General features: G+C 72.4%; 54 protein-coding genes (2 of these 54 running past the window's edge). 29 read left to right on the top strand and 25 right to left on the bottom strand.

Going from position 1 to position 55,382, the window contains the following annotated elements:
• The 12 genes from PV796_RS17130 to PV796_RS17075 form a co-directional block, all read left to right on the top strand.
• Positions 1 to 960 carry the 3' portion of a cytochrome P450 family protein gene (locus PV796_RS17130; RefSeq protein WP_274914132.1) on the top strand. 228 nt of this gene lie to the left of the window's left edge, so only the last 960 of its 1,188 coding nucleotides appear in the window; its start codon lies off the left edge, out of view; its stop codon occupies positions 958 to 960.
• Positions 961 to 1,069: 109 nt separating this feature from the next.
• Positions 1,070 to 1,261, top strand: a complete 192-nt coding sequence (locus PV796_RS17125; protein ID WP_274914131.1) for a ferredoxin — start codon at positions 1,070 to 1,072, stop codon at positions 1,259 to 1,261.
• Between the two features lie 5 nt (positions 1,262 to 1,266).
• Complete coding sequence (locus tag PV796_RS17120; protein WP_274914130.1) at positions 1,267 to 2,493, top strand: NAD(P)/FAD-dependent oxidoreductase; 1,227 nt, start codon at positions 1,267 to 1,269, stop codon at positions 2,491 to 2,493.
• 768 nt (positions 2,494 to 3,261) lie between these two features.
• Entirely contained in the window at positions 3,262 to 3,840 is a 579-nt protein-coding gene (locus PV796_RS17115; RefSeq protein ID WP_274914129.1) for an acyl carrier protein, read from the top strand.
• Positions 3,841 to 3,901: 61 nt separating this feature from the next.
• Positions 3,902 to 5,269: a beta-ketoacyl-[acyl-carrier-protein] synthase family protein gene (locus PV796_RS17110; protein ID WP_274914128.1), complete on the top strand. Its 1,368-nt coding sequence runs from the start codon at positions 3,902 to 3,904 to the stop codon at positions 5,267 to 5,269.
• An 8-nt stretch (positions 5,270 to 5,277) separates the two neighbouring features.
• Positions 5,278 to 6,471 carry a beta-ketoacyl synthase N-terminal-like domain-containing protein gene (locus PV796_RS17105; RefSeq protein WP_274914127.1) on the top strand — a complete coding sequence of 398 codons (1,194 nt, stop codon included), beginning with the start codon at positions 5,278 to 5,280 and terminating at the stop codon, positions 6,469 to 6,471.
• Positions 6,468 to 7,745 (top strand): beta-ketoacyl-[acyl-carrier-protein] synthase family protein, encoded by a 1,278-nt coding sequence (locus PV796_RS17100; RefSeq protein ID WP_274914126.1) that lies wholly within the window; start codon positions 6,468 to 6,470, stop codon positions 7,743 to 7,745. The genes PV796_RS17105 and PV796_RS17100 overlap by 4 nt, the downstream gene beginning before the upstream one ends.
• Positions 7,735 to 9,102: a beta-ketoacyl synthase N-terminal-like domain-containing protein gene (locus tag PV796_RS17095; protein WP_274914125.1), complete on the top strand. Its 1,368-nt coding sequence runs from the start codon at positions 7,735 to 7,737 to the stop codon at positions 9,100 to 9,102. The genes PV796_RS17100 and PV796_RS17095 overlap by 11 nt, the downstream gene beginning before the upstream one ends.
• 13 nt (positions 9,103 to 9,115) lie before the next feature.
• Positions 9,116 to 12,019, top strand: a complete 2,904-nt coding sequence (locus PV796_RS17090) for an aminotransferase class III-fold pyridoxal phosphate-dependent enzyme (RefSeq protein WP_274914124.1) — start codon at positions 9,116 to 9,118, stop codon at positions 12,017 to 12,019.
• Positions 12,020 to 12,119: 100 nt separating this feature from the next.
• On the top strand, positions 12,120 to 12,866 hold the full coding sequence (locus PV796_RS17085; protein ID WP_274914123.1) for a 3-oxoacyl-ACP reductase family protein: 747 nt from the start codon (positions 12,120 to 12,122) through the stop codon (positions 12,864 to 12,866).
• A gap of 10 nt (positions 12,867 to 12,876) precedes the next feature.
• Complete coding sequence (locus PV796_RS17080; protein WP_274914122.1) at positions 12,877 to 13,707, top strand: SDR family NAD(P)-dependent oxidoreductase; 831 nt, start codon at positions 12,877 to 12,879, stop codon at positions 13,705 to 13,707.
• Positions 13,697 to 14,530 carry a thioesterase II family protein gene (locus PV796_RS17075; protein WP_274914120.1) on the top strand — a complete coding sequence of 278 codons (834 nt, stop codon included), beginning with the start codon at positions 13,697 to 13,699 and terminating at the stop codon, positions 14,528 to 14,530. The genes PV796_RS17080 and PV796_RS17075 overlap by 11 nt, the downstream gene beginning before the upstream one ends.
• 46 nt (positions 14,531 to 14,576) lie before the next feature.
• On the opposite strand, the gene PV796_RS17070 is transcribed toward PV796_RS17075, so the two are convergent.
• The 6 genes from PV796_RS17070 to PV796_RS17045 all read right to left on the bottom strand — a co-directional run bounded on the left by PV796_RS17070 (position 14,577) and on the right by PV796_RS17045 (position 22,343).
• On the bottom strand, positions 14,577 to 16,133 hold the full coding sequence (locus PV796_RS17070; RefSeq protein ID WP_274914119.1) for a TraM recognition domain-containing protein: 1,557 nt from the start codon (positions 16,131 to 16,133) through the stop codon (positions 14,577 to 14,579).
• Positions 16,134 to 16,252: 119 nt separating this feature from the next.
• On the bottom strand, positions 16,253 to 17,710 hold the full coding sequence (locus tag PV796_RS17065; protein WP_274919073.1) for an ATP-binding protein: 1,458 nt from the start codon (positions 17,708 to 17,710) through the stop codon (positions 16,253 to 16,255).
• Between the two features lie 47 nt (positions 17,711 to 17,757).
• Positions 17,758 to 19,323, bottom strand: coding sequence for an SCO6880 family protein (locus PV796_RS17060; protein WP_274914117.1), 1,566 nt, complete (start codon positions 19,321 to 19,323; stop codon positions 17,758 to 17,760).
• Positions 19,320 to 20,618 (bottom strand): hypothetical protein, encoded by a 1,299-nt coding sequence (locus PV796_RS17055; RefSeq protein ID WP_274914116.1) that lies wholly within the window; start codon positions 20,616 to 20,618, stop codon positions 19,320 to 19,322. The genes PV796_RS17060 and PV796_RS17055 overlap by 4 nt, the downstream gene beginning before the upstream one ends.
• Positions 20,608 to 21,462, bottom strand: a complete 855-nt coding sequence (locus PV796_RS17050) for a hypothetical protein (RefSeq protein ID WP_274914115.1) — start codon at positions 21,460 to 21,462, stop codon at positions 20,608 to 20,610. The genes PV796_RS17055 and PV796_RS17050 overlap by 11 nt, the downstream gene beginning before the upstream one ends.
• A gap of 572 nt (positions 21,463 to 22,034) precedes the next feature.
• Positions 22,035 to 22,343, bottom strand: coding sequence for a hypothetical protein (locus tag PV796_RS17045; protein ID WP_221906050.1), 309 nt, complete (start codon positions 22,341 to 22,343; stop codon positions 22,035 to 22,037).
• Positions 22,344 to 22,862: 519 nt separating this feature from the next.
• Between PV796_RS17045 and PV796_RS17040 the strand changes: the two genes are divergently transcribed.
• Positions 22,863 to 23,867 (top strand): bifunctional lytic transglycosylase/C40 family peptidase, encoded by a 1,005-nt coding sequence (locus tag PV796_RS17040; RefSeq protein WP_274914114.1) that lies wholly within the window; start codon positions 22,863 to 22,865, stop codon positions 23,865 to 23,867.
• Between the two features lie 218 nt (positions 23,868 to 24,085).
• Positions 24,086 to 24,817, top strand: a complete 732-nt coding sequence (locus PV796_RS17035) for a phosphatase PAP2 family protein (RefSeq protein WP_274914113.1) — start codon at positions 24,086 to 24,088, stop codon at positions 24,815 to 24,817.
• A 91-nt stretch (positions 24,818 to 24,908) separates the two neighbouring features.
• On the opposite strand, the gene PV796_RS17030 is transcribed toward PV796_RS17035, so the two are convergent.
• Positions 24,909 to 26,495: an FAD-binding oxidoreductase gene (locus tag PV796_RS17030; RefSeq protein WP_274914112.1), complete on the bottom strand. Its 1,587-nt coding sequence runs from the start codon at positions 26,493 to 26,495 to the stop codon at positions 24,909 to 24,911.
• 233 nt (positions 26,496 to 26,728) lie between these two features.
• A complete protein-coding gene (locus tag PV796_RS17025; protein ID WP_274914111.1) occupies positions 26,729 to 26,914 on the bottom strand; it encodes a hypothetical protein in 186 nt (61 codons plus the stop codon).
• A gap of 172 nt (positions 26,915 to 27,086) precedes the next feature.
• Here PV796_RS17025 and PV796_RS17020 point away from each other — a divergent pair, with 172 nt between their 5' ends.
• The gene (locus tag PV796_RS17020; protein ID WP_274914110.1) at positions 27,087 to 27,959 is read left to right on the top strand and encodes a hypothetical protein; all 873 of its coding nucleotides are present in this window, start codon (positions 27,087 to 27,089) and stop codon (positions 27,957 to 27,959) included.
• Positions 27,960 to 28,086: 127 nt separating this feature from the next.
• Complete coding sequence (locus tag PV796_RS17015; protein ID WP_274919072.1) at positions 28,087 to 28,290, top strand: hypothetical protein; 204 nt, start codon at positions 28,087 to 28,089, stop codon at positions 28,288 to 28,290.
• Between the two features lie 33 nt (positions 28,291 to 28,323).
• Here PV796_RS17015 and PV796_RS17010 read toward each other — a convergent pair whose 3' ends face one another.
• The gene (locus PV796_RS17010) at positions 28,324 to 28,740 is read right to left on the bottom strand and encodes a metal-sensitive transcriptional regulator (protein WP_274914108.1); all 417 of its coding nucleotides are present in this window, start codon (positions 28,738 to 28,740) and stop codon (positions 28,324 to 28,326) included.
• A 203-nt stretch (positions 28,741 to 28,943) separates the two neighbouring features.
• Between PV796_RS17010 and PV796_RS17005 the strand changes: the two genes are divergently transcribed.
• Both PV796_RS17005 and PV796_RS17000 read left to right on the top strand, forming a co-directional pair.
• Complete coding sequence (locus PV796_RS17005) at positions 28,944 to 29,564, top strand: DUF47 domain-containing protein (protein WP_274914106.1); 621 nt, start codon at positions 28,944 to 28,946, stop codon at positions 29,562 to 29,564.
• A gap of 10 nt (positions 29,565 to 29,574) precedes the next feature.
• On the top strand, positions 29,575 to 30,573 hold the full coding sequence (locus tag PV796_RS17000; protein ID WP_274914104.1) for an inorganic phosphate transporter: 999 nt from the start codon (positions 29,575 to 29,577) through the stop codon (positions 30,571 to 30,573).
• A gap of 115 nt (positions 30,574 to 30,688) precedes the next feature.
• Here the strand turns inward: PV796_RS17000 and pstB are convergent, their stop codons facing one another.
• The 4 genes from pstB to pstS form a co-directional block, all read right to left on the bottom strand.
• Positions 30,689 to 31,465 carry a phosphate ABC transporter ATP-binding protein PstB gene (gene pstB / locus PV796_RS16995; RefSeq protein WP_274914103.1) on the bottom strand — a complete coding sequence of 259 codons (777 nt, stop codon included), beginning with the start codon at positions 31,463 to 31,465 and terminating at the stop codon, positions 30,689 to 30,691.
• A gap of 88 nt (positions 31,466 to 31,553) precedes the next feature.
• Positions 31,554 to 32,633 carry a phosphate ABC transporter permease PstA gene (gene pstA, locus PV796_RS16990; protein ID WP_274914101.1) on the bottom strand — a complete coding sequence of 360 codons (1,080 nt, stop codon included), beginning with the start codon at positions 32,631 to 32,633 and terminating at the stop codon, positions 31,554 to 31,556.
• Positions 32,630 to 33,616, bottom strand: coding sequence for a phosphate ABC transporter permease subunit PstC (pstC, locus tag PV796_RS16985; RefSeq protein ID WP_274914099.1), 987 nt, complete (start codon positions 33,614 to 33,616; stop codon positions 32,630 to 32,632). The genes pstA and pstC overlap by 4 nt, the downstream gene beginning before the upstream one ends.
• Positions 33,617 to 33,713: 97 nt before the next feature.
• Positions 33,714 to 34,847, bottom strand: coding sequence for a phosphate ABC transporter substrate-binding protein PstS (gene pstS / locus PV796_RS16980; protein ID WP_274914098.1), 1,134 nt, complete (start codon positions 34,845 to 34,847; stop codon positions 33,714 to 33,716).
• A gap of 411 nt (positions 34,848 to 35,258) precedes the next feature.
• On the opposite strand from pstS, the gene PV796_RS16975 reads away from it, so the two are divergent.
• Together PV796_RS16975 and PV796_RS16970 are read left to right on the top strand one after the other, a co-directional pair.
• The gene (locus PV796_RS16975) at positions 35,259 to 36,362 is read left to right on the top strand and encodes a C40 family peptidase (RefSeq protein ID WP_274914096.1); all 1,104 of its coding nucleotides are present in this window, start codon (positions 35,259 to 35,261) and stop codon (positions 36,360 to 36,362) included.
• Between the two features lie 537 nt (positions 36,363 to 36,899).
• Positions 36,900 to 38,456, top strand: coding sequence for a PP2C family protein-serine/threonine phosphatase (locus PV796_RS16970; protein ID WP_274914095.1), 1,557 nt, complete (start codon positions 36,900 to 36,902; stop codon positions 38,454 to 38,456).
• A 34-nt stretch (positions 38,457 to 38,490) separates the two neighbouring features.
• Here PV796_RS16970 and PV796_RS16965 read toward each other — a convergent pair whose 3' ends face one another.
• From PV796_RS16965 to PV796_RS16955, 3 genes are all read right to left on the bottom strand, one after another.
• Complete coding sequence (locus tag PV796_RS16965) at positions 38,491 to 38,832, bottom strand: DUF2516 family protein (protein WP_274914094.1); 342 nt, start codon at positions 38,830 to 38,832, stop codon at positions 38,491 to 38,493.
• A gap of 147 nt (positions 38,833 to 38,979) precedes the next feature.
• Positions 38,980 to 39,615, bottom strand: a complete 636-nt coding sequence (locus tag PV796_RS16960) for a hypothetical protein (RefSeq protein ID WP_274914093.1) — start codon at positions 39,613 to 39,615, stop codon at positions 38,980 to 38,982.
• A 32-nt stretch (positions 39,616 to 39,647) separates the two neighbouring features.
• Positions 39,648 to 40,100, bottom strand: a complete 453-nt coding sequence (locus PV796_RS16955) for a helix-turn-helix domain-containing protein (protein WP_274914091.1) — start codon at positions 40,098 to 40,100, stop codon at positions 39,648 to 39,650.
• A 263-nt stretch (positions 40,101 to 40,363) separates the two neighbouring features.
• Between PV796_RS16955 and PV796_RS16950 the strand changes: the two genes are divergently transcribed.
• The 5 genes from PV796_RS16950 (at position 40,364) to PV796_RS16930 (ending at position 46,396) form a co-directional block, all read left to right on the top strand.
• Positions 40,364 to 41,134 carry a TnsA-like heteromeric transposase endonuclease subunit gene (locus PV796_RS16950; RefSeq protein WP_274914090.1) on the top strand — a complete coding sequence of 257 codons (771 nt, stop codon included), beginning with the start codon at positions 40,364 to 40,366 and terminating at the stop codon, positions 41,132 to 41,134.
• A complete protein-coding gene (locus PV796_RS16945) occupies positions 41,100 to 43,187 on the top strand; it encodes a transposase (RefSeq protein ID WP_274914089.1) in 2,088 nt (695 codons plus the stop codon). Before PV796_RS16950 ends, PV796_RS16945 begins: the two co-directional genes overlap by 35 nt.
• Positions 43,178 to 44,215: an ATP-binding protein gene (locus PV796_RS16940; RefSeq protein WP_274914088.1), complete on the top strand. Its 1,038-nt coding sequence runs from the start codon at positions 43,178 to 43,180 to the stop codon at positions 44,213 to 44,215. The genes PV796_RS16945 and PV796_RS16940 overlap by 10 nt, the downstream gene beginning before the upstream one ends.
• A complete protein-coding gene (locus PV796_RS16935; protein ID WP_274914087.1) occupies positions 44,212 to 44,940 on the top strand; it encodes a hypothetical protein in 729 nt (242 codons plus the stop codon). Before PV796_RS16940 ends, PV796_RS16935 begins: the two co-directional genes overlap by 4 nt.
• A 490-nt stretch (positions 44,941 to 45,430) precedes the next feature.
• A complete protein-coding gene (locus PV796_RS16930) occupies positions 45,431 to 46,396 on the top strand; it encodes an SDR family NAD(P)-dependent oxidoreductase (RefSeq protein ID WP_274914086.1) in 966 nt (321 codons plus the stop codon).
• A 232-nt stretch (positions 46,397 to 46,628) separates the two neighbouring features.
• Here the strand turns inward: PV796_RS16930 and PV796_RS16925 are convergent, their stop codons facing one another.
• Together PV796_RS16925 and PV796_RS16920 are read right to left on the bottom strand one after the other, a co-directional pair.
• On the bottom strand, positions 46,629 to 47,504 hold the full coding sequence (locus PV796_RS16925; protein WP_274914084.1) for a maleylpyruvate isomerase N-terminal domain-containing protein: 876 nt from the start codon (positions 47,502 to 47,504) through the stop codon (positions 46,629 to 46,631).
• Positions 47,505 to 47,551: 47 nt separating this feature from the next.
• Positions 47,552 to 48,400 (bottom strand): putative protein N(5)-glutamine methyltransferase, encoded by an 849-nt coding sequence (locus tag PV796_RS16920; RefSeq protein ID WP_274914083.1) that lies wholly within the window; start codon positions 48,398 to 48,400, stop codon positions 47,552 to 47,554.
• 358 nt (positions 48,401 to 48,758) lie between these two features.
• On the opposite strand from PV796_RS16920, the gene PV796_RS16915 reads away from it, so the two are divergent.
• The 3 genes from PV796_RS16915 to PV796_RS16905 all read left to right on the top strand — a co-directional run bounded on the left by PV796_RS16915 (position 48,759) and on the right by PV796_RS16905 (position 50,731).
• Positions 48,759 to 49,178 (top strand): hypothetical protein, encoded by a 420-nt coding sequence (locus tag PV796_RS16915; protein ID WP_274914082.1) that lies wholly within the window; start codon positions 48,759 to 48,761, stop codon positions 49,176 to 49,178.
• Positions 49,179 to 49,288: 110 nt separating this feature from the next.
• The gene (locus tag PV796_RS16910) at positions 49,289 to 49,567 is read left to right on the top strand and encodes a winged helix-turn-helix domain-containing protein (RefSeq protein WP_342456963.1); all 279 of its coding nucleotides are present in this window, start codon (positions 49,289 to 49,291) and stop codon (positions 49,565 to 49,567) included.
• A gap of 177 nt (positions 49,568 to 49,744) precedes the next feature.
• Entirely contained in the window at positions 49,745 to 50,731 is a 987-nt protein-coding gene (locus PV796_RS16905; protein WP_274914081.1) for an aldo/keto reductase, read from the top strand.
• Positions 50,732 to 50,786: 55 nt separating this feature from the next.
• On the opposite strand, the gene PV796_RS16900 is transcribed toward PV796_RS16905, so the two are convergent.
• Together PV796_RS16900 and PV796_RS16895 are read right to left on the bottom strand one after the other, a co-directional pair.
• Entirely contained in the window at positions 50,787 to 51,161 is a 375-nt protein-coding gene (locus PV796_RS16900) for a VOC family protein (RefSeq protein ID WP_274914080.1), read from the bottom strand.
• Positions 51,161 to 51,766 carry a TetR/AcrR family transcriptional regulator gene (locus tag PV796_RS16895; RefSeq protein WP_274914079.1) on the bottom strand — a complete coding sequence of 202 codons (606 nt, stop codon included), beginning with the start codon at positions 51,764 to 51,766 and terminating at the stop codon, positions 51,161 to 51,163. Before PV796_RS16895 ends, PV796_RS16900 begins: the two co-directional genes overlap by 1 nt.
• Before the next feature lie 240 nt (positions 51,767 to 52,006).
• Between PV796_RS16895 and PV796_RS16890 the strand changes: the two genes are divergently transcribed.
• On the top strand, positions 52,007 to 52,438 hold the full coding sequence (locus PV796_RS16890; RefSeq protein ID WP_274914078.1) for a VOC family protein: 432 nt from the start codon (positions 52,007 to 52,009) through the stop codon (positions 52,436 to 52,438).
• A gap of 36 nt (positions 52,439 to 52,474) precedes the next feature.
• On the opposite strand, the gene PV796_RS16885 is transcribed toward PV796_RS16890, so the two are convergent.
• The 5 genes from PV796_RS16885 to PV796_RS16865 form a co-directional block, all read right to left on the bottom strand.
• On the bottom strand, positions 52,475 to 52,834 hold the full coding sequence (locus tag PV796_RS16885) for a winged helix-turn-helix transcriptional regulator (protein WP_274914076.1): 360 nt from the start codon (positions 52,832 to 52,834) through the stop codon (positions 52,475 to 52,477).
• A gap of 72 nt (positions 52,835 to 52,906) precedes the next feature.
• Positions 52,907 to 53,476, bottom strand: a complete 570-nt coding sequence (locus PV796_RS16880) for an NADPH-dependent FMN reductase (RefSeq protein ID WP_274914074.1) — start codon at positions 53,474 to 53,476, stop codon at positions 52,907 to 52,909.
• Positions 53,477 to 53,602: 126 nt separating this feature from the next.
• Positions 53,603 to 54,034 (bottom strand): ankyrin repeat domain-containing protein, encoded by a 432-nt coding sequence (locus PV796_RS16875; protein WP_274914073.1) that lies wholly within the window; start codon positions 54,032 to 54,034, stop codon positions 53,603 to 53,605.
• A gap of 180 nt (positions 54,035 to 54,214) precedes the next feature.
• Positions 54,215 to 55,198 (bottom strand): asparaginase, encoded by a 984-nt coding sequence (locus PV796_RS16870; RefSeq protein WP_274919070.1) that lies wholly within the window; start codon positions 55,196 to 55,198, stop codon positions 54,215 to 54,217.
• Between the two features lie 88 nt (positions 55,199 to 55,286).
• A protein-coding gene (locus tag PV796_RS16865; protein ID WP_376569698.1) for an RsiG family protein crosses the window boundary here: on the bottom strand, positions 55,287 to 55,382 show its 3' end. The gene runs 666 nt beyond the window's last position; the window shows 96 of its 762 coding nt (coding positions 667–762); the start codon falls outside the window, past its right edge; it ends in the stop codon at positions 55,287 to 55,289.

Genomic DNA, 55,382 nt, shown 5'->3' with positions numbered 1-55,382 from the left:
GTGATGCTGCTGGAGCAGGACGATCCGGCGCACGCCCGGTACCGGCGGCTGGTGAGCGCGGCGTTCGCGTCCAAGGCGGTGCGGCAGTTGGAGCCGCGCATCGTGGAGATCACCCGGCAGTTGCTGGAGAAGCTGGGCGACAGCGGGACGGCGGACTTCATCGACGCGTTCACCTATCCGATGCCGCTGGAGGTGATCTGCGATCTGCTGGGGGTGCCGGGCGAGGACCGGGACCCGTTCCGGAAGTGGGCGATGGACATCTCCGCGGCGCCGTCGTTGGAGGCGATGCAGGCGTCGGCGGGCGAGCTGTTCGGGTACTGCATCGGGCTGATCCGGGCGAAGCGGGAGCGGCCGACGGAGGACCTGCTGAGCGAGTTGATCGCGGCGCGGTTCGAGGACGGCGGGGCGCTGACGGACGAGGAGTTGTCGTCGTTCGCCGCGGTGCTGCTGATCGCCGGGCACGACACGGTGACGAACCTGCTGGCCAACGCGTTGCACGAGCTGCTGACGCACCCGGAGCAGTTGGCCGCGCTGCGCGCGGACCGGTCGCTGGTGGGTCCGGCGGTGGAGGAGGCGCTGCGGTTCCGCGGGTCGGCGATGACGACGGTCAACCGGGTGGCCCTTGAGGACTTCGAGGCCGGTGGGGTCACCATCCGCAAGGGCGAGTTGGTGCGGTTCCTGCTGAACGCGGCCAACCGGGACGCGGAGGTGCGGGCGGACGGCCACACCTTCGACATCGGGCGGGCCACCGCGCAGCACATGGCGTTCGGGATGGGGCCGCACTTCTGCCTGGGGCAGCGGCTGGCCCGTCAGGAGGCGACGATCGCGCTGAACGAGATCCTGGACCGGTTCCCGACGCTGGAGTTGGGGGTGCCGGCGGGGGAGATGCAGTGGCTGGCCTCGGACGCGATCCGGGGGCTGGCGGAGCTGCCGCTGCGGTACGCGCGGGAGACGGTGTAAGGGCGTAGTGCCCCGCGGTCGGTGGTGCGCCGCCGGCCGCGGGTGGGGGCGGCGGGCCGAGGCCCGTCGCGCAACGGCTCGTTCCATAGGGGAGTTGGGGGAGGCAGGCATGCGGATCAAGGTCGATTACGAGCTGTGTGACGGGCTGGGGCAGTGCGCGCTGGTGGCGCCCGAGGTCTTCGCGTTGGACGACGACGAGCAGTTGGTGGTCGCGCCGGACCCGGCGCCGGAGCTGGCGGGGAAGGTGGCGGCCGCGGTGCGGGCGTGTCCGGTGCGGGCGATCTCGGTCGAGGGGGCCTGAGGGCCGTGCGCGAGGTCGTCGTGGTGGGCGCGGGGCTGGCGGGCGTCCGGGCCGGTGAGGCGCTGCGGGCCGGGGGCTTCACCGGGGCGCTGACGGTGGTGTCGGAGGAGGCGGAACTGCCCTACGACCGGCCGCCGTTGACGAAGCAGTTGGTGGCCGGGACGCTCACCGAGGCGGACATCCGGCTGGCGGGCGCCGAGGACTTCGGCGCTCGCTGGGTCCGGGGGACCGCGGCGGTCGGGCTGGATCGGGAGCGGCGCCGGGTGCGGCTCGCCGACGGGGCGGAGCTGCCGTACGACGGGCTGGTGGTGGCGACCGGGGCGCGGGCGCGGGAGTGGCCCGGGGCGGTGCCGGCCGGGGTGCTGACGGTGCGGGGGCTGGGAGACGTCCGGGCGCTGCGCGCGGCGGTGGACGGCGGGGCCCGTGAGGTGGTCGTCGTCGGGGCCGGGTTCGTCGGGGTGGAGTTGGCGTCGTCGCTGGTCGGGCTGGGGCTCGGGGTGCGGGTGACGCTGGTGGAGCCGTTCGGGCGGCCGTTGCGGGTGTTGGGTGGGACGGTGCCGGACGTGGTGGCGGACGCGGCGCGCCGGGCCGGGGTCGTGCTGCGGCTGGGCGTCGGGGTGACGGGGTTCCGTGCGCAACGGGGTCGGGTCGCCGGGGTCGAGTTGGCCGACGGGGGCGTGCTGCCGGCCGCGTTGGTGGTGGTGGCGATCGGGATGGTGCCGGCGACCGGGTGGTTGCTGGGGTCCGGGTTGGCGCTGCCGGCGGGGCGGGTGCACTGCGACGAGCGGCTGTTCGCGCGGGCGGCGGGGGTGGCCGCGGCGCCGGATCCGCGGATCGTGGTGGCCGGGGACGTGGCCCGGTGCGATGCGGTGCGGTCGGCGGACGGGCCGGTGGCGTTGGAGCACTGGAGCAATGCGGCGGCGCAGGGGGAGTTGGCGGCGCGGAACCTGCTGGCGGGGCCGGCGGGGGCGGAGCCGTATGCGCATGTGCCGTCGTTCTGGACGTCGGCGTTCGGGCTGCGGATCAAGTCGGTGGGGCTGCCGGGGAGCGGGGACCGGGTGGTCGTGGAGGAGGGGGAGCCGGGGTCGGAGAAGGTGGTGGAGGCGCACTACCGGGAGGGGCGGTTGGTCGGTGCGGTGAGTGTGAACCTGGGGAAGCGGTTGGCCGGATATGGGCGGCGGCTCCAGGGGGAGCGGGCGCTTCCGGTGGCGGGGGCGGAGGTCGTCGGGTGAGGGCGACGGTCGGGCGGGTGGCCGGGAAACGTTGCCGTGGCCGGAATTAGGCGGGTCCCTCGCGACGTTTACGCGCGGTAACCCGCCGGCTTCCTGGGCTTTTCCGCGAGGCCGGGCCCGTGTGAATTGCGCGTTAATTTTCGCGTTACCGCGAACCGTTCGTGGTTAACCCTTTCTTGCGTCACTGGGTCACGTGACCTATCGCACAAACGAGTGACGCTCGTATGGGCCTCTGGTAACGTTTTTGTCGTGCCTCCAGTAGTGAGGCGGGACGGGCTTTGTGGGTGTGCCACAACGAGGTGGCCGCCGATGGGAACTGCCCGTTCCTGGCAAGCAGGTGTCGGGGGATCATTTGCTACGGGGGACGGCCATGTGTAGTGCCTACGCAGGCATCTAAATTCAGGGATTCCTAAGCTGGAATGTTCCCTTTCTCTTGTGCCCACGGGGCGAGTCTCTTGCGCCACGGGCCTAATGCGTCGGGTTGACGGCGCCATGTCACGCCCAAGTGGGCAAACCACCACATACCTTTCATTCACCTTTGCCGTGCGGCAGTCTGCCGTGGTGCTCGTCGACTGAAATTCGGCGCGACGTCACCAAGGCTCGCCGAACGGGCTCCTAGTATCGCGCATTCATCGCGCTACGCGTTTTCCGAAGCCGGTGGAACGCGCGTGAAAACACGCTGCCGAGTAATTTCTGCTGCCGTTTTCCGGGAATTTTCATGGCCGGTCGACGGTGGTGTCGAAAGCGCTCAGAAACAAGGAGAGAGCCATGCAGAACCCCTATGCGGCCGAGCAGATCCACGACATCGTGCGGGAGGGGTTGGCCCAGGTCCTGGGCACCGACGTCGACGAGATCACCGCGGACGCCACCCTGGTCGGCGACCTGGGCGCGGAATCCCTCGACCTGGTCGAATTCCGCTTCGAGATGGAGACCAAGCTGGGCGTGACGCTGCCCAAGTCGAATGTCCTGGACCAGCTCGCCAACGCGCTCGGCGGCTCCGAGCGGCTCTACGACGAGCGCGGCGGGATCACCGAGCTCGCCGCCGACGTGCTGCGCCGCAGCGCCTTCGGCTACTCCGTGGAGCAGGTGCACGCCGGCCAGCGGCCGCACGAGGTCGCCGCGGCGGCCACCAGCGCGCACTGGGCCGCCTTCACCCACGCGATCTTCGACCACCTGCCCGAGCAGTGCACCGAATGCGGCGCGGACAAGGCCGAGTTGGCGGCGTCCGGCAAGGCGATCTGCGCCGGCTGCGGCGCCGCGCTGGAGGCGGCCACCGGTGACGAGGTGATGGCCGAGGGCGTGCGGGCCGCGCTCGTCGCCGTCGGGGACGCCCAGCCCGTCGGCTGACCGCAGCGAGGCCGGTGCGGAAGGCGTCGCTCGTCGTGCGAGTCGTGCGAAAGGAAAGCAAGTGACACCCCACTCAACCAACGGGGCCGAACTCCCGACCAACGGGTCCGGGCCCGTGGCCCACGGGGCCGAACACGAGGTCGTGGTGACCGGGATCGGTCTGGTCGCCGGGCAACTCACCGACCCGGAGGCGCTGTTCGAGCACCTCGCGGAAGGACGCACGCTCATCACCGAGCACCCGCTCCACTCGGAGTGGGGCGTCCCCTGCGCCGTCTCGGCGCACCTCGACCCCGAGGTCCAGCGGGAGCTGGCCGGGGCGGCGCCGGCCGAGGCCGGGCCGCTGGGGCCGGCCGGCGTGCTCGCCTGGCACGCCGCCGCCCAGGCGTGGGAGCGCAGCGGACTGCCGCGGCGGCTGGAGACCGAGCGCGGCGGCGTCTTCCTCGCCTGCAACCGCATGGTCATGGAGCCGGCCGAACTCTCCGCGCTGGCCGCCCACGTGGACCACGACGCCGGCGCCCTGGACCTGGACGGCTACCTGGACCGCCTCGACGACGCCGGCACCGACGGCGGGCTCGACCCGCACCGGCACCAGAAGGTCCAGCCGGACACCGCCACCGCCGCGCTCGCCGACTACTTCGGCGCGACCGGCGTGCTGGAGACCCGCGCGGACGCCTGCGCCGCCGGCGGCATGGCCATCGGCAGCGCCTACCGCTACCTGCGCAGCGGCGTGCTCGACGTGGCGCTGGCCGGCGGCGCGGAGACGCTGACCACGCTGGCCGCGGTCACCGCCTTCTACGGGGTGGGCGCCCTCGCCCCGGCCGAGGGCAAGGAGCCCGGCGCGATCAGCCGGCCCTTCGACAAGGACCGTTCGGGCTTCGTCATCGGGGACGGCGCGGCCTTCCTCGTCCTGGAGTCCCGGGCGCACGCCGAGGCGCGCGGCGCCCGCATCCTGGCCAGGGTCGCCGGGTACGCCGGGGTGACCGAGGCCGGCAAGATGACGTCCAGTTCGCGGGACGGCTCGGACTACGCGGTGTGCATGCGGGCCGCGCTGACCGACGCCGGCCTCGCCCCCGAGGACATCGACCACATCAACGCCCACGGCACCTCGACCGAGGCCAACGACACCTGTGAGGCGGCGGCCCTGCACACCGTCTTCGGGGCGCGGGTCGGCGACGTCCCGGTCACCGGCAACAAGTCCGCGATGGGGCACTCGTTGGCCAACAGCGGGGCGGCCGAGGCGGTGCTGTCGGTGCTCAGCCTGCAGCACCAGACGCTGCTGCCGACGCTCAACTTCGCCGAGCCCGACGAGGTCACCGCCGGGCTGGACGTCGTCACCGAGCGGCGCCCGGCACGGGTGCGGGCGGTGCTGTCCAACTCCTTCGGTTTCGGGGGCCAGAACTGCTCCCTGATCCTGGCCCAGGCGGGGTGAGCGCGGCCATGACGACGCACGACGTGCGACTGACCGCGCCCGGCCTCTACACGGCCGCCGGCACCGACCCGGGCGACCTGTGGGAGGCCCTGGTCGCCGGCAAGGACACCCGGCGGCCGGTTGCGGAACTCGCCGGCCCCTGGCCGGAGTTCGATGCCGCCTACTTGGTGGACGACCCCGACGCGGCCACCCTCGGCGTGCACCGCAGGGTGCTGCGCACCTCGGAGAAGCAGGCCCGGATGGCGCTCTACGGGGCGCGGTTGGCCCTGGCCGGCCCGGCGGAGGCCGGTCCGGTGGGCGGTCCCGGTTGGGGGCTCTACCTCGGACTGCCCACGGTGGACGAGGAGTTGCTGCGGTTCAGCGTGCTGGAAGGGCTGCACCGGGCCGCCGGTTCGCCGGCCGAGGTGGCCGCCCTCTACGGCCGGGAGGTCCCGCCGTTCAGCGGGCTGTCCCACCTCAACAGCACCGCGGCCGCGCACATCTCGGCGGTCTTCGGGCTGACCGGGGCGATGGCCGCGTACTCGCCGTTCTCCGACGCGGGCCTGACGGCCCTGATCGACGGGGCGCTGTCGATCGCCGAGGGGGAGAACGAGGCGGCGCTGATCGGGGCGGTGAGTCCCAAGGTGCATCCGCTGCTCTTCGTCCAGTACGAGGAGTTGGGGTGGAACGGGGCCGTCCCCGGGGAGGGCGCGGCCTTCCTGCTCGCCGAACGGGCCGACGGCGGCCCCGACCGCACCGACGGCCCCCGGGCGGGCGCCGCGGCCCCAGGGGCGCGGCTGGCCGGCTACGGGCGGGCCTTCGGCGCCGCGGAGGAGGACCGGGCCGAGGCGCTCGCCGAGGCCGTCCACACGGCCCTGGAGATGGCCGGCACGGACGCCGACGGGATCGGCTGGGTGCTGCCCGACGCCGCCTGGACGCACACCACCGCACGGGCCCAAGAGGCCGCGCTGGACCGGGTCTTCGCCGGCGCCGCGGAGCGGCCCGCCCACTTCACCGGCGAGCGGGCCACCGGGGTGCTCGGCCCCGCCCACCCGCTGGCGCACACCCTGCTGGCGCTGCACGGCCTGGCCATCGGCCGGCGGCTGGTCGCCGACGGCGACGCGGCCCGCGAGGAGCCGCTGCCCGCCCCGCGGGCCCTGGTGCTGGCCTGCGGCGCACGCGGCCAGGTGGGCGCCGTCGTACTGGAAGGAGCCGAGAAATGAGCCGCCGCGTCGTGGTGACCGGGCTGGGCGCCGTCTGCGGACTGGGGCTCGACTGGGAGACCATGTGGGAGGGCCTGACCGCGGGCCGCTCCGCGATCCGCGCCTGGCAGTTGCCCGGCGCCCCGGACTTCCCGGTGCGCTACGCGGCGCCGGTCGACGACGCGGCGTTCGCCGCGCGGTACGGCGCCGACGAGGGCCCGAAGGGGCCGCTGGAGCGGCGCGCCCGGTTCGGGCTGGCCGCCGCCGCACAGGCGCTGGCCGACGCCGGCGTCGCGGACCCGGGCGCGATCGGCCGGATCGGCACCGCCGTCGGCTCCGGCGTGCCCGAGCGGGACCCCTACGAGCTGCTGCACGCCATCGGGGAGGACGGTCGGCCCAGTTGGCGCACGCTCTTCGAGCGGCGCGACCAACTGGACCGCGCCAGCGGCCTGTTCTGCACCAACGACGCGCTGGCCGCCGGGATCGCCGCCCGTCACCGGCTGCGCGGCCCGGCGCTGAACTTCTCCACCGCCTGCGCCGGGGCCACCCACGCCATCGGCCACGGCTACCGGATGATCCGGCGCGGGGAGGTGGACGCGATGCTGGTGGGCGGCGCCGACTCGGTGCTCAACCTGCCGACCATGACCGGGCTGCACCTGCTGGGCGCCCCGTCCACCTCGGAGCTGTTCGGGGACCGGCTGTGCCGGGCCTTCGACCGGGACCGCAGCGGGCTGGTGGCCGCCGAGGGCGCCGCCATGCTGGTGCTGGAGAGCGAGGAGAGCGCCCGCCGGCGCGGCGCCACGGTCTACGCCGAACTGGCCGGTTTCGGCAGCTCGTTGGACGCCTACCAGGTCACCGCCCCGCACCCGGAGGGCCGGGGCGCCGCGCTGGCGATGCGCCGGGCGCTGGCGGACGGCGAGGTGGCGCCGGAGGCCGTGGACTCCATCAACGCGCACGGCACCTCCACCCCCCTGAACGACCCGATCGAGACCCGGGCGATCAAGGACGTGTTCGCGGCCGGCGAGCACTACCGGAAGCTGGCGGTCACCGCCAACAAGACCATGCTGGGCCATCTGATCGCCGCCGCCGGTGCGCCCGAGCTGATCGCCACCGTGCTGTCCGTAAGGGACGGCATCGTGCCCCCGACGCTGAATCTGGAGAACCCGGATCCGGCCTGCGACCTGGACTACGTGCCCGAGAAGGCGCGGTACCAGGAGGTGTCGGTGGCGGTGAGCAATTCCTTCGGCTTCGGCGGCCTCAACGCCAGTCTGGTGGTGCGTGGTTATGAGCACTGACATCGATTCGAGCACCGAGACCCGGCCCGGAGCCGGGCACGGTGCGCCCGACCCCGGCGCCTTCGACCCCGACGCGATCGTCGTCACCGGCATCGGCGCCGTACTGCCCACCGGGCGCGGGCCCGAGGCCCTGTGGACGGCCTGGCGCGAGGGCCGGTCCGCGCTCGTCCCCTACCAGGACCCCTACGTCCGGACGAAGAAGATCACCCACTTCGGGCACGTGCCCGCCGACCTCCAGCAGGCCAGCCGGGACAGCGTCCCCCACAAGCTGCGGAAGTTCGGCACCGCGTTCACCTTCAACGCGGTGCTGGCCGCCGAGGACGCCATGCGGGCGGCCGGCGAGGGCTGGCAGGCGATCCCCGAGGAGCGGCGCGGGCTCTACGTCGCCCAGGACGACTCCACCGAACTGAGCGTCGCCGCCTTCCACAAGGCGCTCGACCAGGCCCGCACCGACACCTCGCCGGGGATGGGCGCGGACCTGACCCGGGTGGTGGCCGAGGCGTTCGGCAACGCCGCCACGTTCAACCCGTTCACCGTCATCCGGGCGCTGAACAACAACACCCTGGCGCTGGTCAGCATCGCCCAGCGGTTCCGCGGCGACTGCGCGGCCTTCGTGCAGGACGCCGGGGCGGCCCTCGGGGCCCTCCAACGGGCCGCGTTCAGCCTCCGCCACGGGGACTGCGACACCGCGCTGGTGGTCGGCGCCGGCAGCTTCAACGAGCCGCTGAAGCTGGCCGCGCAGCACCGCGCCGGCAACCTCACCGCCGGCGGCCGCGGCGCCGCCTCGCTGCGCAGCTTCGACGCCGAGCGGGACGGCACGGTGCTCGCCGAGGGCGCCGTCGCGCTGGTCCTGGAGCGGGCCGGGGACGCCGCGGCGCGCGGCGCCCGCGCCCTGGTCACGGTGTTGGGCGCGACGCTGCGGCCGACCGTGGACAGCGGCGTCGGCCCGGCCGCACTGGCCGAGAGCGCCCGCGGCCTGCTGGCCGCGCACGGCGTGACGCCGGAGAGCCTCGGCGCGGTCCTGGCCGACGGCAAGGGCACCGTCCACCACGACGCGGCCGAGACCGAGCTGCTGCGCGTGCTGCTGAAGGACTCCGGCGTCCCGGTCAGCTCCGTGCGGCCGGTCACCGGCACCCTGGGCGCCGCCGGCCCGCTGGCCGAACTGGCGCTGGCGCCCAGTCTGTTCGCCACCGGTGAGCTGCCGCCGATCGCGCACCTGGAGACCCCGCCGGACGGTGGCACCGACTTCGTCACCGGCGCGCCCCGGAAGCGGCGGATCGACTCCGTCCTCAGCCTGCACAGCAGTTTCAACGGGTTCGCGGGCGCCCTGCTCGCCGAGCGGCCGCACCTCGTCTAGGAGACACCAGTCCATGTCAGCAACACACGCGTTCACCGAGTACGTGCAGCCCCAGATGGGCCGGGTGTTCACCGCCCTGGGACTGGACGTCGAGTACGAGCGGGCCGAGGGCAACACCCTCTACCACCGCGATGACCAGGGCGAGTTGGTACCGGTCCTGGACCTGATGGGCGGCTACGGCTCGCTGATCCTCGGCCACAACCACCCCGAGATCGTCGCGCACGCCAAGGAGCTGCTGGACCAGCAGCGCCCCGTGCACGCCCAGTTCTCGCTGCGCGGCGAGGCCGGCCGGCTCGGCGCCGCGCTCAGCGACGTCGTCCGCCGGGAGACCGGCATCAAGGAGCCGTACCTGGCCACCTTCGGCAACAGCGGCGCCGAGGCCATTGAGGCGGCCGTCAAACACGCCGAACTGGTCCGGGTGACCCGGGCGGCGGCGCTCGCCGAGGAGGCCGCCGCCCACCTGGAGGCCGCCGGCGCCGCGCTGCGCCGCGGGACGGCCACCGTCGATGCCGACGCCTACCAACTCCCGGCCCTCCAGGGCCAGATCACCCCCGCCGCCGGTGTCGAGGCGCTGCTCGCCGCCGTCGGCGCGCACAACGCGGCGGCGCTGGCCACCAAGCCGCTCTTCCTGGCCCTGGAGCGGTCCTTCCACGGCAAGCTGGTCGGCAGCGTCCAGCTCACCTACAACGCCGGCTTCCGCGCCCCGTTCCAGAACCTCGGCACCCGGGTCCGCTTCGTCCCCATGGACCGGCCCGAGCTGCTGGACCGGATCGCCGAGGACGAGCGGGTGGTGCTGCTCGACGCCGAACTGGCCGACGGCCGGGTGCGGATCGTCGAGCGGGACTTCCCGGCCCTCACCGCCTTCCTCGTCGAGCCGGTGCAGGGCGAGGGCGGCATCCACGCGCTCACCGCCGAACAGGGCCGCGCCATCCGGCTGTTCTGCAACAAGGTCGGCACCGCCCTGATCATCGACGAGGTGCAGAGCGGCATGGGCCGCTGCGGCGCCTTCCTGGCCAGCTCGCTGATCGGGCTGCGCGGCGACTACTACACGCTGTCCAAGTCGCTGGGCGGCGGCCTGGCCAAGGTCTCCGCCATGCTGGTCCGACGGTCGCTGTACCAGGGCGAGTTCGACCTGATCCACAGCTCGACGTTCGCCATGGACGACTTCTCCTCGGCCATCGGCCGCAAGGTCGTCGAGATGCTGGAGGCCGACGACGGGCAGGTCTACCGCCAGGTCACCGAGCGCGGCGAGCGGCTGCTGGAGATGCTCGCCGACCTCAAGTCGGCCTACCCCGACGTCATCGAGGACATCCGCGGCAAGGGCCTGTTCCTCGGCGTCCAACTGCGCGAACAGGGCGAGGCCCGCTCCATGGTGCTGCGCGGCAGCGCCTACACCGGCGCGCTGGGCTACCTTCTCTCCGGCTACCTGCTGCGCCAGGAGCGGATCCGGATCGCGCCGACCGGCAGCGCCGGCAACGTGCTGCGCATCCAGCCGTCCGCGCGCCTCACCGACCAGGAGATCGAGCGGCTGCGCGGCGCCCTGGACCGGCTCTGCCGCATCCTGCGCTACGAGGACACCCTGCACCTGGTCCACCCGGCCAGCGACCGGACGATCCCCAAGCCGCGGGCCGAGATCCGCGACTTCCGCGGTGCGATCGAGGGCTACGAGCAGGGCGCGCCGCGCGACATCACCGGCCCGGTCCGCAAGGTGGCGTTCGTCAACCACCTGATCACCCCGGCCCACCTGCGGCAGGTGGACCCCGCGCTGGCCGACCTCAGCGACGCCGCGCTGCGCTCCTTCGTCCTCGGCATGGAGCCGGTGAAGAAGGCCGCGCCGTACCCGGGCGTGCGGATCGACTCGCCGCTGGGCAGCGCCGTGGAGTTCGCGCTCTACCCGCTGATGGTGGGCTCCGAGCAGATGGGCCGCTACCTGGCGTCCGGGGACGTGGCCGGAATCCGGGCGGACGTCGAGGAGCGGGTGCAGGCGGCCCGCGCGGACGGCTGCGAGGTTGCCGGCCTGGGCATGTACACCTCGATCGTCACCAACAACTGCACCTCGCTCAACGTCCCCGGCATCGCCTTGACGTCGGGCAACGCGCTGACCGTCGCGATGGGCGTACGGGCCATGGAGCGCGGCGCGCGCGACCGCGGCTTCGAGGTGGCCGACGCCACGCTGGCGGTGGTCGGCGCGGCCGGCAACATCGCCTCCGTCTACAGCCAGCTCTTCGCCGAGAAGCTCGGCAAGATCGTGCTGGTGGGCAGCCGGCGGGACGGCTCGGCGCGGCGCCTGCGGAACACCGTGCACGGCATCTACCAGGAGTGCTGGGCGCGGATCGCGGCCGGCGGCGAGCTGACCGGCATCCCGGCCCGGCTCGCCGAGGAGCCGCTGATCACCAAGTGGCTGGCCGACGGGGCGTCCGCCGAGGGCGCGGGCGACGCCGACCGCGGCAAGGCGATCGCCGCCTACCTGGAGGAGCGGTACGGCACGGACCCGTTCCTGACCGTCGCCCAGGACACCGAAGCGCTCCGCGAGGCGCAGTTGGTGCTGTGCGCCTCCAACAGCCCCGAACCGTTCCTGACCGGCGAGCACTTCGCGAGGGACGCGGTGGTCTGCGACATCGCGGTGCCCAACAACGCGGTGCCGGACCTGGCCGAGCAGCGGCCCGACCTGGCGTACATGCTCGGCGGCATCGTCGCCACGCCCAACGGCGAGGGCCTGCACCCCTCCGCGCGGGCGTTCCTGGAGGCCGGCCAGCTCTTCGCGTGCATGGCGGAGACCGCGCTGATGGGCCTGGCCGGCATCGACCGGCACTACTCCTACGGGAACATCAGCCGCCAACAGGTCATCGACATCGCCGCGCTGGCCGACGCCCACGGGCTGCGGCTGGCCGACTACAAGAGCGCGCACTCGGTCTGAGCCCCGGGCGCCGCACGCGACCCGTCGCAGGTATCGCACCGCGTGCGGCGCCCGGCCCATGTGCCGTACGCCCCAATGGACTTGAGAGGACCCAAGCGTCATGGAATTCGCAGGCCAGGTGGCACTGGTGACCGGCGGCAGCCGGGGCATCGGGCGCGCCATCGCCGTCAGACTGGCACAGGAGGGCTGCGACATCGCCCTCAACTACCGCAGCGCGACCACCGAGGCGGAGCAGGTCGCCGAGCAGATCGCCAAGCTGGGCCGCAAGGTCGAGCTGTTCCAGGGGGACGTCTCCGACCCCGAGGTGCCGCAGCGGATCGTCGCCGGCGTGCGCGCCTCCTTCGGGCGGCTCGACGTGCTGGTCAACAACGCCGGGATCACCCGCGACGAACTGCTGGTCAACCAGGGGCTCGCCGACATCCAGGACGTGCTGGCCACCAACCTCGTCGCCCCCATGCTCACCGTCCAGGCCGCGGCGCCGGCGATGCTGCGCCAGCGCTACGGCCGGATCGTCAACATCTCCTCGTCGGCCGCCTCCAAGCCGGGCCGCGGCCAGTCCAACTACGCGGCCGCCAAGGGCGGTCTGGAGTCCTTCACCAAGGCGATGGCGGTCGAGCTGGCCTCCCGGGGCATCCTCGTCAACGCGGTCGCCCCCGGCGTGATCACCACCGACATGACCGACACCATCCGCGCCCACGGCGAGGACGAGATCATGAGCCGGCTGCTGCTGAAGAAGTACGCCGAACCCGAGACGATCGCCGACGCCGTGGCGTACCTCGCCAGCCCGCGCAACACCTACACCACGGGTGAGGTACTGCACGTCGACGGCGGCCTGAAGATGGCGTGAGGGGACGACCATGAGCGAACTGGACACCGCTGCCACGGCCACCCCCGGGACCGAACGGCGGCCCGTGCCGGGCGAGTTGGCCGGGCGGACCGCGGTGGTCACCGGCGCCGCCCAGGGCATCGGCCGGGAGGTGGCCCTGCTGCTGGCCGATGCCGGCGCCGGCCGCCTGGTCCTGCTCGACCGGGACGCCGCCCAACTGGACACCGTCGCCAAGGAAGTCCGCGAGCTGGGCGCCGAGGTCACCCCGCTCGTCGCCGACCTGCGCGAGCGGGACGCGGTCCGCGGGGCCCTGCGCAGCTCGCTGCGCGCCGCCGGGCCGCTGCACATCCTGGTCAACAACGCCGGCGTCGCCGACGAGAACGGCCCGGACGACGAGGAGACCTGGCTGCGAGTGCTGGACATCAACCTGCACGGCACCTTCGCGGTCACCGCCGCCTGCCTGGAACACCTCGTCGATCACGGCCGGATCGTCAACGTCTCGTCGATCCTCGGCAAGGCCGGCAAGATGCGCAACACCGCCTACTGCGCCTCCAAGCACGGCCTGATCGGCTACACCAAGGGCCTCGCCCTGGACCTGGCGTCCCGCGGCATCACCGTCAACGCGGTGCTGCCGGGCTGGATCGACACCCCCATGCTGCGCCGGGAGATCGCCGCCTCGGCGGAGGAGATCGGCGCCGACCCGGCCCGGATGCTGCGCCAGGCGCGCAAGTCCATCCCGCTGCGGCGGCTGGTCGAGGCGCGCGAGGCGGCCGAGTTGATCGGCTTCCTGGTGTCGGACCGGGCGGCGGCCATCACGGCGCAGTCGCTGACCGTCGACGGGGGGTACACCCGTGGCATGTAGCGCGCCCGCCCTGCCGCGGCCCCGTACGGCGCCCGCCGCGGACCCGTGGCTGCGCCGGCTGCGCCCGGGGCCGGCGCACCCCGCGGCCGCGGCCGCCCGGATCGTCTGCTTCCCGCACGCCGGGGGCGGCGCCGGCGCCTACCGGCGGCTGGCCACCGCGGTCGCCGCCCGCACCGCCGACGCCCGCCCGCACGAGCTGCTCGCGGTCCAGTACCCGGGCCGCAACGACCGGATCCGCGAGCCCCGCATCGAGGAGCTGACGGAGCTGGCGGCCGGCGCGCACCGGGCGCTGGCGCCCCTGGCCGACCGCCCGTTGGTCCTGCTCGGGCACAGCATGGGCGCCCTGGTGGCCTACGAGACGGCCCGCCTGTTGGAGCGCGACGGCCTGCGCCCCGCGCACCTGATCGCCTCCGGCGCCTGGGCGCCCACCCGGGTGCGCGGCGGCACCGTCCACCTCCGGGACGACGACGGGCTGATCGAGGAGATCCGGCGCACCCAGGGGACCGACCCGCGGCTCCTGGACCACCGGGACGTGCTGGCCATGGCGCTCCCGGTGGTCCGCAGCGACTACAAGGCCGTGGAGACCTACCGGCACCGCCCGGGACCGCCGTTGGCCGCCCCGGTCACCGCGCTGACCGGGGACCGGGACCCGCTGGTGAGCATCGACGAGGCGGCGGCCTGGGCGGAGCACACCACCGGCGGCTTCCGGCTGCGGGTCTTCCCCGGTGGCGACCACTTCTATCTCACCGACCACTGGGCCGAGTTGGCCGACCACCTGGTCTCCGCCCCGCCGCGCCCGCTGGCCGCGCTGGCGGCCCCGTAACCCCCGGCCCGGTCCGTGGAGGGGGCCGGGGGCCGGCCCGTCCCGCTCAGGCCGTCGCGAAGTCCTGCGACCAACGGGCCCGGGCCTGCTCCCGGGAGCGCATCGTGGCCAGCGTCAACAGGCCGCGCTGCCGGCCCGTTTGGAGGAGTTCGGGCAGCGCGGGCAGCGGGGCGAGCGCGGCGATGTCGTCCAGGACGAGGGTGAGTGGTGGGTCGAGCCGACCGGCGGATGACCGTTCGGCCATGCGGCGGCCGTGCTCGACCACGTGCGAGAGGAGTGCGGTGAGCAGCGGCATCGCACCCGGGTCGGTGCGCGGGTCCTCGATGGACTCGCCCACCAGGTACAGCGTTCCCCCTTCGGCGACGAATGATTCGAGGGCGAGCGCATCCGATCGCAGCGGATTGCTGGCGTCCCGGATGTGCACCGAGGACAGCGCGGTCAGTGTGCGCCCCACCAACTCCTTCGCCCTCTCCCGGCGTTCGGTGTGCGCGGTGAGCACCGACTCCAGCTCGCCGGCCTGCCCGCTGGACGCCTTGGGGTTGGTCCGCAGGATGCGCACCGGCTCCTGGGCGCCGCCCGCCGCGTGCGCCCAACGGTGCAACTGGCGGAACGGGCGGCCGTCCAGCGCCGCGGCGTGCAGCCAGCAGCGCAACAGGGTCTGTGCGGCGTCCGCGAGCGCCGCGTCCAGGGTGCTGGCCGGGCGGACCGGGGCCAGCAGCGCGGCGGCCCGGGCGGTGGCGGTGACGATGTCCTCGCAGCCCGCGGTGGGCGACCAGCGCAGCCGGGCCGGGGTGTCCAGGCGGTGCGTGGGGTCGTAGGCCAGCAGCGGCCCCAGCTTGGCGCGGGCGTCCTTGGTCTCGGCCCAGAGCGCGGGATCGGTGGTGGCGACGACCAGGGGGCCGGGCGCCGCGGTGGCGGCGGCCAACGCCGCGGCCACCGCGGCGGCCCGCTCGCGGTCGAACTGCAGCCGGGGAAGGGCCGGTTCGGCGGCCGGGGCCGCCGCGACCGCGGGTGCGTCGGCGGCGCGCTGTTCGGGCACCGGCTCGGCGACCGGCGGTGCCGCCGCCGGAGGGGACGGCGCCGGACTGGCCGGCGCCACAGCGGTCTCCGGGACTGACGGTGCCACCGGGACCGAAGGGACCGCCGGTGCCACCGGAGCCTGCGGGGCGGCGGGTTGCGGCGCGGGCTGCGCCACCGGCGCCCCCGCACCCTCCGCCGCCTCGGGCGCCACCCCGCGCGCCCCCGCCGCCCGCGGCCCCGCGCCGGCCCGTTGAGCCCGCCGCGTCGCCCGTACGGCCCGGTACCGGGTGACCGTCCCCAGCACGAAGATCGCCAGCACCAGCAGCACCATCAACTCGCCGACGAACAGCCCCCAGAACAGGCCGTAGCCGGGCAGTTGGCCCTTCGGCGCGTCGGGCCAGGCCGCCGCGATGTCGTGCGGCGCGGAGACCAGGTGCGGCAGCGCCAGCGGCGTCCCGCCGTAGGTCACCCCCGACGGCCAACCGCCGTGCGCCAGCAGCCCGGCCAGGCCGGTCGCCGTCCACACCACCAGGGTCAGGCCGAGCAGGAAGCCGATCAGCCCCACCAGCAGCGCGTCGGGCACGCCCCGGCTCCGGGGCCGGCCGCCCCCGCGGCCGTGGCCATGACGCCCGCCCCGACCGTCCCCCCGGTCGTCGTACGGACCGTAGCCGCGGCCGTACCCGTCCTCGTCGTCTCCGCGCGTCACGCCACCGTCTCGCTCGACTCGTCCCGCAACTGCCTTTCCATCGCGATCGCTTCGGCCCGCGCCTCGGCCTCGGCGTCCGCCGCCAGCGCCAGCGCGCGCGCCTCGTCCGTTGGCAGCGGCGACGACTCGGTCATCGCCCGGTCCGTGTAGACCAGCGGACGCTCGGCCTCGGTGATGAGGTGCTTGACCACCTGGACGTTGCCGTTGACGTCCCAGACGGCGATGCCCGGCGTCAGCGTCGGAATGATCTCCACCGCCCAGCGCGGCAGCCCCAGCACCCGCCCGGTGGCGCGCGCCTCGTCGGCCTTCTGCGCGTAGATGGTCCGGGTGGACGCCATCTTCAGGATCGCCGCCGCCTCCCGCGCCGCCGCCCCGTCCACCACGTCGCTGAGGTGGTGCACGACGGCCACGAAGGACAGGCCCAACCGGCGGCCGAACTTCAGCAGCCGCTGGAAGAGTTGGGCCACGAACGGCGAGTTGATGATGTGCCACGCCTCCTCGACCAGGAAGATCCGCTTCTTGCGGTCCGGCCGGATCCAGGTGTGCTCCAGCCACACGCCGACGATCGCCATCAGGATCGGCATCGCGATGGAGTTCCGGTCGATGTGCGAGAGGTCGAAGACGATCAGCGGCGCGTCCAGGTCGATGCCGGCGGTGGTCGGGCCGTCGAACATCCCGCGCAGGTCGCCGTCGACCAGCCGGTCCAGCACCAGCGCCACGTCCAACCCCCAGGCGCGGACGTCGTCTATGTCGACGTTCATCGCCTCCGCGGAGGCCGGCTCGGGGTGCCGCAACTGCTCGACGATGTCGGAGAGCACCGGCTGCCGGGGGCCGCGCGCGCCGCCGCCAGCCCCCTCCACCTCCTCGTACTGGCTGAGCACTGCCGCGTGCGCGACCTTCAGGGCGAAACCGGCACGCTCGTCCAGGCCGTGCCCCATGGCGACCTCGATGATCGTCCGGAGCAGGGCCAGTTGGCCGGTGGTGGTGATCGAGGGGTCGAGCGGGTTGAGCCGGATCCCGCCGTTGAGGGCCGCCGTCGGGTCCAGCCTGATGGGCGTTATTCCCAGCTCCTCGGCGATCAGGTTCCACTCGCCGACGCCGTCCTCGCCCTGCGCGTCCAGCACCACGACCTGCCGGTCCCGGAAGCGGAGCTGCCGCAGGACGTAGGTCTTCTCCAGCGCGGACTTGCCGTTGCCGGACTCGCCCAGCACCAGCCAGTGCGGCGCCGGCAGTTGCTGCCCGTAGAGCTGGAACGGGTCGTAGATGTAGCCCTTGCCGGAGTACACCTCGCGCCCGATGATCACGCCCGAGTCGCCGAGGCCGGGCGCCGCGGTCGGGAGGTAGACCGCCTGCGCCTGGCCGGTGGAGGTGCGTACGGGCAGCCGTGTCGTCTCCACCTTCCCGAACAGGAAGCTGGTGAAGGCTTCGGTGAGGGCACCGAGCGGATCGAACATGGCCATGACGTACGCGCCTCCCTGGGCTGTCAGCGGCGTTGGCGGCGTTAGCGGCGGATTCCGGTCGCGAACGGCAGGGTGTTCACGAACGCCCGGTGGTGCTCGCGGTCGCACCACTCCAGCTTGAGGTAGGACTTGCCGGCGGAGGCCCGGATGGTCCGCTTGTCGCGGGCCAGCGCCTCGGGCGAGCGCGACGAGACGGTGAGGTAGCCGACGAGGTTGACCCCGGCCGCGCCGGACGCCAGGTCCTCGCCGCGCTGGTCCACCCGCCCGTGGTGCGCCACGTCCCGCGGGTCCACCACCCGGTTCATCTTCGCCGCCCGGCTGGCCTCCGCATCGTCGTTGGTCTTCTCCGTCAGCATCCGCTCGATCGCCACCTCGGTGGGCTCCAGGTCCATGCAGACCGCGACCGTGCGGATCACGTCCGGGGTGTGGACCAGCAGCGGCGCGAGGAAGTTGACACCCACCGGGGTCAGCGGCCACTCCTTGACCCAGGCGGTGGCGTGGCACCAGGGCGCCCGCGTCGACGACTCCCGGGTCTTGGCCTTGAGGTACGTCGGCTCGGTCGCGTCCAGCTCGGCCGGCCAGGCGTTGCCCTTGCTCATCGCCTGGATGTGGTCGATCGGGTGGTCCGGGTCGTACATGGAGTGCACCAGGGACGCCAGCCGCGCCTGCCCCAGCGGCTGGCGGACCCGGATGTCGGCCTCCGTCAACCGGGCGCAGATGTCGGTCAGTTCACGGGCCATCACCACCGCCAGCCCGGCGTCCCGGTCCAGCTTCCGGCGCAGCAGCCCGCCGCGCTGGGCGGCCGCGGCCCGGGCCATGGTGACCGCCTCGGCGGCCAGCTCCCGGTTGTAGTGCATGCACGCGACCAGATAGGCCCGGTGCTGCTCCGAGGAGGTCGACACCATCGACTGCAACTGGTCGTAGGACTCCTGCAGCCAGCGCGGGGAGTTGACGTCTCCCCGTTGGGTGACGTCCTTGGCGTGCGCGTCCGGGTCGGCGGGCAGGGTGCGCGCCAACATCTGGAGCCGCGTCACGAAGCCGTCCCCGTTGGCGACGTGCTTGAGCAGCGTGCCGAACCGGTCGACCAGCGCCTCCTGGTCCTCGCTGTCGCGCAGCCCGACGCCCGGCCCCTCGATCTCGATCGCCGCGGTCACCGTCCGCCGGTCGGCGTGCAGCAGCACCGCGATCTCGTCCGGCCCGAACGGCGCCGACAGCCAACTGATCCGCCCGATGCCGGGCGGTGGCCCGATCTCCACTTCCCTCCCGTCCAGTCGCACGCCGGCCTCCATCGCCCCGGAGCGGTACACCGCCCCTCCCTTGCGCACGGTACGGCGGAAACTCCGCCGGATCTCGAACCACTTGTAGAAGGTGCGCCCCCGGTACGGCACGTAGACCGCGGCCAGCCCCAGCATCGGGAAGCCCGTGAGGCTGGCGATCCGCAGCGGCAGCGAGGGCACCAGCAGCCCGCACATCATGCCGAGGAAGGCGCCGGCGATGATCAACGTGATCTCGCCGGTCTCCCGGTTCTTGCCGATGGCGGCATTGGGCCGGGCGCGGCCGATCAGATACGTGCGCCGCGGCGCGATCGGCTGGGACGGCGTGCTCAACGCCCCTCACCTCCTGGTGTGTTGCCGGTGCGTGGGACGCCGGTACCGGGGTTGCTGCGGGGCGCCGGTGTGCTCGGGGCCGACCGGGAGCCGTGCGCGGCGACCCCGCCGGCCACCGCGTCGGCCGGCCGGGACTGCCCGCCCTGCGCGCCGCCCCCGCCGTCCCCGCCCGAGCGGCGGGAGCTGTGCGTCTTGATGCCCTGCGACACCAGCGCCGCGGGCGACGAGATCATCGCGGCCGCCTGACTGCCGTCGGTGGCCCGCCCCTTGCTCGTGCGGGCCGACACCATCTCGTCGCCGAAGCCGGGCACGAAGCGGTAGATCACCGCGCTCGCGAAGATCGCCAGGATGATGATGGCGAGCCCGGACACCACGGCCGAGAAGGAGTTCGGCCCCTTGTCCCCGGACAGCGCCCCGGCGATGCCGAGCACGATCACGATCACCGGCTTCACCAGGATCACCGCGATCATGATCCCGGCCCAACGGCGCACGTGCCCCCACATGTTCTTGTCGACCAGCCCGGCGTACACCACGGTCCCGAGCAGCGCCCCGACGTACAGCAGCGCGGCCCGGACCACCAGCTCCAGCCACAGCACACCGGCGGCCAGCACGGACACCAGCGACACCACGATCAGCATGATCGGCCCGCCGCCGATGTCCGTCCCCTTGGTCAACGCCTGCGAGAACGACCCGAAGAAGGTGTCGGTCTGCGCCCCCGTCCCCTTGGCGATGATCTCGGTGACGCCGTCGGTCGCCGACACCACCGTGTAGAGGATCAGCGGCGTGAACGCGGACGCCAGCACCGTCAGCCACAGGAACCCGACCGCCTCACTGATCGCCTCCGTGAGCCGCACCCCGCGCACGGCCCGCTTGGCGACGGCGAGCAGCCACAGCACGAGCGTGAGCACGGTGGACGCGGCGAAGACCACCGCGTACTGCCGCAGGAACGCGGAATTGGTGAAGTCCACCTGCGAGGTCGCCTTCACCGCCTCCGACAATTTATCGACAATCCAGGCCGCAGCTTTGGCACACCCCTTGGCCAGCGAACCCAGGGGATCGAGGGGGTTGTTGTCGAGGGGGTTGTCGGTCGGCAGTTTGGGCCCGCCGGCGCCGGGCTTGTCGCCGGTCTCGCAGAATTGTTTGGCCGCGCCGGGAACGAGGTTGCAGGTGTCGCCGGAGGGCTTCGGGCTCGGGTCGGCGAAGGCCCGGGTCGCGAAGAGGACCGCCCAGGTCTGGAGCGCCACCACCACGGACACGCGGGACAGCGTGCGCCGGCGATGCGGATTACCGGGCATAGGTGAAACCTCCGTACCCTGCGACCGCTCCCGCGATCTCCTTCGCGCCGGACGCGGGAACGTCACCGCTGACCGGCGCCGGACCGTTCTTCTGCGCGTAGCCGACCGTCTTCCAGTCGCTTCCGGTCCAGGACAGCTTCATGGTGAAGGTGACCCAGCTCGTGGTGACCGGCTTGGTGGAACCCTCGCCGGCCAGGCCCAGCAGCCCGGTGCACCACACCTCGACGGTCGCCTCGGAGGCGGAGAAGGCGGTGGACTTGGTGCCGACCGGGATGGTGCGGTAGACGAACGTCGTCCCGGCCGGGGCGGTGCCGTCCGGCTTCAGCCCGGCGTTCTTGAAGAACTGCGGCGAGTAGAGGTTGTCCAACTTGGTCTGGAAGCCGTCCACGACCGACGGCGCCATGACCGTGCCGACGACCTCGTGCCGTTGGTCGTGGTTGAACATCGCGCTGGAGCCCAGCGCCACCACATAGTTGGCCGCCGCCGACTGTGCCCCCTGTTCGGTCTTCGGGAAGCCGGAGGCGATGCTTCCGGTCTTGCCGGAGACCGGCTTGGTGCCGGTGGGGGCGGTCGGCTGGGCGGCCGCGCCCCGGTCCTTGCCGGAGCCGCCGGAGCCGGAGCCCGTCTCGTCGTTGCCGCTGCCACCGCGGTTCGCGAAGGCGATCGCCGCGATCAGCAGGACGACCACGCCGACGACCGTGATGAGGTTGCGGCTGGAGAGGGTGGACCGGGTGCGGCGGGGCGGGCCGTAGGCGTCGCCCTCGCCGTCGGGGAGTCTGGTCCTGGTCTGGCCCGTGCCGGAGCCGTGGCCGTCGCCGTAGTCCCCGTCGTCGCCGATGCTCATCGCTCCCGTGCCCCCTCTGCCGCCATCGCCGCTGCCGCCCTCGCCGTCCCTGCCGTTGGTGTGCCGCCTTCATATGACCGTAGCCGCGTGGGCGCCGGCTCGGGTGAAGTGGTACGAGTACATCTCACCGTGACGGTTCCTCAGTTGCTGAGCGGCGGAGGCGAATGGGGGACTCTGGGCGGTTTGTGCCCGTCCGTCGAACGCCCGCCGCGGGCTGCTGGTCTCCGGAACCACCTGTCCCCGCGACGCGGCCGGCCCAATCGGCCCGCTGGTGGTGGGCGTGGGCACGTCGTGGCTCGGGTCCCCGCGAACCGGGATGAAGGAGCGTCAGCATGGGGCCTCGGACCGGGGGGTGGGACGTGCGGGGGTACGGGAGGGCACGGGACGGCGGAGAGGGGACGGGCGGGGGCGCATGCGGAGCGGCACGGGGACGGGCGCGTGCCGACGTGCGCGGTGTGCCGACCGGTGGTGGCGGGCAGGGCCGGGGTGGTGGCCGGACCGCCGGGCGTCCGGACGGGCCCGCGGCCGGTGGTGCCGGGCCGCCGGGCCGTCCGCGGCGGGCTGCCGGTCGGCTAGACGGCCATGCCGTAGACGATGGTGAACAGCGTGCCCAACGAGCCGATGATGAAGACCCCGGTGAGGCCGGCCACGATCAGGCCCTTGCCCTGCTCGGCGCTGAAGGTGTCGCGCAGCGCGGTGGCGCCGATGCGCTGCTTGGCGGCGCCCCAGATGGCGATGCCGAGGCAGAGCAGGATCGCCACCGCCATGATGACTTCGACCATCACGCGGGCCTCGTTGCCCAGGCTGCCGAACGGTCCCCAGTCCGGGGCGATTCCACCGATGATGGTGGTGATGTCGCCCTTTTGGGCTGCAATGAACATGTGTGAACTCACCGCCCCTTTATGGATAGTTGCCCGACCGTGCCGCACGGCACGGATTCAGTCTCTATCTTCGCTGACAAAGACGCCATCAGATGTCGACTCGGCGGCTTTCTTCGACGGATCCGGTGGGAGTGCCGTGTGTACGGCCCTCTTCGCGCCCCGCCAGGCGCCATTGTCTCACCGTGTGTATCACGGGCGATAACGCTGGGCAACGACTGTCTGTCGTTGATTGTCAAGGATGGTGAGGGGCTGTCAGGGGCGGGGTTTCTGCGGGTGGGGGCCTGGCGGCGGTTGGCGCGGGGGAGCGGTGTCTGCTGGGGCCGGGCGCCGAAGGTAGCCGACGGGTGTCGAAGGCGGCCGACGGAGCGTCAAGGGCCCTGTGGGTGCGCCGATGTGACGCGAATCGCACACCGTTCGAAGCGCCCCGTGCGCCGGTCCGTGCGCCGCGGTGCGGCGGCCCCGCGCGCCGAGGCCGACGAAAGGGCTGTGAACCGGGCCTGAATGGGGGAGGGTTGGGGGGTGCGGAAATTCTGGGTTACCAGCGGGCTCGGGGTGGGGCTGATGCTCTGCCTGGTCGGGCTGCTCGTGATCGGTACGTACGGGGCGGCCGCCGGGCTGGCCGGGGCCACCGGCCGGGCGGTCGGGCTGGCCAAGGGCGCGGTGCCGGCCGCGTACCAGTCGCTGGTGCAGAAGTGGGGCACCCTCTGCCCGGCCCTCAGCCCGGCGCTGTTGGCGGCGCAGCTCTATCAGGAAAGCGGTTGGAACCCGCGTGCGCAGAGCCCCGCGGGCGCCCTCGGCATCGCGCAGTTCCTCCCCGAGACGTGGGCCACCCACGCCGTCGACGGCAGCGGCGACGGCAAGAAGGACATCTGGGACCCGGCGGACGCCATCCCGTCGGCCGCCTCCTACGACTGCGAGTTGGCCCGCTATGTGAAGGACGCGCCGGGCGATTCCACCGCGAACATGCTCGCCGCGTACAACGCCGGCGCCTACCGCGTCATCCAGTACAACGGTGTCCCGCCGTACGGCGAGACGCAGAGCTACGTGAAGAGCATCACGACCCTGGCCAAGAGCTTCGAGGCGCCGACCGCCCCGGTGGCGTCCTCCCAGCAGGCGTCGGCCGCCATCTACTACGCCCAGGAGAAGCTGGGCACGCCCTACCTGTGGGGCGGCAACGGCACGGCGGACGACGGCGGGCGGTTCGACTGCTCCGGGCTGACCAAGGCCGCGTACCACGCGGTGGGCATCGAGCTGCCGCGGGTGGCCAACGACCAGTGGAACGCCGGCCCGCACCCGAGGCGGGACGAACTCCTCCCGGGGGACCTGGTGTTCTTCGCCCACGACCTCAACGACCCGCGGACCATCCACCACGTGGGCATCTACGTGGGCGGCGGATACATGATCAACGCGCCGTACACCGGGGCGGTGATCCGGTTCGACAAGATCGACCAGCCCGACTACATCGGCGCGACGCGCGTGACGTCCGATGGCGCGAAAGCGCTGCCCACCGGGAGCGGTGCTTGACCATGGGTTCTGAACTGCGGTGATGTGTCAAGTTCCGATAACGTCCTGGTGATCATCCCGTGGAGAGTGGAACGCCGGAGGTGGGTGGCGCGTTTCCTTGGCGTGGGAACGCAAGCACCCTGTCGACGGTTCGCGCTCGACGGCCACACAGATCGGCAACGGGGGTTGGTAGCACGTAGGCGGCGCACGCGCGCGCGGAAGATAAGGGGCCACGGCAGATGGCTGGACTCGCATTCGAGGGGCCCAACCCCGATGTCGACGTGCTCGACGGCATCAACGGCCTCGCGAAGCACGCCCCGCAAGGGGTGAACCGCGCGATGGAGTTCATCGGTGAGTACGGCCTGATCGCCGCCCTCGGGGTGCTGTGTCTGCTCGCCTGGTGGTCCGCCCGCCGCAAGCCCGAAGGGCTGGCCGCGATCGCCGGGTTGGTGTGGGCGCCGCTGGCCGCCGGGCTGGCGCTGCTGGCCAACGTCCCGATCCGCGGCTTCGTCGAGCGGCCGCGGCCGTTCAAGGACCATGCCGGCCTTGCGGTGTTGGTCCCGGGCAAGAGCGACTTCTCGTTCGTCAGCGACCACGCCACGCTCACCATGGCCGTCGGCGTCGGCCTGTTCGTCGCACACCGCCGCTTCGGGCTGATCGGCATCGGGCTGGCGCTGCTGGAGGGCTTCTGCCGGGTCTACCTGGGCGTCCACTACCCGACCGACGTGATCGGCGGGTTCGCCCTCGGCACGGCCGTCGCGCTGCTGCTGGCGCCGCTCGCGCAGGCGCTGTTGGTGCCGCTGATGACGGCGGTGGAGCGCTCCCCGCTGCGGTGGCTGGTGCGGGCGCGGGGAGTGACGGCGGAGCCGGCCGCGGACGGGCGCGGCGCGGAGTCCGGGCCGGCTCCGGTGGTCAGCGCCGAGCCGGCGCTGCACCGCCACGACGAGCGGGACAAGGACCTGGCGGCCTGACGGCGACCGACGGCACCGACGGAACGCGGCGCGAGGGCCCGGCCCCTGGAGCGGGGGCCGGGCCCTCGGCGTTCTCGGGCGGGCGGGGCGCTCAGAGGGCCTGCGCGAAGGTGCTGAACAGCCGCTGCGGGTCGTAGGTCTGCTTGACCTTGTCGAGCCGGGTGGCGGCCGTCCCGTAGTAGGCGGACTTCCAGTCGGTCAGGGCGGCGTCGGTGTAGTTCTGGTAGGCGGCGCCCGAGGAGTGCCGGTGCATCGCGGCGTGGAAGCCGTTGAGCCAGGCGGTGCCGGCGGCGCCGGTGCCGGTGGCCGACCAGGACGTCAGGTACTGGGCGAGGAAGCGGGAGCGGCGGTGGACGAAGGCGGTGTCGCCGGTGCCCACGCGGTTGATGGCGCCGCCCAGCGCGGTGAGCGCGACGTTGCCGGCGACGCCCTTGCGGCCGCCGGCCTCTATTTGGGAGAGCAGGGTCTGGATGCCGGCCGCGGACAGCGAGCGGTCGAAGAAGTGCGAGCGGGCGGCGTAGGTCTCCCGGCCCAGGGTGCCGGCGCCGCTGTGGCCGGGGAGCGTGCCCGGCATGTGGCACTGGGCGTTGGACTTCTTCGAGCAGCCCGCGTACGCCTCCATCGCCTCCAGGTAGCCGATCGGGGTGAGGCTGACGCGGCTGGCCGGGCCGGGGCCGCCGGGCTGGTCGGCCAGCTTGTCCACGGCGTTCTGGAGGTCGCGGTGGCTGCCCAGGGAGAAGGCCGCGACGGAGACGCCCGGGGTGCCGCCCGGCCGGGCGTCGAAGTGGGCGGTGGACCATATCTCGTCGGCCTGGTCCGGGCCCCACTTCTGCCAAGAGCCCAGCACCGCCGCGGCCTTGGCCCACGGCCAGGTCATGTACGCCATCACCGCGCGGGGCGCCGGGTGGGTGCGGAAGCGCAGTTCGGTGACCACGCCGAAGTTGCCGTTGCCGGCCCCGCGCAGCGCCCAGAAGAGGTCGGGGTGGTGGCCGGCGTCGCAGTCGACGGTCTTGCCGTCGGCGGTGACGACGGTGGCGCCGACGAGGCTGTCGCAGGTCAGCCCGTACGCGCGGGAGACCACGCCGTGGCCGCCGCCGAGGGTCAGGCCGGATATGCCGACGGTGGGGCAGGAGCCGCCGGGTATCGTCACGCCGTGCGCGCCCAGGCCCTCGTAGACGTCGATGAGCTTGGCGCCGGCGCCGATCCGGGTGGTGCCGCCGGAGGGCGCGCCGACCTTGTTGAGCGCCGAGACGTCGATGATGAGCTTGCCGTTGCCGCTGGAGAAGCCCGCGTAGGAGTGGCCGCCGCTGCGGATGGCCACGGGGGTGTCGTAGCGGCGGGCGAAGGCCAGGCACTCCGCGATGTCGCCGGGGTGCTTGACGTAGGCGACGGCGGACGGCTTGAGGGCGTCGAAGCGGGTGTTGTAGAGGCGTCGGGCGGTGGCGTAGGAGGCGTCGGAGGCGCGTATCAGGTCGCCGTCCAGGCCCTTGCCGAGTGCGCTCCAAGCGGCCTGTGTGGTGGGGGACTTGGCGGCGGCCGCGGTGTTGACGGTGCCGCCGGCCGCGCCGCCGGAGGAGGCCGCGGCGAAGGCGCCGCCGGGCCCGTCGCAGCCGGTGGTCCAGGCGAGCGAGGCGGTCGTGAGTCCGCCGCCGGCCATCAGGAGTGTGCGCCGCTTCACTGGGATGAATCCCCCTTGGTTGTCGTACGGTCCGGCCCCTGCCCGGCCGGTCCGGCCGGCCGGTGGTCGCGGGGCGTGTGCGCTGGGGCGCCGTACCTGGCGGGACCGGCCGGGGTGCCCCCGTGCACGGGTGGCGTCCGGTTTGCGAGTGAAGTCCGTTGCCCAGTGGTGCTGTTGCGCCCTCACTCCTCAGATGCGGCGCGAGGGGTGGTGGGTTCCCGGAACGGACCGGGTCATTCCACGGGGCGCCCGGGACCGGCGTCGTCGGCGCCCCGCACCGAGGCCAGATGGCGCTCGGCGTCGGTGCGCGCCTGGGAGCGGGCGCGGCGGGCCATCCCGGTCCAGCCGCACGCGCAGCGCGCCAGGCAGAAGGCACCGCGCTCGGTGGTGGAGGTCTGATGCGGGACGCGTTCGGGCACCCGGCCACGCTACGCGCCCCAGGTGGCGTTGCGTGACGAGGCCCCGGAACGGTCGTTGAACGGATCGGTCGACGCACCGTCAGACGAGCCGGCGGCGGGACGTGTGACCGTCCCGAGCGGACCGGCCGGCCCAGGCGGTCCCGAGCACGAGCGGCCGAGGGGGCTCGTACGCATGGTGGTGCAGGACAGGCGAGTCGGCGCGGTCGCCGCGGCCGTGGCGTGCGGGACGGGGCTGATGGCGGGGCTGCTGGCGACGACGGGCTGTTCGTCGGAGGGGGCCGCGGCGGACGACCAGGCGCAGCCGGTGCGCGCCGCGGTGCGGGCGACGGGCGCGGTGGAGCTGCGGCGTGGCATCGAGGAGCTGGTCCGGGCGGGCACCGCCAAGGTGCGGACGGCGATGGAGACGGTCAGCGGCGGGACGCGGGTGGCGATCCGGGGTACCGGGGGCTATGACTTCGCCGCCGGCAGCGGGCAGTTGAGGGTGGTGCTGCCGGATCTGAAGGGCAAGCCCAGCGGCGGTCACCAGCCGATCACCGAGATCCTGGCGCCCGGCGCGCTGTTCATGAAGAACCGCGGGGCGGGGGTGCCGGCCGACAAGTGGGTGCGGGTGGACACCGCGGCGCTGACCGACGGGAATCTGGTCACCGGCGGGGCGACCGATCCGCTGGCCGCCGCCGAACTGCTGCGCGGCGCGCGGGAGGTGACGTACCAGGGGCAGGAGCGGCTGGGCGGGGTCGTGGTGCGGCACTACCGCGGGACGACCGATCTGACCGCGGCCGCCGGGGCGGCGTCGGCGCGCACCCGGCCCGCGCTGGTGGCGGCGGAAAAAGGGTTCACCACCGCGCTGGTGCCGTTCGACGCGTATCTGGACGACGCCGGGCGGCTGCGCAAGGTCCGCCAGCGGTTCCGCTTCGCCAACGGGGCGCCGAAGGGGGCGGCCGTGACGTCGACGACCGTGTTGTACGGGTTCGGCAGCAGGGTCGCGGTGCGGCTGCCGGACCGGCGCGACATCTACACCGGGAAGATCGCCTCGGCGCCCTCGTAGGCCGCGGCGTCCGCGCCGGCCCTCCCGCCGGAGCGGAAATGGTCCTTCCGTGCCATGTGCGGGGCGGGCGGCCCTCCTTACGCTGTCGGGTAGCCACCACGGCGTGGGAAGGCGCTCGAAGGAGGAGGTGTCGGACGTGCCGGCCCATCGCCATCCGACCGTTCAGGACCAGGTGGCCCTCGTGGAGATCGACCTCACCGGTGAGTTGATGATCGCGGCGGCGGCCGCGAGCGAGGACCGGCTGAGCACCGACCGGATCGACGAACTCCTGCACGTGGTCGGGGTACCACGGGGCGAGGGGGCCGACCGGGAGACGCCGGACCCGCGCTGACGGGCCCGCTGACGGGTCGTGGACCGCCGGACGTCAGCTCCGCAGCATCCGCTCGATGGCCTTGGTCGCCTCCTGGACCTTGGCGTCGATGGCCTCGGGCCCCTTGGTGGCGGCGTCGGCGACGCAGTGCCGCAGGTGCTCCTCCAGCAACTGGAGCCCGAAGGACTGCAGGCCCTTCGTGCTCGCCGAGACCTGGGTGAGTATGTCGATGCAGTAGACGTCTTCTTCGAGCATCCGCTGAAGGCCCCGGATCTGACCCTCGATGCGGCGCAGTCGCTTGATGTGCGCGTCCTTTTGCTTGGCGTAGCCGTGGCCGCCGGGCGCGGAATCCTCCACAGCGGTATCGGTCACAGATCCGGTGCCGCCGGCGGGGTCGGAATGCGCTTGGGGGCCGTGGCAGGCCGCGGCGGGTGCGGTCCCGCCGCTGGTGTCCGCGTCCGTGGTCGTCATGGCCATCTCCCGTGGTATTGAGGCGATCCGTATACCCCCGGCGGGTATATCGTACCGAAGTTTTCGGGCCCTCGCGGTACCCCGTGCAGAGCATGCTGCCCGATAGGCGACACTGAAGGAATGCCGGTTAGCTGGGTTAGCTGTGGCTGGATGATGCGCCTAGCATCAACTCGACCGAATCCGATGTACCCCGAGGATTTCACGTGCGCTTTCGTCTGACCCCCAGGGAGACGAGCTTCTACGACATGTTCGCGGCGTCCGCGGACAACATCGTCACAGGCTCCAAACTCCTGATGGAACTGCTCGGGGCGGACGCCTCCGCACGGGCCGAGATCGCCGAACGGATGCGAGCGGCCGAGCACGCCGGGGACGACGCGACGCACGCGATCTTCCACCAGCTCAACTCCTCGTTCATCACGCCGTTCGACCGCGAGGACATCTACGCGCTGGCCTCGTCGCTCGACGACATCATGGACTTCATGGAGGAGGCCGTCGATCTGGTCGTCCTCTACAAGATCGACGAACTCCCCAAGGGCGTCGAGCAGCAGATCGAGGTGCTGGCGCGGGCGGCCGAGCTGACCGCCGAGGCGATGCCGAACCTCCGCACGATGGCCAACCTCACCGAGTACTGGATCGAGGTCAACCGCCTGGAGAACCAGGCCGACCAGATCCACCGCAAGCTGCTGGCCCACCTCTTCAACGGCAAGTACGACGCCATCGAGGTGCTCAAGCTCAAGCAGATCGTGGACATCCTGGAGGAGGCGGCGGACGCCTTCGAGCACGTCGCCAACACCGTCGAGACCATCGCGGTCAAGGAGTCCTGAGCCCACCGCCATGGACACCTTCGCGCTCATCGTGACCATTGGGGTCGCGCTCGGATTCACCTATACCAACGGCTTCCACGACTCGGCGAACGCGATCGCGACCTCGGTCTCGACGCGGGCCCTGACCCCCCGGGCCGCGCTGGCGATGGCGGCCGTGATGAACCTCGCCGGCGCCTTCCTCGGCAGCGGCGTCGCCAAGACGGTCAGCGAGGGGCTGATCGCAACTCCCCACGGCAGCAAGGGGATGGGCATCCTCTTCGCCGCGCTGCTCGGTGCCGTGGTCTGGAACCTCGTCACCTGGTACTTCGGTCTGCCGTCGTCCTCCTCGCACGCGCTGTTCGGCGGCATGGTCGGCGCGGCGCTGGCCGGCGGGACGCAGGTGATCTGGTCGGGGGTGGTCGAGAAGGTCGTCCTGCCGATGTTCATCTCGCCCGTCATCGGGCTGGTGCTCGGCTACCTCGTGATGGTCGTGATCCTCTGGCTGTTCCGGAAGGCCAACCCGCACAAGGCGAAGCGCGGCTTCCGCATAGCGCAGACCGTCTCGGCGGCCGGCATGGCGCTCGGGCACGGCCTCCAGGACGCCCAGAAGACCATGGGCATCGTGGTGATGGCGCTGGTCATCGCCGATGTCGAGACGGCCGACGACGCCATTCCGCTGTGGGTCAAGCTGGCCTGCGCGATCACCATGTCGCTCGGCACCTACGCGGGCGGCTGGCGCATCATGCGGACGCTGGGCCGGCGGATCATCGAGCTGGACCCGCCGCAGGGCTTCGCCGCGGAGACCACCTCCGCGTCGGTGATGTACCTGGCGTCCTTCATGTTCCACGCGCCGATCTCCACCACCCACGTCATCACCGCCTCGATCATGGGCGTCGGCTCGACCAAGCGCCCGCGCGCGGTGCGGTGGGGCGTGGCCAAGAACATCGTGATGGGCTGGTTCATCACCATGCCGGCCGCGGCGCTGGTCGCCGCCCTGGCGTTCTGGTTCATCAAGCTCACCTTCGCCTGACGCCGCTGGGCGCACGACGGTGAAAGGGCCCGTCCCCGGGTTACGGGGGCGGGCCCTTCGTCCTGCGGTGGCACCGCCATGCAGCACCGCGGGACACCGGGGGCGGCCGACGGACTCAGCCGAAGCGGCCGGAGATGTAGTCCTCGGTGGCCTGGACCGACGGGTTGGAGAAGATCCGCTCGGTCTCGTCGATCTCGATGAGCTTGCCGGGCTTGCCGACGGCCGCCAGGTTGAAGAACGCGGTGCGGTCCGAGACCCGCGCGGCCTGCTGCATGTTGTGCGTGACGATGACGATCGTGAAGCGCTCCTTGAGCTCCCCGATGAGGTCCTCGATGGCGAGCGTGGAGATCGGGTCGAGCGCGGAGCAGGGCTCGTCCATCAGCAGCACCTGCGGCTCGACCGCGATGGCGCGGGCGATGCACAGCCGCTGCTGCTGGCCGCCGGACAGGCCCGAGCCCGGCTTGTTCAGCCGGTCCTTGACCTCGTTCCAGAGGTTGGCGCCCTTGAGGGAGCGCTCGACGATCTCCTTGAGCTCGCTCTTCTTGTAGCCGCCGTTGAGCCGCAGGCCGGCCGCCACGTTGTCGAAGATCGACATCGTGGGGAACGGGTTGGGGCGCTGGAAGACCATGCCGACGGTGCGCCGGACGGCCACCGGGTCGACGCCCGCGCCGTAGAGGTTCTCGTCGTCGAGCAGCACCTTGCCCTCGACGCGGCCGCCGGGGGTGACCTCGTGCATCCGGTTCAGGGTGCGCAGGAAGGTCGACTTGCCGCAGCCGGAGGGGCCGATGAAGGCGGTCACCGAGCGCGGCTCGACGGTCATCGAGATGTCGTCGATGGCCTTGTGGGAGCCGTAGTACGCGTTCAGGCCGCTGACGTCGATGCGCTTGGCCATGTCAATCACTGCTTCTTTCTGCTGCGGCTCGGTCAGCGGCCGCTGGCTGGATGGTCGGACTGCACTGTGCTTCCGCTCCGGCTGGGGGTCAGCGCGTCCTTTGCGGGGCCTTCCAGCGGGCGATGCCGCGGGCCACCAGGTTCAGGACCATGACGAAGGCGATCAGCACGAGTGCCGCGGCCCAGGCCCGGTCGTAGGAGGCGTCGGAGCCCTGCTGCCACTGCTGGAAGACGTAGAGCGGCAGGGACTGCTGGGCGCCCTCGAAGGGGTTGTTGTTGATCGTCTTGGCGCCCCAGACCAGCAGCAGCACCGGGGCGGTCTCGCCGGCGATGCGGGCGATGGCGAGCATCACGCCGGTGGTGATGCCGCCGATCGACGTCGGCAGGACGACCTTGAGGATCGTGCGCCACTTCGGGACGCCGAGGGCGAGCGATGCCTCACGCAGCTCGTTCGGGACCAGCTTGAGCATCTCCTCGGTGGAGCGGACCACCACCGGCATCATCAGGATCGCCAGCGCCATCGAGCCGGCGAAGCCGGACGGGCCGAAGCCGAGGATCAGGATCCACACGGAGAGGACGAACAGGCCCGCGACGATGGAGGGGATGCCGGTCATCACGTCGACGAAGAAGGTGACGACCTTGGCGAGCTTGCCGCGGCCGTACTCGACGAGGTAGATCGCGGTCAACAGCCCGAGCGGGGCGGCGATCAGCGTCGCCAGGCCGACCTGCTCCAGGGTGCCGATGATCGCGTGGTAGACGCCGCCGCCGGGCAGCGCGTCGGGCAGTGTGCCCATCGAGTGGGACAGGAAGTATCCGTCGAGGACCTTGGTGCCGCGGTCGATGGTCTCCCACAGCAGCGAGGCCAGCGGCACCACCGCGAGCAGGAAGGCGGTCCACACCATGCTGGTGGCCAGCCGGTCCTTGGCCTGGCGGCCGCCCTCGACGGCCGCGGTCAGCACGTAGGTGACGACGAGGAAGAGCAGCGCGGCGATCAGACCCCACTGGACCGTCGAGTCGAGGCCGGCGGCCAGCCCGATGCCACAGCCCGCGGCGACGGAGACCAGGGCGAGGACCGGCAGCGTCCAACGGGGGAGCCGGGACTGCTTCAGGGCGAGCGGGGTGCGCGGCTCGGCGACCTTGCGGTGGCGGTGGCTGGTGGCGACGGTCATGAGGAGGCCCCCGAGTACTCCTTGCGGCGGGCGATGATCAGCCGGGCGGCGCCGTTGACGAGCAGGGTGATCACGAAGAGGACGAGGCCGGAGGCGATCAGGGCGTCCTGGCCGAAGGTGTCGGCCTCGCTGAACTTGCTGGCGATGTTCTGGGCGAAGGTGCCGCCGCCCGGGTCCAGCAGGCTGGCGTTGATCAGGAAGCTGGGGGAGAGGACCGTGGCGACCGCCATCGTCTCGCCCAGCGCGCGGCCCAGGCCCAGCATGGAGGCGCTGATGACGCCGGAGCGGCCGAAGGGGAGCACCGACATCCGGATCACCTCCCAGCGGGTGGCGCCGAGGGCCAGCGCGGCCTCCTCGTGCATCCGCGGGACCTGGAGGAAGACCTCCCGGCTGACGCTGGTCACGATCGGCAGGATCATGATCGCGAGCAGGATGCCGACGGTGAACAGCGAGCGGGCGGCCCCGTTGCTGTAGCTGAAGATCCCGGTCCAGCCGAGGTAGTCGTTCAGCCAGCCGTAGAGGCCGCTCAGGTGCGGGACGAGGAAGAGGGCGCCCCACAGGCCGTAGACGATGCTGGGGACGGCGGCGAGCAGGTCGATGACGTACCCCAGCGGCGAGGCCAGCTTGCGGGGCGCGTAGTGCGAGATGAACAGCGCGATGCCGACCGCGACCGGGACCGCGATGAGCATGGCGATCACCGAGCTGACGACCGTGCCGAAGGCGAGGACCGCGATGCCGAACTTCGGCTCGGTGCCGGTGGCGTTCCAGTCCAGGGTGGTGAAGAAGTTGGCCTTGTCGCCGGATATGGCGAGGACCGAGCGGTAGGTGAGGAAGGCCGCGATGGCGGCCATGATCACCAGCAGGGTTATGCCGGAACCCCGGGAGAGTCCGAGGAATATGCGGTCACCGGGGCGGACCGCCTTGCCGGAGACCGATGCGGTGGCCGGTGGCGGTGTGTCGGATAGAGGAGGGGAGTAGTCCATGGGTTTCTCCGGTCTGCGGAGCCCGGGGGGGCTCCGGCGCGGCGGTGCACCGGACGGGCGGCGGCCGGGCCGTGCGGCCCGACCACCGCCCGGTGGGTCAGGAGAGCGTGGCGACGGTCTTGCTGACCTTGTCGGCGATCTCGGCCGGGAGCGGGGCGTAGCCGAGGGCCTTGAGGGCGTCCTGGCCGTCCTTGCTGGAGATGTAGGTGAGGAAGGACTTGGTGGCCGGCAGGGTGTCGGCCTTGTTGCCCTTGTCGCAGACGATCTCGTTGGTCACCAGGGTGATCGGGTAGGCGCCCTCGTCCTTGGTGGTGTAGTCGAGCTTGAGCGCGAGGTCGTTGCCCTGGCCGGCCGGCTTGGCCGCGGCGATCGCCTTGGAGGCGTTGTCGACGGTGGCCTCGACCGGGGCCTTGGCGCCGGTGTTGATCTTGACGGTGGGGATCTTGCCGGCGGTGGCGTAGGACAGCTCGAAGTAGGAGATCGCGCCGCTGGTCTGCTTGACCTGCGAGGAGACGCCGGCCGAACCGGACGCCGCCTGGCCGCCGCTGCCCTCCCACTTCTTGCCCGGCTCGTGCTTCCAGGCGCCGCCGGAGGCGCCCTTGAGGTACTTGGTGAAGTTGTCGGTGGTGCCGGAGTCGTCGGAGCGGTGGAACGCCTGGATCTTCAGGTCCGGCAGCTTGGCGCCCGGGTTGAGCTTCTTGATCGCCGGGTCGTTCCAGTTGGAGATCTGCGAGTCGAAGATCTTCGCCAGGGTGGGCGCGTCGAGGACGAGGCTGTCCACGCCGGGGACGTTGTAGCCGACCGCGATCGGGCCGCCGACCATCGGCAGGTCGATCGCCTGGCCGCCCTTGCAGACGGACTTCGACTTGGCGATCTCCTCGGGCTTCAGCGGGGAGTCGGAGCCGGCGAACGCGGTCTGGCCCTGGAGGAAGGTGGTGATGCCCGCGCCGGAGCCGGTGGGCTGGTAGTTGATCTCGGTGCCCTGGCAGGCGCCGGCGTAGTTCTGCACCCAGACGTCCATGGCGTTCTTCTGCGCCGAGGAGCCGGAGGCGAGCAGCTTGCCCTTGCCCTCGCACTTGATGTTGGCCGCCTTGGCGGAGCTGCCGCCGCTGCCGCCGCTCCCGCCGCTGGTGTTGTCGGAGCCGCACGCGGAAAGGGCCAGGGCACCGGAGACGGCGAGAGCGCCAACGGCGAGGGCGCGAACCCGGTTTTTGCGCTGAAGCTGCTTCACTGTCGAGAGTTCCTTCCTGGTGCGCGCCGTTTCCTCGGCGTGCGGGTGGTGGCGTGGTGGGCGGCGCCGTCGCCTGACGGCGCACCGCGCACTCGGTACGGCCGAAATTAGGCAGATCAGGTGAAGCAGCCGATGGAGCGGAGTGAACGCACGGTGAACCTCGGCCGTCGGCTGCGTGCGGCGCGGGCCGGCGCGACCGCCGGCTCCGGGACGCCCGCCCGGTCGTGAAGCGCCACTCCGGAGCGCCGCGTTCGGGGCGCGGGCGCCCGTCTTCCGGCGAAACGGCCCGTCGCCCTGTTGGATTACCGGTCGGTATGGCAGCATCCGCGCCGAAGCGCGCACACGAATCGGTGCGGAACGAGCCGGAGGTGACCGGTGGGGAGCCAGGGGGCACAAAGGAGCGTTCGGGACGTGGCGGGGGAGCGGGACGCACGGGGCGTACGGGGTCTGCGGGGCGGCCGGTTGGCGCTCTGCACCGCAGTGGTGCTCTGCGCGACGGGGCTGCTCGGCGGGACGGCGACGGCGGCGCAGCGGGCGCCCGCCCCGAGCCCACCGCCCGACGGCGGGGCGCGCCATCTCGACGAGGTGCGCAAGGAGATCGAGGGGCTCTACCGCGCGGCGGAGCGGGCCACCGACGCGTACAACGCCGCCGAGGAACAGGTCCAGCTCCAGCAGAAGAAGATCGTCGAGCTGGCCCGTACCATCGTGGCCGCGCAGGGCCGGCTGGCCGTCCTCAAGCGGCAGGCCGGGGCGCTGGCCAGCGCGCAGTACCGGGCGGGCGGCATTCCTCCCGAGGCGAAGCTGGTGCTCAACGCCGATCCCGAGGCTTTTCTGGCCAACGCCGATCTGGTCCGCAAGGGGCAGCAGGCGGTCAAGGGCGTGATCGGCCAACTCACGCACCTCAAGAGCGACTTGGACGGCTACGCCCAGGACGCCAGCCACCGCTGGGAGCAACTGGAGGCCGATCGCCAGAAGAAGGACGCCGCCCGCAAGCAGATCAACGACAAGATCGATGCGGCGAAAGCGCTGGAATCCCGGCTGGCCGCCAAGGAAAAGGACCGGCTGCGGAAACTGGAGGACGAGCAGGCACTGCTGACCCAGCAGAAATGGCTCGACTCCGGCGCGCTCCGGGACATCCGCGGAAAAGCCACCGAGCAGGGCAAGAAGGCGATTTCCTACGCCACTTCGCAGATCGGCAAGGATTACGTCTGGGGTGCGGTCGGCCCCAACACCTTCGACTGCTCCGGGCTCACCCTACGGGCCTGGCAGGCGGCCGGCCGGACCATTCCGCGCACCTCGCAGGAGCAATGGCGACAACTGCCCCGGGTGCCGCTCAAGGAGATGCGCCCGGGCGACCTCGTCATCTATTTCTCGGACGCCAGTCACGTCGGGATGTACCTCGGCGACGGGGCGATCGTGCACGCCCCGCGCCCCGGCCGGCAGGTGACCATCACGGGCGCCGGCTCGATGCCGATCCTGGGGGTGGTCCGGCCGGACGGCGAGCGGACCGGCTGACGGGGCGGGGCGGGGCAGGGCGGCACGGAATGATTCCGGACATTCTCCGGCCGCCCCTTGCCGCCCGCTTACCGCCGATTACCCCCCTTTCTCCGTGCGTTCGGCGCCGCGTTCCGCACTGCGTTCCGGGTGGCATCCGTTACTCGTGCCATGCCGCGTTCGCCGCCGTCGGGGCGGAATCGACGGCGTTACCGGAAGTCAACGGGCGAACGGATGGGGCAATTTCTCCGGTATCGGTCGCGGGTGGCGCGGGGCTGGCTTTCCGTAGTGATCCGGTAGCGGATTGCGCTCGGGTGGGGTGATGTTCGTCATTCCCCTCGCCGGGCTCCCCAGGTGAAGTGCCATATCGGCGTTGGCATATGACGAAGGCCGCGTGCCAAAGGGCATTCCGCGCCCGGTGCTCCGGACGCTATGGTCGCCATTCGATGCCCGGTAGCGCCCTGCTCAGCCGACCGACGAGCGGGGTCGAACCGGGCACGGTGGTGCGCCGGTCGGTGCGCCGCCGCACCCCTCGGGGGGAGGGAAGGAAGCAGACCCATGCCCGTACCCGTGCCGCACCCGCGGACGGCCGTGCTGCCGCACCAGGCAGGACCGGTGAACGCAGGCTGCGCGGAGACCCGCGCGGCCGCCGCCGGCATGCCCGCGCACGGGGGCTGCTCCGGGGCTTCCCCCGCTCCGCAGGACGCGCCCCATGGGCCCGCCGGTTCCGCCCCGCTGCCCCGGGATCTCCCGGAGGCCGGTCTGCCGCGGCCCGCCGACCCTCGCATTCCGGCCGGCCGGAATGCTGCCCACCCGGTGACCGGCCATGCGACCACCACGGGGACCCGGACCGTGTCCTCCGTCACACCGCCCGCCCCCGTGGCCGAGCCCGTCGCCGCCGTGGAGCCGGCGCCCGAGCCGCCCGCCCATGGGCTGACGCTGCTCCTCATAGGCGAGGACCCGAACAACCACGTCCCGGAGATGTGGGACTGGGCCGGCCGCAAGGTCCGGCTGCGCACCGCCCGCAACCTCACCGAGGCCGAGCGGCTGCTCACCGACGACGTGGACTGCATCCTGCTCGACCTCACCCCGGCCGAGCCGGCCGGCCGCGAGGACCGCGACGGGACCCGCGCCGGCGACTCCGGCGACGAACTGGCCGCCGTCCGGGCCGTGCTGCGCATGGCGCCCGCGCAGGCCGTCCTCGTCCTCACCTGCGAGACGGATGCCGAGCGGGCCGCCGACGCGGTGCGGGTGGGCGCCCAGGACTACCTCTTCCGCGACGAGTTGGACGGCAAGGTGCTCAGCCGCGCGGTCCGCTACGCCGTGGAACGCAAGCGCGCCGACCTCGCCCAGCGCCAGCTCACCGAGTCCCGGCTGCGCGCCCAGGAGAACGCCCGCCTGGAGCGCGGCCTGCTGCCCACCCCGCTGCTCGACGGCTCGGAGCTGCGCTTCGCCGCCTGCTACCGGCCCGGCCGCAGCCGCGCCCTGCTCGGCGGCGACTTCTACGACACCGTCCGCACCCCGGACGGCACCGTGCACGCGATGATCGGCGACGTCTGCGGCCACGGCCCCGACGAGGCCGCGCTCGGCGTCGAACTGCGCATCGCCTGGCGGGCGTTGACCTTCGCCGGGCTCTATGGCGACGAGTTGCTGGCCACGCTCCAGAAGGTGCTGGAGAACGAGCGCCCCGACGACGAGATCTTCGCGACGCTGTGCACCGTCGACATCTCGGAGGACGGCCACCGGGCCGGGGTCTGCCTGGCCGGCCACCCCGCGCCCCTGCTGGCCCGCGCCGGACAGCAGCCGGAGCTGCTGCCGTACGAGTTCGGCGGCCCGGCGCTCGGGCTGCTGCCGCAGGCCCGCTGGCCGCGCCACCAGGTCGAGTTGGGCGCCGCCTGGAGCCTGCTGATGTATACGGACGGCCTGATCGAGGGCCGGATCGGCGAGGGCACCCGGCGCCTGGGCCAGGAGGGCATGACCGAACTCGTCACCCGCCAGATGGCCAGTGGCCTCCAGGGCGAGGAACTGCTGGAGGCGTCGGTGCGCGAGGTGCGCGCGCTCAACGGCGGGGAGCTCACCGACGACGTGGCGGTGCTGCTGCTGGACCGGCGGTAGCCGGCGGGTCGGCGAGCTCCGGGCCCGCCCGGGCTCAGCGGCCGCCGTTGTACGGCCCGTAGGGACCGTCCGAGCTGGAGCCCTTGTGCCAGCCGCGGCCGCCGCCGCTCACCGCGCGCAGCGCCGGTCGGACGTCGACGGTGTAGACGATCACCGCGATCACGCCGATGATCGGCAGGAACGACAGCAGCGGCAGCAGGAACAGCAGCGCCGTGGCGATCCCGAGGAAGACCAGCCACATCGCCTTGTTGTTCTTGTCAGCCGCGCGGTAGGCGGCCTCGCGGCGGGTGGCCGCATCGACGAGCATCACGGCGGCGTACACGCCGAGAGCGAGCTGAACCCAGCTCAGTACGCTCTGGAATCCGTAAATCAGCACGCCGTCCACCACCCGTTAGCCGTTCACCCAGGAAACTCGGTCTGTCATCTCGGTCCGTGCGGCCCTTTCCGCCCCACCGTACCCGGACAACGGGCCGGGCACGTGAGGAGTGCCCGGCCCGCCGATGGATCACCGCTCACCGGTGGCTCACTTCGCCGACGGCGGGGTGCTCTTCTTCGCCGGGCCCGCGGCGGGCTTGCGCGGCGGGGCCGGCTTCTTCGCCGTGGCGGTCTTGGGCTCGGTGGAGGCGGTGGCCTTCGCCTGGGCGGGGGTCCCGTTGGCCGGCACGGTCTTGGCGCGGCCGTTGCCCGGGACGTCGCCCGCGCCGTCCTTGCCCGGCTGCGGCTCGATCGCCACCGCCAGCTCCTCGACCTGCTCGGCGGCGCCGCCGCGCCAGTTCTGCACCGCGCCGCGGCCGCGCTCGGCCAGCTCGTCGTAGGTCTCGCGGGCCTGTACGGCGACCTCGGCGGCCCGGCCGACGCCGCGCAGTGCCAGCTCCTGTGCCTGGTCGCGGAACTTCTTCAGATCCCCGTCGAGCGAGCCCAGCAGCTCGGTGAGCTTGTCCTGGGCCTCCTTGGCCTGCTTGGTGACCAGGGCCTGGATGTCCTTGGGGTCGGTGCTGCGGACGGAGTCGAAGCGCTTGGGCGCCTCGGCCTTGAGCTTCTCGACCAGCTGCGGCACCTCGCCCAGCTTCTCGGCGGCCAGGTCGGCGGTACCGGCCAGGGCGTACAGCGGGGTCGCGTCGGTCAGGGCCTTGCGGAGGTCATCGGTGGTGATGGCCATGACGTGGTTCCTCCTGGAAACGATGGGGTTGCTCAGGTGGCGTGCGGGCCGCCGTCGGCCTCTGTCTCATGGGGGCGGCCCCCGTCCTCGGACCCGTCGCCGGCCCGGTGCGCGACGCCGTCGGCCGCGGCACCGCCGAGCCCGTTCTCCTTGCGGAAGGACTCGTAGATCTGCAGCAGGACCTGCTTCTGCCGCTCGTTCAGCGACGGGTCGGTGAGTATCGCGGTCTGCACCCCGGCGCCGTCCGGGGCGCGCCGTTCGTCCAGGATTCCGGCCTGGACGTACAGCGTCTCGGCGGATATCCGCAGCGCCTTGGCCAACTGCTGGAGGATCTCCGCGCTCGGCTTGCGCAGCCCGCGCTCGATCTGGCTGAGGTACGGGTTGGACACCCCCGCGGCATCCGCGAGCTGCCGCAGGCTGAGCTGCGCGGTGCGCCGCTGCTCCCGCAGGAACTCGCCGAGATTGCCGACATTGAGTGATGCCATGACTCGATACTGCACGGTAGTGCTAACTATTGCAAGCAAGTGCTAGCAAGAGTGACGCGGTTTTGGCGGGGGCGGGCGTCGACCTCGGTTCGTCGATGTCCTGTCTCTGTGATGTCCGGGCAGTCTCAGTCGTCCCCGGGCAAGTGAGCTGACGTCTCAGTCATCTCCGGGCATTTAGTGGAGCGTCTCGGTCTTCTCCGGGTACGTCATCGCCGCCTTCCGTACGGTCTTCGCGACTGGTCGGCGTCGTACCGGAGGCCCGGATGGATACGAGCGTGTTGTCGGCGGAAGACGTCGAGCTGGAGTACGTCAGCGCCGCCGGGTTCCGTGAGCGGGGTTCGCTGGGGCGGCTGTGGCCGGTGCCGTTCGAATCGGTACGGCCCGAACGCCGGTTCCCAACGTTCCGGGGGCAGACCAACCGGTGCGGCTGGTACTGGTCGGCGACCTGCGGCGGGCGTGTGGGCCACGAGTCGTGGCTGGAGCGGGACCATCTGATGCTGCTCGACTTCGATCCGCTGGTGACGGGCATGGCCTCGCAGCCGTTCCGGCTGTCGTGGACGGGAACGGAGGGAAAGCGGATCCGGCACACACCGGACTTCTTCGTGCGCCGCGCGGACGGCACTGCTCTGGTGGTCGACGTCCGCCCCGACGAGCGGATCAAGCCTCCCGATGCGGTGAAGTTCGCCGTGACGGCGGCGGCGTGTTCGCTGGTGGGCTGGGATTTCACCCGGGTGGGGGCGCCGGATGCGGTGCTGATGGGGCTGGCGGGGTATCGGCATCCGCGGGTGCACCGCGCCGGGGTCGCTGCCCGGCTGATGGCAGCTTTCGCCGAGGGAGGCGGGCTGCTGGACGGGGCTCGCCACGTGGGCGATCCGGTCGCGGTGCTTCCGGTGCTGTTTCACCTCCTCTGGCGGCAGGTCCTGATTGCGGACCTGGGGGCCGGACTGTTGGCCGCGGACGCGGAAGTCCGGCTCGGCGTGGTGCGGGAAGGGGGCCAGGATGCCTTTGCGTCCGCGGCTGTTGCGAGCGGGTGACCTGGTCCGCTTCGACGGCCGTCTGCAGACGGTGGCCGCGCTGGAGGGGACCGCGGTCCGGCTGGTCGACGAAACCCAGTCGGCGAGCGTCGTGATGCTCGCCCATCTGCTGACCGGTGAGGACTTCGAGGTGGTCACGCCGGTCTCGGTGCGCGCGGTGGTGCCGGCGGCCGGGGTGCTGGAGGGACTTCCCGCCAAGGCGGTTGAGCGGGCCGAATGGTGGCAGCGGCACCTGGTGGAGATGCTGACCGGCCGCCCACTCGATGACCCGCACGGGCCGGTGAAAGACGAGTACGACCCGGCCGTCCGTTCTCTGCGGCAGCGAGAGTTGACGAAGGTCGCTGAGCTGGAGGCGGCGGAGACGACGGTGTCGTTGACCATGTTGCAGGACATGCGGGCCAGATTCGAGCGGGAGGGTGTGCTCGGTCTGGTCGATCCGCGACTGCGTTCGGCCCCGGACGGCACGGGCCGCGCCGACCGGCGGGTGGTGGCCGCCCTGCGGAAGGTCGTGGAAGAGCAAACCGCCAGGTCCACGGTCTCCGCACAGGTGCTGCGGCGCCGGATGGAACGTCTCCTGGAGGACGAGCACGGGGCCGGGGCGGTGCCGTTGCCGTCACGGGCGACGTTCTACCGGCTGCTCAAGGCGATCTCCTCCGGCCGGCACACGCTGGGCTCGGCCCGCACCCGCCGTTCGCTGGCCAAACAGCCCGAGGGCATGTTCGGCCAGCTGACCGCCATCCGGCCGGGTGAGGTGATGGAGATCGACTCGACTCCACTGGATGTGCTGGTCGTGCACGACGACGGCACGGTCGACACCGTGGAGCTGACCGGCATCGTCGATATCGCGACCCGCACATTGGCCGCGGCGGTGCTGCGGCCCTCGACGAAGGCGGTGGATGCCGCGCTGCTGCTGGCGAGGGCGATGACTCCGGAGTCGATGCGTCCGGGCTGGCCGGACGCGCTGCGGATGTCCCGCTCGGTGCTGCCGCACGTCTCGCTCACGGCGCTGGACGAGCGGCTGGCCCAAGCAGCGGCGATCCCGGTGATCACGCCGGAGACGATCGTCTGTGACCGGGGCAAAGCTTACATCTCCGACACGTTCCGCTCGGCCTGCCAGTCGCTGGGCATCTCCTTCCAGCCCGCGCACCCCGATACTCCGACGGACAAGCCGCACATCGAGACGACGCTGGGCTCGGTGGCCACGATGTTCGTCTCACACCTGCCCGGTCACAAGGGCCGCAGCACCGAGCACCGCGGCACCGATCCGGCAGCGCAGGCGGTCTGGTCGATGCATCAGCTCCAGGAACTGCTCCAGGAGTGGATCGTGATCTGGCAGAACCGCCCGCACGACGGCCTGCGCGACCCGCTGATGCCAGGCAAGGCTCTGAGTCCGAACGAGAAGTACGCCGCGCTCGTCGCGGCGGCCGGGCATGTCCCGGTCGCGCTCAGCCCGGACGAGTACATCGAGTTGCTGCCCCGCTGCCGTCGGACGATCAACTCCTACGGGATCCGGCTGGGCCACCGCACCTACGACAGCACGGAGTTGACGCCGTTCCGCCGCCAGCCGTCCGGCGCCGGCCCGGACGGGAAGGGGTGGGAGGTCCACTACGACCCATACGACATCTCTCGCATCTGGGTACGCAATCATCGTGAGGGCGGCTGGATCACCGCGATCTGGCGGCATCTGCGCACCGCTCCGATGCCGATGGGTGAACTGGCCTGGGACCACGCCCGCCGGGTCCTTGCCGAGCGGGGTGCCGATCCAGTCACCGAGGAGGAGATCGCGCAGGCCGCGGTCGCGCTCCTGGACCGGGCCGCCGACGGCCCCCAAGGCACGGCGGGCAGGCCCTCTGGCCGCAGCCGCAAGGACCGCAAGGTCGCCGCCCGGACCCGGACCACCAGCGCTCCCTCCTGGCCCCGGCCGGCTCCTGCAACGCCTGCTGAGCCGCCGCCTCCCGACGCGGAGGAACCGGAGGAAGGCGAGGGCGCCCTCGCCGACGTCGTCCCGCTCGGAATCTTCGACGCCCGCAAGGAGGCCGAGAAATGGTGGTGAACACACCGGACCCGGACACTGGTGGCACCGGCGGGCTGCTGGAGACGCGGCGTGATCCCACCACGCAGCTCACCGGCTGGCGGCAGTTCGTCGAAGCCGACCAGACCAGCTTCGATCTGCTGCCCGAAGACCGGTGGCGTTCGCTGAGCCCCGCCGATCAGGAGTCCTACGACGATGCCCGCATCCTCTACCACTCCGAACTTCAAGTCGTACGCACCTCGGCCGTCCGGGAGATCGCCCACCAGGGGCGCCTGCTGACTCTGCTCAACCAGCGTGAAACCGGAGCCCGGCGCGGCCTGATCGTCTCCGGTCAGCAGACCACGGGCAAGACCACGGCGCTCAAGCAGCTCGGCCGTCTCCACGAACTGCGCGTCCGCCAACGCCATCCCGACAGCGACGGAATCCCGGTCGTCTATCTGACTGCCCCGCCCAAGGGGTCGCCCAGGAAACTCGCCATCGAGTTCGCCCGCTTCCTCGGCCTGCCCTCCGTCTCGGCCCGTCACAACACGATCGATATCACCAACGTCGTCTGCCAGGTGATGATCGAGGCCCGCACGGACCTCGTGCTCGTCGACGAGATCCACCTCCTGAACCACGGAACCACCGCCGGCGAGGACCTGTCCGATCACCTGAAGTACTTCACCGAACACCTGCCCGCAACCTTCGTCTATGCCGGCATCGACGTCGAGCAGTCCGGCGTTTTCACCGGCATCCGCGGCCGGCAGATGGGCGGACGCTGCACCCTGGTCCGCACCGGCGCCTTCCCCCGCAACGCGGAGTGGCGATCACTGATCGCCACCTTGGAGGACACCTTGCGCCTCCACCGCCACCAGCCGCAGACCCTGGTGAATCTCTCCGACTATCTGCACCAGCGCACCGGCGGCATGATCGGAAGCCTCTCTCACCTGATCCGCGCCGCGGCCATCACCGCGATCCTCGACCAGAGCGAACGCATCACCCAGAGCTTGCTGAAGAAGACCCGGATCGATCACAACAGCGAGAACGCCTCCCGCCAGAGGGCCGGATGAGCGAACCAACTGATTACTGGCTGACCAGGCGTCTTCCCCGCCCCGTCACCCCGTTCCCGCAAGAGACGGAGAAGTCCTACCTCCGCCGCCTGGGCGAGGCCAACGGAGTCATTCCCACACGAGCACTCGCGCAGAGCAGCTGGCTGGAGTCCCGGCAGGACTACATTGACCGACTCAGCCTGGCCAGCGGCCAGTCCCGGAAGAGCCTGCTGCAGGCGATCCCCTATCTCGGTCAACAGCCGAAGATGTTCCACCCCTCCCGCCCGGACTTTCTTCCGGGCGTCCCCTGCCATCTCTGCGTCGCCCGTCGCACCGGAACCTACAACCGCGTTCATCAGGTCACCGCCTGGCGCTCGCGCTTCCACCACCAGGTCTGCCTCCGCCACAGACTCTGGATCGGAGAACCAGCAGGGCACTACCAGATCCAGGCCGATCTCACCGCTCTACCTGACGTCCTGCAGGCACAACGACGTCACCACCGCCTTCTCCACAAGCACGGGCCCGTTGTCCTCACCACCTGCTACGAGCGCGGAGCCAAGCTCTGGCACGACCTCGCCGGTCGCAGCTTCCGCCACGAGGACACAGCGCGACGCGTCCAAGCCCTTCCCCCACTCCGGCACGGCAGCAACCGTGACCACCGCCGTCTCATCGCCCACTACCCGGAGACCGTCACCATCACCGCGCTCTACGCCTCACCTCACTGGCGCTCACTCGCCCTCGCGTAAGGACACGGCTTCCAGCAGTTCATCGACGAGTTCAACAACCGACTCCAAGTCGAGTTGGTCCCCCGATTCGACGGAGGCATGTGGTTCGTCCATGCCTTACGGGATGCCGCCGACGGGATCGAAAGATCCCTCGCCGCATATGCCCAACGAAGAGCTACCCGGCGCAAGCTGAGACGCCCCCAGGACCCGTCGTCTCAGACTTCTCCGGGCATCCCAGATCCGAGGCCCTACACCACTCGGACTTAACTGCGACAGGACAGTCGAGGTGGCCCGCGCGTCGCCCTGTCGCGTGGAGGGGCCGCGGGGTTGTCGGCGGGCGCTGTCGGTGCGGCGTCGGCGGTGCGTCGGTGGGCTGTTGGTGGTCGCTGCGAGTGTGGGTGAGGACCGGGGGCGGGGGCGGCGGGCCGTATGCCGTGGCTGTCCCGTCATCCCGTCACCCGTCGTCTCGTCCCGTCTTGATCGTCGCGCCTCGTGCCATAAGGGAGCCCGCATGTCGTCCGTGCCGCCCGTGTCATCCGTGCCGTCCGTCCCGCGCTGGGACGTGCACCGGTTGCCGTCCGCCGACGGCAGTACCGTCCTGGTCACCGGCGGCAACGCGGGCATCGGGTACTTCGTCGCCGAGCAGCTCGCCGCGACCGGGGCCGTCGTCATCCTGGGCAGCCGGAACCCGGCGCGGGCCGAGGACGCCCTGGGGGCGCTGCGCGCCCGGGTCCCCGGCGCACGGGTACGGGCCGTCCGGATGGACCTCGCCGACCTCGCCTCCCTCCGGGACGCGGTGGAGTCCCTGGAGGTGACGCGCCTCGACGCGGTGGTCCACAACGCCGGGGTCGCGCTCGACGGGCCGGCGCGCCAAGAGACCGGCGACGGACACGAGTTGATGTTCGGCACCAACCACCTCGGGCACTTCGCGCTGACCCGGTGGCTGCTGCCGCTGCTGTCGGCCGCGCCGGCGGGCCGCGTGGTGACCATGGGGAGCTTCGCGGCCAAGACCGAGCGGCTGGATCTGGACGACCTTCAGTCCCGGCGCGACTACCGGCCCAAGCGCACCTACGGACGGTCCAAACTGGCGCAGATGCACGTCGGGTTCGAGCTGGACCGTCGACTGCGGGCCGCCGGCAGCCCGGTGGCGAGCGTGGTGGTCCACCCCGGCGGCGCCCTCGACTCCCGCACCCCGACCCGCCCGCCGGTGCACGTCCGGACCGCCGGCGCCTGGCTGCGCGGGCTGCCCGCGGCCGCCGTCCTTCAGGGCAAGCACGCCGGGGCGTGGCCGGCGGTGCGCGCGGTGCTCGATCCGGGCGTGCGCGGCGGGCAGTTGTGGGGTCCTCGGGTCCTCGGCCTGCGCGGCCGGCCGCGCAACGAGCCGCGGTGGCGCAACCTGGCCGACACCGAGGTCGCGGCCCGACTCTGGGCGGCCAGTTGCGCGTTGACCGGGGTCGAGCCGGTTGTCACGCCGTGAACGGGCCGGGCGATCGGAGCCGCCGCCCGGTCACCCGCCCTACGGGAGCGGAGGGCGGCGCCTTGTCCGATCCCCAAGAGCCCTGCCGCTCATGGGCGTTGGCCCCGCCGGCCGACGCCCCGGTGCGCTGACTGCCGGTCCGCCCACGACCACCGCCGAACCGGCCGCGACCGGGGCCCGTTGGGCATCGTCCCCCTGAGAGGTGCCGGGCCGCGTAACTGCCCTGCTCCTGCTACTCCTTGAGCCAGAAGCTGACGGCGTCCAGCCAGGCGTCGAGGAGGTCGAGGTCGCCGGTGATCTCGACCGGGCCGGTGTGCGCGCCGACCGGCCCGGGGGTCGGGCCGCGGGTGGGGAGGCGGCCGTAGACGAGCAGCAGGAGGTCGCTCAGGGCCCCGCGGACGGTGGTGGTGGTCGGCGTGGCGAGGGTGCCGGTGGCCGGGCGGTGCCAGGTGAGGGCGTCGGCCTCCAGGCTGATCAGCCAGTCCGCCGCGGCCTCGGGGGCGGCGTCGGTGGCCCGGAAGCGGAGGCTGTGGCCGGCGCCCATGAACGCGCATATCCGCGGCTTGGGTTCGAGCACGACCGGCAGTGAGCCGAAGGACATCCACTCGTCGAGGGCGTCGATGGCGACGTCCTCGACGACGGCGAACGGGCGGTCGGCCGGGGCCGGGCCGGCCGGGGACCGCGCGGTGGCGAAGGTGGCGTCCGCACGGTGCACCACCGTCTCGTGCGTCATCCGGCGGGCCCAGAAGGCCGGCGTGCCGCCCGGGGCCACCGTCCAGACCGCGGTGTCGGGCCCGGCGGCGCGCAGGACGTCGGCCAACTGCTCGGCGCCCTCGGTGAGCCAGGCGCCGAGCGCGGCCGCGTCCACGTCGGCGTAGCCGGTGACGTCGTTGACCAGGTCGTCGGGGACCGGGCCGGTGGCCCTGGTCCGGATGATGGTGTCGACCCAGCGGTGCGCACCGCCGAGGTGGCGCACCAACTGGGCGAGCGTCCAGCCGGGGCAGGAGGGCACCGGCGCCGAGAGGTCGGCATCGGACAGGCGGGTGCTCAACAGGGCGGTCTGAGCGACGATTTCGGCACAGTGGCGGTCATAGCTCATCGAAGCCATGCGCCCACCGTACGGTGCCCCACTGACAACGGCGAAGGAGTTAACCGCTACGGAGTCGTGGCGGGCTCGGGGTCGGCCGGGCGGGTGCCGATGACGACGGTGGCGAAGAGTTCGTCGGAGGTGGCCACGTGGGGCAGCAGCCCACTGCGCCGGAAGGTCCGCACCGCCCGGGCCGCCTGGCGTTCGCCGGTCTCCACCAGGAGGTGGCCGCCCGGCGCCAGCCACCGGGGCGCGGCCGTGGTCACCCGTCGCAGCACGTCGAGCCCGTCCACACCGCCGTCGAGCGCCACCCGGGGTTCGTACTCGCGGGCCTCCGGAGGCAGCAGCTCGACCTCCTCGGTGGGCACGTAGGGCACGTTGGCCGTCAAGACGTCGATCCGGCCCTGGAGTTGGACGGGGAGCGGGGCGAACAGGTCGCCCTCGTAGACCAGGCCGCCGGCGGCGGCCACGTTGCGGCGGGCGCAGCGCACCGCGGCCGGTTCGATGTCGGCGGCGTGCAGCTCGACCTCGCCCAGCGCGGCGGCCAGGGCCGCTCCCACGGCGCCGGAGCCGCAGCACAGGTCGACCGCCACGGGGCGTCGGTCGGCCCGCCCGGCGGCCCGGCGCCCGAGGGCGACGGCCTGGTCGAGCAGGAACTCGGTGCGCCGGCGCGGCACGAAGACCCCCGGGCCCACCGCGATCCGCAGGCCGCCGAACTCGGCCCAGCCGAGGACGTGTTCCAGGGGGTGACCGGCCGCCCGCCGTTCCACCATGGCGGCGAGGTCGGCCGGGGTGCGGGCGGTGTCGATCAGCAGCGCGGCCTCGTCCTCGGCGAAGACGCAACCGGCGGCGCGCAGACGGGCGATGACCGGGGCCGGCGGTGCGGCGGTGGTCCGGGGTGACGGGTGGGACGACATGGTGGTGAGCCTTTCGGGATGCCGTGCGGCGCGTCCCGGGTCACGGATGTCGGGCGGTCACCTGGAGCCGGTGGACGCACGGACGCGAGACGGGAGCACCTGCCTGGACTGGCGGGGAATCGGTCTCACCTCCTCGGTGCGGCACGGGCGGGCGCGCTCCGGCGCGACGGTGCGCGCCGGTGGCCGGGGCAACAGTACCCGACCTGGTGAGCGGGCCCGGCGCGATCGCCGATGGCCTCGGGCGGTGTCTGCCCGCCCCGCCCCGCCTGCACATCAAGTGCCGGAAAGTACTTGTCAGTTCGGAAAGTTCTTGTCAGCATGGTGAGTGTCGAAAGCATGAGCGATGAGGGGGAGTGTCATGAGGGAGTGTGCGTCCCACGACGCCGCGGCCACGCTGGCCCGCGCGGCGCAGTTGGGTTCCACGGTCCGCAAGGGCACGCGGTGGTACGTGCGGTATCAGTTCGTCCACGGCGCCGCGGCCGGCCTCGCGGTGCTCGCGATCGGCCTGCTGAGGGCCCCGTACGGAGTGGCGGTCGGCACCGGATTCTTGGTGGTCGTGGTGTCGTGGCTGTCGGTCTACGCGGCCCGACAGCCCGTCGCCCGCCGGGGGTTCGGCATCCGGCACGGCATCATGATCGGCACCTGGGGTCTGCTGTACGCCGCGGTGCTGACGCTCGGCGTGATCTTCTTCCCGGGCGTGGCCGCCTGGTGGGTGCCCGGAGCCGTGGTGGTCGCCCTGCCCGGGCTGATAGGCGGATATCTGGAGGCCCGCCGGTGACGGGGCGGCGCGAGACGACCCGCGAGACGGGTGCGGAGCGCGCGGCGTCGGCGGACCCCAAGTCCCTTGGCGGTGCCGCCCAATGCGCCGGCAGCCATCCGCGCCACGGGCTGGACGAGGTCATCCACGCCCCGGTCCGCTTCTCCATCGTGGCGACCCTGGCGGCCGCCGAGAAGGCCGAGTTCGCGTTCGTCCGCGATACCGTCGAGGTCAGCGACTCGGTCCTCTCGCGGCAGGTCGCCACGCTGGAGAAGGCCGGCTATGTCGCGGTCACCAAGGGGTACATCGGCAAGCGCCCGCGCACCTGGCTGGCGCTCACGCCGGACGGCCGGGCGGCCTTCGCCGCGCACTGCCGGGCCCTGCGCGCCATAGCGGGCGACGACACCTGACGACACCTGACGGGGGCGGATGACCGCGGCCGGCGAAGTGCCGCCGGGCAAAGATCGGTTGACTTGGAGCGCACTCCAACTCCTACCGTCTGAAGCGGGTTGGGGGCCGCGGCTCCCGGGGTCGGTCACGGCCGGTCCGCCCGTTCCGTTCGCCGTACGTCCCAGGAGGTAGCAGACATGACCGAGATTCCCACCCGCCACCTCGGCGGCCTCGCGGTGTCCGTGCAGGGCCTCGGCTGCATGGGGATGAGCCACGGCTACGGCGCCTCGGACGACGACCAGTCGATCGCCACCCTCCGCCGCGCGCTCGACCTCGGCGTCTCCCTGCTGGACACCTCCGACTTCTACGGCTCCGGCCACAACGAGGAGTTGATCGGCAGGGCGATCGCCGGCCGGCGCGACGGGGTGGTGCTGGCCACCAAGTTCGGCTTCGCCAACCGGCTCGGCGAGCCCATCCAGATCCGCGGTGACGCCGCCTTCGTCCGCCAGGCGTGCGACGCCTCGCTGCGACGCCTCGGCGTCGACCACATCGACCTCTACTACCAGCACCGCGTCGACCCCGACGTCCCCATCGAGGAGACCGTCGGCGCGATGGCGGAGCTGGTCGCGGCGGGCAAGGTGCGCCACCTCGGCCTCTCCGAGGCGGGCGCGGAGACCATCCGGCGGGCCCACGCGGTCCACCCGATCGCCGCGCTGCAGAGCGAGTGGTCGCTGTGGACCCGCGACCTGGAGGCGGAGATCGCGCCGCTCTGCCGCGAACTGGGCATCGGCCTGGTCCCGTTCTCCCCGCTCGGCCGCGGCTTCCTGACGGGGCGTTACACCTCCGTCGAGGGCCTGCCGGAGTCCGATGTGCGCCGCACCCAGCCCCGCTTCGCCGACGGCAACCTCGAACAGAACCTCGCGATCGTGGCCAAGTTGGAGGAGCTCGCCGCCGAGAAGGGCGTCACCACCGGCCAGTTGGCGCTGGCCTGGGTGCAGCACCGCGGCGACGACGTCGTCCCGATCCCCGGCACCCGCCGCGAGAAGTACCTGGAGGAGAACCTCGCCGCGCTGGAGGTGACCCTCTCCGCCGAGGAGCTCGCCGCCATCGACGCCACGGCCCCCATAGGCCAGGTCGCCGGCACCCGCTACGACGCGGTGAGCATGACCTACGTCAGCAAGTGACCCCACGGGCACGGCCGGCCGGCGCCGCGGGGTGCCGGCCGGCCGCCGCCCCGGCTCACGCCGGCGACATCACCTCGTAGAGGTTGCGGTCGGCGTCGACGAAGAACAGCCCTCGGGGGCGCAGCGGATGGTCGATGCTGCCGTTGTCCGGACGGCCCGGGTCGTTGCCGTAGGGGACGCCGGCCGAGCGGAGGCGGGCGAGGATCCCGTCGAAGGTCTCCGGGTCGACGTCGAAGGCCAGATGGTGGCCCTGGGGGTCCGGGACGGCCATGAAGTCCAGGGTGAGCGTCCCGTTCACCCGGACCGGGGCGAAGTGCCCGTTCCGGCCGGCCGGCGGCAGCTCCGCCAGGCCCATGACCGAGGCGAAGAAGCGGGCCGCCGCGCGGTGATCGGTCGCCGGGACGACGGTGTGGTTGAGGCTGACCGGCATTAGGCGCTCCCCGGCTCGGCGAGGGTGCCGTGCAGCAGCACGGAGATGAGTTCCTCGGGGGCGAGCGGCGCGTCGGTCGGGTCGGCCGGCGCGGGCAGCCGGCTGAAGAGCAGGCCCAGGAAGGCGGCGGCCACCCGCTCGGGGCTCAGCCGCAGCGCCGCCCGGTCCGGCTCGATCAGCTCCTCCACGGCCTCCCGCAGCGCGGCGAAGGACCGGGCCCGCCCGTCCTCCGGCGGCTCGCCGCCCGCCCGCGCCCGGTCCGGTCGCCCGCGGTCGCCGCGGTGCCCGGTGGCGTAGAGGCTCCGCAGCACGGTCCCCATGCGCTCCATGTGGGCGCAGAGGGCCTCGGCGGCCTCGGTGAGCCGCGCGGTCAGCGGTTCGTCGAGCGGGATCGAGGCCAGTTCGCGCAGCACGTGATCGACGCCCGCGGCCTCGGCCAGGCAGGCGTCCAGCAGGGCGTCCTTGTCCTTGAACGCGCGGAAGACGGTGCCCTCGCCGATTCCGGCGGCGCGGGCGATCTGGCTGGTGGTGACGGCCGTCCCGTGCACGGCGACCAACGGCAGCGCGGCCGCGACGATCATCGCCCGGCGCTGTTCGACGCTCATACCGGGAGCGCGACGACGAGAAGGCTTCTCCGCTAAGGGAGTTGAAGGTTTCGTCATGCTCCCGACGCTACGGAGTGAGCGCTCACTCCGTCAATGCCCGGGGCGCAACCCGAAGCCCCCGTCCCGTACGCAGGAGGCGCCCCCGCCCCGCCCTCCCTAGACTGCGAAGGGAGCGGGCCGCCCCGGCCGCGGGCCGGCCGACCCGCGGCGACGACCGGTGCGACCCGAGGGCGGCGAGCCATGCGGTGGAAGCTGGAACTGGTGCCCATTCCGGTGCGCGACGTGGAGCGCGCCAAGCGGTTCTACAGCGAGCAGGTGGGGTTCACCGTCGACCACGACCTCCGCCTCGGCGACGGCGTGCGCATCGTCCAGTTGACCCCGCCGGGCTCGCACTGCTCGATCGTCCTCGGCGCCGGCGACGGGGTGACACGGGTGCGCCCCGGCTCGGTGCGGGGCGTGCAGTTGGTGGTGCCCGATGTGGTCGCGGCCCGCGGCGAGTTGCTGGCCCGCGGGGTGCCCGTCGGGCCCGTGCAGCACGTGGCGGACGGCGCGCTGGCCGACGGCCCCGGCGGGGCCTGGAACACCTTCGTCTACTTCGACGACCCCGACGGCAACGGCTGGGCGATCCAGGAGGGCGCCGCGGACCCCACCGCCCCGGGGGACGGGGCGTGACCCGGGATCAGCGCGGGCGGCCCGACGCCCACCGGGTCACCCCGTGTCCGGATGCCGCTGGGTCCAAGCGGCCTCCAGGTGGGCCATGTTGGTGCGCCCCCAGGCACCCAACGGGGCCAGCGCCTCGGTGAGCGACGTGCCCAGCCCGGTCAGCGCGTACTCGACCCTCGGCGGCACCTGGTCGAACACCCGCCGGTCGACGATGCCGTCGGCCTCCAACTCGCGGAGCTGCTGGGCCAGTACCTTCTCGCTGATGCGCGGCAGCTCGCGGCGGAGTTGACCGAACCGCCGGGGCCCCTGGTCGAGCGCCCACAGCAACAGGACCTTCCACTTGCCGCTGATGACGTCCACCGCGGCGTCCAGCCCGCACTCGTAGGGCCCCGTGCGCCCGCCCATGCCGCTCCCCTCGCGTTCCCCGCACCCGTCCGTGCGTCAAGTATCGACGATCACGGGCGGGTGCGGGGCGGCTCAGTTGCCGTACGGGCGGGCGGTGCGCGCCTCCCGCAGCGCCACGGCCCACCAGCCGAGTTGGCGCAGCAGGGCGTCGGCGGCCTGGGCGGGCGGAGCCGGGTCGTGCAGGTGCCCCTCGTCGTCGAAGGGGCCGGCGGGGAGCGCGAAGCTGACCGTCTCGCGGACCGTCGTGGCGTGCAACTCCGCGAAGACCAGCCGCAGTTGCTCGACCGCCCGCAGGCCGCCGGAGATCCCGCCGTACGAGACGAAGCCGACCGGCTTGGCCTGCCACTCGGAGCGCAGCAGGTCGATGGCGTGCTTGAGCGGGGCCGGGAACGAGTGGTTGTACTCCGGCGTGATCACGACGAACGCGTCCGCCTGCTCGACGCGCTTGGCGTAGGCGAGGAACTCCTCGCTGCCGGGCCGGAGTTCGTACGGGCGGACGGTGGCCAGATCGATGACGTCGAGGAGGAGGTGCGGGTGCGAGGCGCCGACGTGCTGGGTGAACCACTCGGTGATGACCGGGGCGAACCGGCCCTCGCGGGTGCTGCCGACGAGGACGGCGAGGGTGAAGCGCTCTGCGGACATGGGAGGCCCTTCGGGACGGAGCGGGTGTGACGCCCCAGACGCTAGAACCTCAACTAAACTTGAGGTCAAGTGGCGGAAGGGCGGGGTGCGGCCCGCCCCGGCGCCGACCGTCAGGAGCTCCGCCCGTCACTCCGCGCCGAACAGCTTCAGCAACTCCGTCTTCTGGAACATCCGGGCCGTCTCGATCGCCGACGGCGTGCCGGCCGACGGGTCCGCACCGTGCGCCAGCAGGACCTTGACGACCTCGTCCTCACCCTTGAACACCGCGCCGGCGATGGGGGTTTGACCCCGGTCGTTGGGCCGGTCGGCGTCGCCGCCGCGCTGCAACAGGGCCTCCACCGTCGTCGGGTGGCCGTGGTAGGCGGCCAGCATCACGAGGGAGTCGCCCTTGTCGTTCGTCAGGTTGGCGGGCACGCCCGCGTCGACGTAGGCGGCGACGGTGTCGGTGTCACCGTGGCGTGCCAGGTCGAACACCTTGGCCGCGAGCTGGAGCACCTCGGGGTCGTGCGCGTGCTCGACCGCCTCGGGGCCCTGCTGCGGGGAATGCGCGTCGCTCATGGTGGCCGGCCTCCTGTCGTGGTGGGTGAGCGCGCCTGTGTTGCGGCTCACCGCCACTCTAGATTTACCCGGCCCCGCGCGTGACGGATGCGGGGGCCCGGATTCCGCGGGAGCCACCGGGCGTCCCCGCCGGCGGGGCCCGGCGGAGACCCACCCCGCCGGGAACCCCTACGGGTCCGGTCAGAACGCCGCGCGGATCTCGCCCACCCGGCTGCCGCCGCCGTGCAGCGGCACGTCCTCGATGCGCGCGAGCACCGGGTCGTCCACGCCCAGCTCGCGCAGGACCCGGGCCAGCACGGGGCCCAGCGTCCGGGTCGCACCGTCGTCGATCTTGAAGGCCAGCGCCCGGCCGTCGGGCAGCGCCAGCGCCTGCACCGCCTCGGCGCCCATCTTGGACAGCGTGCCGGGCAGGGCCTGCATCAGCCAGGTGTCGGGCCGGCGGGTACCGGCCACGTACTCGGGGTGGGCCCGCATCGCGTCCGCCACCCGCCGCTCCGGCGTGCCCGGCTCGGCCAGCACGAAGTGGCGGTAGGCCCGCGCCAGCCCCGCCAGCGAGAGCGACATCAGCGGGGCGCCGCAGCCGTCCGTGCCGATGTGGGTGACCTCCTCGCCGCCCGCCGTGCGCACCACGTCGAGGACGAGCTGCTGGAGCGGGTGGTCCTGCTCCAGGTACGTCGGGAGCGGCCAGCCGTTGAGCGCGCAGGCGGCGAGCATCGCGGTGTGCTTGCCGGAGCAGTTCATGGTGAGCCGGTCACGGACCTTGCCGGCGGCGAGGTAGTGCTCGGCCTCCTCCGGGTCCAGCGGCAGGTCCGGCGGCGTCTGGAGCTGCTCGGCGGTCAGCCCGTGCTCGGCGAGCATGGTCCGGACCAGATCGAGGTGGAAGCGCTCGCCGGAGTGGCTGGCCGCGGCCAGCGCCAGCCGCTCACCGGAGAGGTCCAGGCCGGCCCGCAGGATCGCGGCCGCCTGCATCGGCTTGTTCGTGGAGCGGGGGAAGACCGGGGCGTCGACGTCGCCGAGCGCCCACTCCACGCTCCCGTCGGCGGCCAGCACCACCAGCGAGCCCCGGTGCCGCCCCTCGACGAAGCCGGACCGGACGACCTCGGCGAGCACCGGCGACGGCCCCGCGGGCGTCGCCGACGCCGCGGACGGCGACTGCTCGGGTATCGGGGTGGGCGAGGAGGAGGTCTTCGACGGGGTCACGGCCGGCCTTCCGGGGACGGGACCCGCGGCCCCGGAGGCGGCTTGTGGCCGATCAGGACAGCAGGTCGTCTACTTGCGCTTCGCCTTCACGGTACCTGCGGGCGATTTCCGCACTGCAATCGTCGGTGGTGCGCTGCAGGGACTGACG

The organism is Streptomyces sp. WZ-12 (assembly GCF_028898845.1).
Classification (GTDB): domain Bacteria; phylum Actinomycetota; class Actinomycetes; order Streptomycetales; family Streptomycetaceae; genus Streptomyces.
This window is presented reverse-complemented; position numbering and strand designations above follow the sequence as displayed.

Excerpts from the sequence above, each read along its gene's own strand:
- PV796_RS17125 (WP_274914131.1), top strand. The coding sequence starts at position 1,070 with ATGCGGATCAAGGTCGATTACGAGCTGTGTGACGGGCTGGGGCAGTGC.
- PV796_RS17115 (WP_274914129.1), top strand. The coding sequence starts at position 3,262 with ATGCAGAACCCCTATGCGGCCGAGCAGATCCACGACATCGTGCGGGAG.
- PV796_RS17105 (WP_274914127.1), top strand. The coding sequence starts at position 5,278 with ATGACGACGCACGACGTGCGACTGACCGCGCCCGGCCTCTACACGGCC.
- PV796_RS17100 (WP_274914126.1), top strand. The coding sequence starts at position 6,468 with ATGAGCCGCCGCGTCGTGGTGACCGGGCTGGGCGCCGTCTGCGGACTG.
- PV796_RS17095 (WP_274914125.1), top strand. The coding sequence starts at position 7,735 with ATGAGCACTGACATCGATTCGAGCACCGAGACCCGGCCCGGAGCCGGG.
- PV796_RS17090 (WP_274914124.1), top strand. The coding sequence starts at position 9,116 with ATGTCAGCAACACACGCGTTCACCGAGTACGTGCAGCCCCAGATGGGC.
- PV796_RS17085 (WP_274914123.1), top strand. The coding sequence starts at position 12,120 with ATGGAATTCGCAGGCCAGGTGGCACTGGTGACCGGCGGCAGCCGGGGC.
- PV796_RS17080 (WP_274914122.1), top strand. The coding sequence starts at position 12,877 with ATGAGCGAACTGGACACCGCTGCCACGGCCACCCCCGGGACCGAACGG.
- PV796_RS17065 (WP_274919073.1), bottom strand. The coding sequence starts at position 17,710 with ATGTTCGATCCGCTCGGTGCCCTCACCGAAGCCTTCACCAGCTTCCTG.
- PV796_RS17055 (WP_274914116.1), bottom strand. The coding sequence starts at position 20,618 with ATGCCCGGTAATCCGCATCGCCGGCGCACGCTGTCCCGCGTGTCCGTG.
- PV796_RS17050 (WP_274914115.1), bottom strand. The coding sequence starts at position 21,462 with ATGAGCATCGGCGACGACGGGGACTACGGCGACGGCCACGGCTCCGGC.
- PV796_RS17045 (WP_221906050.1), bottom strand. The coding sequence starts at position 22,343 with ATGTTCATTGCAGCCCAAAAGGGCGACATCACCACCATCATCGGTGGA.
- PV796_RS17035 (WP_274914113.1), top strand. The coding sequence starts at position 24,086 with ATGGCTGGACTCGCATTCGAGGGGCCCAACCCCGATGTCGACGTGCTC.
- PV796_RS17020 (WP_274914110.1), top strand. The coding sequence starts at position 27,087 with ATGGTGGTGCAGGACAGGCGAGTCGGCGCGGTCGCCGCGGCCGTGGCG.
- PV796_RS17010 (WP_274914108.1), bottom strand. The coding sequence starts at position 28,740 with ATGACGACCACGGACGCGGACACCAGCGGCGGGACCGCACCCGCCGCG.
- PV796_RS17000 (WP_274914104.1), top strand. The coding sequence starts at position 29,575 with ATGGACACCTTCGCGCTCATCGTGACCATTGGGGTCGCGCTCGGATTC.
- pstB (WP_274914103.1), bottom strand. The coding sequence starts at position 31,465 with ATGGCCAAGCGCATCGACGTCAGCGGCCTGAACGCGTACTACGGCTCC.
- pstA (WP_274914101.1), bottom strand. The coding sequence starts at position 32,633 with ATGACCGTCGCCACCAGCCACCGCCACCGCAAGGTCGCCGAGCCGCGC.
- pstC (WP_274914099.1), bottom strand. The coding sequence starts at position 33,616 with ATGGACTACTCCCCTCCTCTATCCGACACACCGCCACCGGCCACCGCA.
- PV796_RS16970 (WP_274914095.1), top strand. The coding sequence starts at position 36,900 with ATGCCCGTACCCGTGCCGCACCCGCGGACGGCCGTGCTGCCGCACCAG.
- PV796_RS16960 (WP_274914093.1), bottom strand. The coding sequence starts at position 39,615 with ATGGCCATCACCACCGATGACCTCCGCAAGGCCCTGACCGACGCGACC.
- PV796_RS16955 (WP_274914091.1), bottom strand. The coding sequence starts at position 40,100 with ATGGCATCACTCAATGTCGGCAATCTCGGCGAGTTCCTGCGGGAGCAG.
- PV796_RS16950 (WP_274914090.1), top strand. The coding sequence starts at position 40,364 with ATGGATACGAGCGTGTTGTCGGCGGAAGACGTCGAGCTGGAGTACGTC.
- PV796_RS16945 (WP_274914089.1), top strand. The coding sequence starts at position 41,100 with ATGCCTTTGCGTCCGCGGCTGTTGCGAGCGGGTGACCTGGTCCGCTTC.
- PV796_RS16940 (WP_274914088.1), top strand. The coding sequence starts at position 43,178 with ATGGTGGTGAACACACCGGACCCGGACACTGGTGGCACCGGCGGGCTG.
- PV796_RS16935 (WP_274914087.1), top strand. The coding sequence starts at position 44,212 with ATGAGCGAACCAACTGATTACTGGCTGACCAGGCGTCTTCCCCGCCCC.
- PV796_RS16930 (WP_274914086.1), top strand. The coding sequence starts at position 45,431 with ATGTCGTCCGTGCCGCCCGTGTCATCCGTGCCGTCCGTCCCGCGCTGG.
- PV796_RS16925 (WP_274914084.1), bottom strand. The coding sequence starts at position 47,504 with ATGGCTTCGATGAGCTATGACCGCCACTGTGCCGAAATCGTCGCTCAG.
- PV796_RS16920 (WP_274914083.1), bottom strand. The coding sequence starts at position 48,400 with ATGTCGTCCCACCCGTCACCCCGGACCACCGCCGCACCGCCGGCCCCG.
- PV796_RS16915 (WP_274914082.1), top strand. The coding sequence starts at position 48,759 with ATGAGGGAGTGTGCGTCCCACGACGCCGCGGCCACGCTGGCCCGCGCG.
- PV796_RS16905 (WP_274914081.1), top strand. The coding sequence starts at position 49,745 with ATGACCGAGATTCCCACCCGCCACCTCGGCGGCCTCGCGGTGTCCGTG.
- PV796_RS16900 (WP_274914080.1), bottom strand. The coding sequence starts at position 51,161 with ATGCCGGTCAGCCTCAACCACACCGTCGTCCCGGCGACCGATCACCGC.
- PV796_RS16895 (WP_274914079.1), bottom strand. The coding sequence starts at position 51,766 with ATGAGCGTCGAACAGCGCCGGGCGATGATCGTCGCGGCCGCGCTGCCG.
- PV796_RS16890 (WP_274914078.1), top strand. The coding sequence starts at position 52,007 with ATGCGGTGGAAGCTGGAACTGGTGCCCATTCCGGTGCGCGACGTGGAG.
- PV796_RS16885 (WP_274914076.1), bottom strand. The coding sequence starts at position 52,834 with ATGGGCGGGCGCACGGGGCCCTACGAGTGCGGGCTGGACGCCGCGGTG.
- PV796_RS16880 (WP_274914074.1), bottom strand. The coding sequence starts at position 53,476 with ATGTCCGCAGAGCGCTTCACCCTCGCCGTCCTCGTCGGCAGCACCCGC.
- PV796_RS16875 (WP_274914073.1), bottom strand. The coding sequence starts at position 54,034 with ATGAGCGACGCGCATTCCCCGCAGCAGGGCCCCGAGGCGGTCGAGCAC.